Source organism: Pseudomonas sp. G34 (assembly GCF_031119625.1).
GTDB lineage: Bacteria > Pseudomonadota > Gammaproteobacteria > Pseudomonadales > Pseudomonadaceae > Aquipseudomonas.
Genome location: NZ_JAVHZV010000004.1, coordinates 56,385 through 106,895, shown reverse-complemented (window position 1 = coordinate 106,895; position 50,511 = coordinate 56,385). Strand labels below are relative to the sequence as shown.

Sequence of the window (50,511 nt, the reverse complement as noted above, 5' to 3'; positions counted from 1 at the left end):
CGCCCGTAAGGGGCGAAACCCATAGTCCAGGCGACGAACCAATGGCGAGCGCCAAGCCATCGGCAACTAACGCTTTATTGCCAGTCCGGCGTCAAGCCTATCCTCCCCGCGAAAATGCGAAGAATCTTTTTATCGCCGGCGTGCTACAAGCGTACGCCGCCATCCAGTTCGAGAATGCGCCCGGTGAAGTACTCGTTCTCCAGCAGAAAGGCGATGGCGTGGGCGATCTCCTCGGGTTTGCCGAGACGCTTGAGCGGAATCACCTCGGTCATGCGTTGTAGCGCCTCGGGCTTCATGCTGGCAACCATCTCGGTCTCGATGAAGCCCGGTGCCACCCCGGCCACACGGATGCCATAACGCGCCAGCTCGCGGGCCCAGACCACGGTATCGGCCGCCACCGCCGCCTTGGCGGCCGAGTAGTTGGCCTGGCCGATGTTGCCGGCCCGCGACACCGAGGAAATATTGATGATCGCCCCCTCGTTCTGCAGCTCGATCATCTTCGCCGCTACCTCGCGGGTGCACAGGAACACGCCGGTCAGGTTGACGTCGATCACCGACTGCCACTGCGCCAGGCTCATCTTGCTCATTTCGCCGTCCTTGACCTTGATGGTCAGGCCGTCGCGCAGGATGCCGGCATTGTTGACCAGCCCGTTGATCGAGCCGAAATCCTCGGCGATCTGCGCGATGGTCTGGGTGACCTGCTCCTCGCTGGCCACGTTGCACAGGTAGGTGCGCGCCTGCACGCCCAGCGCCCGGCAGGCCGCTGCGGTGTCATCGAGCTTTTCCTGATTCAGATCGACCAGCGCCAGGCGCACCCGGCGTTCGGCGAGGTACTCGGCCATGGCACGACCGAGCCCCTGGCCGCCGCCGGTGATGATGATGACTTTGTCTTGGAGTTGCATGCCACTTCCCTTGATTGAGAGTCGAACGGAATATGCCGACAGCTGCCGAGCCGTGATGCTCAAGCTCTTCTAAAGCGAGGTCGGTGCGGTTGCGTACAGGCAGCAGCATAGAGCGCGGTGAGGGCAGGGCACCAGCGCTGGATTGCGGATCGAGCGGGCGCTGCCGGCGGCTTTCCAATATCTTGTAACAGCCCTGCCACATAGCCATGGAGCCCCGTGGCGTCTCGCGTGGAACGCCTGCTGCCTGGCTGAAGTCCAAGCTTCAGCTTGAATTAAGCGCAACACCCCATATTTCTCTCCTACTGGAAGGTGTTCTTCCGTCAAGGAAACCGCGATGCGCATTTTCATGTTGTTGTTCCTGCTGTTCCCGATCCTCGAATTGGCGGTGCTGATCTCGGTGGGCAGCGCCATCGGTGTGCTGCCGACCATTGCCCTGGTGATCCTCTCCTCGATCTTCGGTGGCCTGATGCTGCGCATTGCCGGTATCACCACCGCCTGGCGTGCCCGCGAGCGCCTGGCGCGCGGCGAAATGCCGGATCAGGAAGTGCTGCAGGGGCTGATGATGGCGGTCGGCGGTGGCCTGCTGCTGCTGCCGGGTTTCATCAGCGACGCCATCGGTATTCTCTGCCTGCTGCCGTTTACCCGACGCTGGCTGGTCGAGCGCGTGCGCCAGCGCGCTGCCGAACAGGCCGCGCGGCAACGGGCCTTCGCCGATGACCTGGCCGCCCGCAATGGCCAGCCCGGGGCGCACAAGCCGAACGTGCTGGAAGGTGAGTACGAGCGCCGCGAGTGATGGCCTAGCCAGTCGCACACAGCCCCGGCCAGAGCCATCTGGCCGGGGCTGTGCATTTTCAGGCGGGTCGATTTGCTGAACCTGCATCGTAAAAAATTTACCGCCTCGCCCTTGAATTGTTGTTCATCGACCTTATGTAGCGGTCACCGCAAGGTTTTTCAGCGTCCAGGCGCTGAAACAAATTTCGGCGTTACGTGTATTGCGCAGCGCCATGATCCTGCCGGTGAGCGCACCGGTTTGATGTCAACAACTATTGGGAGAGATCGACAATGAAGCTTCGTCCTTTGCATGACCGCGTCGTGATCCGTCGCAGCGAAGAAGAAACCAAAACCGCTGGCGGTATCGTGCTGCCGGGCTCGGCTGCCGAGAAGCCGAATCAGGGCGAAATCGTTGCCGTGGGTACTGGCCGTGTTCTGGACAGCGGTGAAGTCCGCGCTCTGGCCGTCAAGGTCGGTGACAAGGTGGTATTCGGCCCTTACTCCGGCAGCAACACCGTCAAGGTCGACGGCGAAGACCTGCTGGTGATGAGCGAGAACGAAATCCTCGCCGTCGTCGAAGCCTGATCGCCCGCGAATTTCCGTTTAATCGTCAAGAATTGAGGATCAATTTCCATGGCTGCTAAAGAAGTTAAATTCGGCGACTCCGCCCGCAAGAAAATGCTCGCCGGTGTGAACGTCCTGGCTGACGCCGTTAAAGCTACCCTCGGCCCGAAAGGCCGTAACGTTGTGCTGGAGCGTAGCTTCGGTGCGCCGACCATCACCAAGGACGGCGTTTCCGTCGCCAAAGAAATCGAGCTGAAAGATCGCTTCGAAAACATGGGCGCTCAGCTGGTCAAGGACGTTGCGTCCAAGGCCAACGATGCTGCCGGTGACGGCACCACCACCGCTACCGTTCTGGCTCAGGCCATCGTCAACGAAGGCCTGAAAGCCGTCGCTGCCGGCATGAACCCGATGGATCTGAAGCGTGGTATCGACAAAGCCACCATCGCCATCGTCAAAGAGCTGAAGAACCTGTCCAAGCCTTGCGCTGACACCAAGGCAATCGCTCAGGTCGGTACCATTTCCGCCAACTCCGACAACTCCATCGGCGACATCATTGCCGAAGCCATGGAAAAAGTCGGTAAAGAAGGCGTGATCACCGTTGAAGAAGGCTCGGGCCTGGAAAACGAACTGTCCGTCGTTGAAGGCATGCAGTTCGACCGCGGCTACCTGTCGCCGTACTTCATCAACAAGCCGGACACCATGGTTGCCGAGCTCGACAACCCGCTGCTGCTGCTGGTCGACAAGAAGATCTCCAACATCCGCGAACTGCTGCCGGTGCTGGAAGCTGTCGCCAAAGCTGGCCGTCCGCTGCTGATCGTTGCCGAAGACGTCGAAGGCGAAGCGCTGGCTACCCTGGTCGTCAACAACATGCGCGGTATCGTCAAGGTCGCTGCCGTCAAGGCGCCGGGCTTCGGTGATCGCCGCAAGGCCATGCTGCAGGACATCGCCGTACTGACTGGCGGTACCGTGATCTCCGAAGAGATCGGCCTGAGCCTGGAAAGCACCACCATGGAGCACCTGGGTCAAGCCAAGCGTGTCGTCCTGAACAAGGAAAACACCACCGTCATCGACGGCGCTGGCCAGCAAGCCGACATCGAGTCGCGCGTTGCGCAGATCCGCAAGCAGGTCGAAGACACTTCGTCCGACTACGACAAAGAGAAGCTGCAAGAGCGTCTGGCCAAACTGGCTGGCGGTGTTGCCGTGATCAAGGTCGGTGCCGGTACCGAAGTCGAAATGAAAGAGAAGAAAGCCCGCGTTGAAGACGCCCTGCACGCTACCCGCGCAGCCGTCGAAGAAGGCGTGGTGCCTGGCGGCGGCGTTGCCCTGGTGCGCGCTCTGCAGTCGATCTCCGAGCTCAAGGGCGACAACGAAGACCAGAACGTCGGTATCGCGCTGCTGCGTCGCGCTGTCGAAGCGCCGCTGCGTCAGATCGTTGCCAACGCCGGCGACGAGCCGAGCGTAGTGGTCGACAAGGTCAAGCAAGGTTCGGGCAACTACGGCTACAACGCTGCAACTGGCGTCTACGGCGACATGATCGAGATGGGTATTCTCGATCCGGCCAAAGTCACCCGTTCGGCGCTGCAAGCTGCAGCCTCCATCGGTAGCCTGATGATCACCACCGAGGCGATGATCGCTGAAGTGCCTGATGAAAAAGGCGCACCGGCCATGCCGGACATGGGCGGCATGGGCGGCATGGGCGGCATGATGTAAGCCACCCGGCACCTGAGCTTTACCAGAACCCCGCGCCTTGGCGCGGGGTTTTTTATTGGCGCTGGATTATCCAGGACCCGAATGTTCGCCGCGGCTCTGGTTGGCGGGCTGCGGGCGGCCAGTGCCGGCAGCGCGACAGCTGGCGGTGCAAAGGGTTTTGACCGTTCGTCTTGTTGCAATCTGTTTCGAGTAATCGTGATCTAGTGTTAGCGAACGCGCTGGCAGCACTATCAAGAGGTTGCGATCATGAGCTTAGGTTTGGTCAGAGGTTTGTTTCTCGTTGCGGCGCTGAGCGTCTCGGCACTGGCGGCGGCCTCCTGGTACGAGCCGGGGCCCGGCGTCATCAGCAGCAACGGTCGCAGCTACTGCCTGAGCCCCGCGCTCAAACCACTGACGCCCGCCTCGGTGCAGGCCAACCAGAACCTGTTGCTGCTGGTCATGGGCCTGTCCCAGGGCATGCGCTGACTGGCTGACATGCTGCAGGAACAGTGAATTTCTACCCGTGCTGCGAACTCCGATACCCTGAGCGAACATTCGACGCAGGGGAGGCAGCAGATGTCCATTTACCGTGAGCGTGGCGAACGCCTTCGAGCCTTGCACCAGCAGGCCGAGTTGCTGGTGCTGCCCAACCCCTGGGACGCCGGGTCGGCGAAGATGCTCGCGGCGCTTGGGTTCCATGCCCTGGCCACCACCAGCGCCGGGTTGGCCTTTTCGCTCGGCCGCCGCGATGCCGAAGGCGCGGTGAGCCGCGACGAGGCGCTGGCCAATGCCCGGGCAATCGTCGAAGCGACGGCGCTGCCAGTGGTCGCCGACCTGGAAAATGGCTACGGCGATACCCCCGAGGATTGCGCGGCTACCGTGCGGCTGGCGGCGCAGATCGGCCTGGTCGGCGGCTCCATCGAAGATGCCACTGGCCGCGCGGACGAGCCCATTTACCCCTTCGACCTCGCGGTAGCGCGCATTGGCGCTGCGGTAGCGGCCGCCCGGGAACTGGACATTGCCTTCACCCTGACCGCGCGGGCGGAAAACTTCCTGCATGGCCGCCCCGACCTGGACGACACCATCCGCCGGCTGGTGGCCTATGCCGAAGCCGGCGCCGACGTGCTCTATGCGCCAGGGCTGACCACCCGCGAGCAGATCCAGGCGGTGGTCGAGGCCGTGGCGCCCAAGCCGGTCAACGTGCTGGTCGGCTCGCCGAGCCTGACCCTGTCGCTGGACGAGCTGGCGCAGCTTGGCGTCAAGCGCGTGAGCCTGGGCTCCAACCTGGCACGGGTTGCCTATGGCGCCTTCCTGCAGGCGGCCACCGGGCTGGCCGAGCGCGGCGACCTGAGCGGCGCCCGGCAGGCGCTGCCGTTCGATACCATCAACGACCTGTTCAAGGGCTAGCGTGCGGCAGTTCCTGATCGCGCTGTTGATCTTCGTGGTGGTCGGTGGCCCGCTGGCGCTGTATCGCCAGTGGATCGACGTGCCGCCGCGCTGGAACCCCTGGGCGTCGCTCGACCTGCGCGATACGCCCAGCTGGCTGACCGCCTACAAGCTGCGCCGTCTGCAGGGCGACCCTGAACTGTGCCGAACGGTGCTGGATACCTCGGCGCTGCGCTACGTTGCGCTGCCCGACAGCACGCCTGCCGCCGATTGCCCCTTGACCAACACGGTACGGGTGCAGGGCAGCGACGTGCGCCTGAGCAGCAGCTTCATCGCCACCTGCCCGGTGGCCGCGGCCTTCGCACTGTTCGAGCGCCATGGCCTGCAGCCGGCGGCCGAGCAGCGCTTCGGCCAGCGCGTGGTGCAGGTCGATCACGTCGGCAGTTTCGCCTGCCGGACCATCGCCGGCAGTCAGCGGCGCAGCCAGCATGCCTCGGCCAATGCCCTGGATATCGTCGGTTTTCGTCTGGCCGATGGCCGGCGCATCAGCGTGCTGCGGGACTGGCCGGGCGAGGATGACAAGTCGCTGTTTCTGCGCCAGGTGCAGGAGGCGGCCTGCTCCAGTTTCAATACCACCCTGGGGCCGGACTACAACGCGGCGCACCGCGATCACTTTCATCTGGATATGGGCGGCTTTCGCATGTGCCGCTGAACTCAGCCCTGCATGCGTTGCTGCAGGGTCAGGCGGCCCATCAACAGCTCCCAGGGGGCCAGCGACTCTTGCAGCAACGGGTTGCTCGCCGCGTTCTCGGCACTGCCGGTCGGCGCCAGCAGTTGTTGCTGCAGCACCAGCTCCTCGAGGGGCATGGCAGCATCGACGTCATTCAGCGCGCAGACGAACTGGCGCTGCATCATCACGTCTTCCAGGGTGCGCATGCCGTGCATGGGCGCTTCGTCTGCCGGCGTGGTCGGGGGCGGCGGCGCGGGTGGCGTCAGGGCGCTTTCCATGTCGCGCAATACGCTGCGCAGAATCTGGTCGTAAAGCGCCGCGCTGGCGCTCGATGGCGTGCCGGCTTTCTGGGCGGCGACCCGGGTGTCACCGGGAATATGGGAGATGACCTCGAACATCGGGCGGCTGGCTCTGGCAAACTATCGCTTCCCGGGGTATCGGCTGTTGCCGGCCCGAGTTGAGCCACCGGCCGATTAAAGTTTGCCGACCCAATCGATGGACGACCCGCAATGACTGAAATACAGCCCGACGTGCGCATTCGCATGGAGGCCCTGGCGCCGCACCTGCAAACCGCTGCCCAACAATGGGCGCAGCGCCTCGGTCTGCCCATGGACGGTGAGGCGGGCTATGCGCTGCAGCTGGGTGAGGCCGGTCTGCAACTGGTCGAACTGGGCCCCCAGGCACCAGGGCCGGTGCGCGTGGATTTCGTCGAGGGGGCGGTGGCCCATCGTCGCCAGTTCGGCGGCGGAGCGGGGCAGATGATCGCCAAGGCGGTGGGCATTGCCCAGGGCATTCGCCCGCAGGTGCTGGATGCCACCGCCGGCCTCGGTCGCGATGCCTTCGTGCTGGCCAGCCTGGGCTGCCACGTCGACCTGATCGAGCGTCAGCCACTGATCGGCGCGCTGCTCGAAGATGGCCTGCAGCGCGCGGCCAGCGACGCGGAAGTTGCGAGTATCGTTGCGCGCATGCGCCTGCTGCAGGGCAACGCCATCGAGCTGATGGGTGCCTGGCAGGACGAAGCGCCCCAGGTGATCTACCTCGACCCGATGTTTCCCCATCGCGACAAGAGCGCCCTGGTGAAGAAGGAGATGCGCCTGTTCCGGCCCTTCGTCGGCGATGACCTGGATGCACCGGCATTGCTCGCCGCTGCCCTCAAACTGGCCAGCCACCGCGTGGTGGTCAAGCGCCCGCGCAAGGCGCCGCTCATCGAGGGCGCCAAGCCGGGCTATGCGCTGGAGGGCAAGTCCAGCCGCTACGATATCTACCCGCTGAAGAAGCTCACGCCTTAGCGCCTGTTCGATCTTTCGGCTCGGCTCGGCTTTAGCGCTTTGCCTGCAAAGTGGCGGAAGCGGCCATTTGCAGCGGTGGGCTAAAGCCCACCCTACAGATCGTGCCAGCCTCGTAGGGTGGGCTTTAGCCCACCAATATGAACAGGTTTGAAATCGCAGCACGACCGTCCGCTCCTGCCTTGAAGCAGTCTCCTTAATATCGCCTAAAGATCGTGAACAGGTTCTTGAACGAACCGCTCTGCGGTCGCCATCCAACCTGAACGTTTTTAGCGGGCCTCACCTCAGATTTTGAACGGATGCACGAGACATCCACGCGAACCGAGGTAGCCCCATGAGCGAGACCATTACAGCCGGTGCCGAGCGCCGGACGATTTCCCTGTCGTTGAACGGCAGCCCCACACAAGTCGAGGTGTATCCGTGGATCACGGCCCTCGACCTGCTTCGTGAACAGCTCGACCTGGTCGGCACCAAGAAGGGTTGCGACCACGGCCAGTGCGGCGCCTGCACGGTGCTGGTGGACGGCCGGCGGGTCAACGCCTGCCTGACCCTGGCAGTGATGCTCGACGGCCGCGAGCTGACCACCATCGAAGGCCTGGCCAACGGTGATGAACTGCACCCCATGCAGCGCGCCTTCGTCAAACACGACGCCTTTCAGTGCGGCTATTGCACGCCCGGGCAGATCTGTTCGGCGGTCGGCCTGGCCAACGAAGGGCGGGTCGGCGACGCCGCCGATATCCGCGAGCGGATGAGCGGCAACCTGTGCCGTTGCGGCGCCTACAGCAACATCCTGGCGGCCATCGAAGACGCGTTGCCCGAGAGCGAACAGGCGGTGCGCCCATGACGCCTTTCGCCTACAGCAGGCCCGAGGCCATCGACGAAGCGGTGCGCCTGGCCGGGCCCGACAGCCTGTTCATCGCCGGCGGCACCAACCTGGTCGACCTGATGAAGGAAAACCTGGTGCGCCCCAAGCGCCTTATCGACATCAACGCGTTGCCGCTGCGCGACGTGACCGCCACCGCCGACGGCGGCCTGCGCATCGGCGCGCTGGTGGGCAACGCCGAGCTGGCCTGGCACCCGGAAATCGAGCGGCGTTATCCACTGCTGGCCCAGGCGCTGCTCTCCGGCGCCTCGCCCCAGGTGCGCAACATGGCCAGCGCCGGCGGCAACCTGCTGCAGCGCACCCGTTGCCCTTACTTCTACGACAGCCAGGTACCGTGCAACAAACGCGAACCTGGCAGCGGCTGCCCGGCCCGCGAAGGGCTGAACCGCAACCACGCGCTGTTCGGTGCCAGCGAGCACTGCGTGGCGGTGCACCCATCGGACTTCTGCGTGGCCCTGGCCGCCCTGGATGCCCAGGTGGTGATTATCGGCCCGCAGGGTGAGCGCCGTGTGCCGATGAGCGACTTCCATCGTTTGCCTGGCGATACCCCGCAGCGCGACACCGTGCTGGAGGCGGGCGAATTGATCCTCGCCATCGAGCTGCCAGCCGCAGACTTCGCCGGGCATCACGCCTACCTCAAGTTGCGTGATCGCGCTTCGTTCGCCTTCGCCCTGGTTTCGGTGGCGGCGGCACTCGAACTGGACGCGGGCGGGCAGATCCGCCAGGCGCGCATCGCCCTGGGTGGCGTCGCCCACAAGCCATGGCGCCGAGCGGACGTGGAGGCCAGCCTGGTTGGCCAGCCGGCCACCCCTGAGCACTTCGCGGCAGCCGCCGAGCTGTTGCTCAAGGATGCCCAGCCGCTGGCCCACAACGCCTTCAAGGTCGAGCTGGCGCGCCGCGCCGTGGTTCGTGCCCTGTCCACCGCCGCAGAAGGAGCCCGCCCATGAATGCGCGAACCCTCGGCCAACCCCTGGACCGCGTCGACGGCCCGCTGAAGGTCAGCGGCCAGGCGCGCTATGCCGCCGAGCACCCGGCCGATGGCCTGCTGCATGGCAGCGTGATCTGCAGCGTGATCCCCCGCGGCCGCATCACGGCCATCGACGCCTCGGCTGCCCTGGCATTGCCCGGTGTGAAACTGGTGCTCAGCCATCTCAATCGCCCGCCCATGGCGCAGGACGACGAGAGCTACGAGGATGACGATGCTGCCGATGGCTCACCGTTCCGCCCGCTGTTCAACGAGCGCATCCGCTACAGCGGCCAGCCAGTGGCCCTGGTGGTCGCCGACACCCTGGAGCTGGCGCGCCATGCCGGCTCGCTGGTGCGTATCGACTATCAGCAGCAGCCCCATGCCACCGATCTGCGCGAAGCCCTGAGCGAGGCGCATGCCGCGCCGGCCGAGCTGCCCACGCCCCGTGGCGATGCCGATGCGGTGATCGCCGGCGCACCACTGCGCCTGGAGCTGGAATACGAGCTGCCCTGCGAGTATCACCACCCCATGGAGCCCCATGCCTCGACGGTGATCTACCAGGCCGACGGCAGCCTGCTGGTGCACGACAAGACCCAGGGCCCGCAGAACAGCCAGCGTTACCTGGTCGACGTACTCAAGCTGGAACCGGGTCGCGTGCGCATCAAGTCATCCTTCGTGGGGGGCGCCTTCGGCTCCGGCCTGCGCCCGCAATACCAGCTGCCCCTGGCCGCCATGGCCGCGCTGAAACTGCAGCAGTCGGTGCGCGTGACCCTGACCCGCCAGCAGATGTTCACCTTCGGCTATCGGCCGCGGGCGGTGCAGCACCTGCAACTCGGCGCCGATGAAAACGGCAAGTTGCAGGGCCTGGTGCACGAGGTGATCGCCCAGACCTCGCGCTTCGAAGACTTCACCGAGCACGTCGCCGAGTGGTCGGGAATGCTCTACCACTGCGATCACGTGCGCCTGGCCTATCGGCTGGCGCCGCTGGACGTCTACACACCGCTGGACATGCGCGCGCCGGGCGCTGCTACCGGCGTTTACGCGTTGGAGTCGGCAATGGACGAACTGGCCTGGGCAGCAGGGGTAGACCCGGTGCAACTGCGCCTGACCAACTACGCCGAAGCCAACCAGAACGAAGGCAAACCCTATTCCAGCAAGGAGCTGCGCGCCTGCTACCAGCAGGGTGCCGATGCCTTCGGTTGGAGCAAGCGCAGCCCGCAGCCGCGCAGCATGCGCGAGGGCGACCAGCTGATCGGCTACGGCATGGCTACCGGCGTGTGGGAAGCCATGCAGATGCCGGCCAGCGCCCGTGCCAGCTTCACCGCCGATGGCCGTCTGATCGTCGCCAGCGCCACCTGTGACATCGGCCCGGGTACCGCCACGGTGATGACCCAGATCGCCGCCAACGTGCTGGGGCTGGAGCCGTCCCAGGTGGAGTTCCGCCTTGGCGATTCCAGCCTGCCCCAGGCGCCGCTGCAGGGTGGCTCGTTCACCGTATCGTCGGTGGGCAGTGCGGTGCGCGAGGCTTGCCTGGCCCTGGCCGACAAGCTCTGCGAGGCCGCGCGGCAATGGCCCGAGGCACCGTTCGACGATGGCGCCGCGCTGCGCTTCACGGCGGGCCGTGTGCAGCAGGGTGAGGATGCCAATCGCGCAGTCGAGCTGAAGGCGCTGCTGGCTCGCCACGGCAGCCTCGAGGTCGAGGTGCAGGCGCAGCCGGGCAAACAGCGCGAGCGCTACGCCAGCGCCAGCCACTCGGCGGTGTTCGTCGAGGTGCAGGTGGACGAAGCCCTGGGTACGGTAAGGGTCACCCGGGTGGTCAGTGCCATCGCTGCCGGCCGGGTGATCAACCCGAAAACCGCGCGCAGCCAGATTCTCGGCGGCGTGGTGTGGGGCATCGGCATGGCCTTGCACGAGGAGGCGATGATCGACCATGGCCTGGGCCGCTGCATGAACCACAACCTGGCCGACTACCACCTGCCGGTGCAGGCCGACATCGGCGATATCGAGGTGATCTTCGTCGAGGAGAACGACAGCATCATCAACCCGCTGGGCTCCAAGGGTGTCGGCGAGATCGGTATCGTCGGCGTCGCGGCGGCGGTCGCCAATGCGGTCTATCACGCTACCGGCAAGCGCATTCGCCAGTTGCCGATCACCCTCGACAAGCTGCTTTGAGCGATGGCGATGGCGGGGCCGCTGAGGCGGGCCCGTCATCGCACCGCTGGGGTTGATTGCGCACCACCAGCCAGATGCCCAATCCGGAAATGACCGTGCCCAGGCCCATCAGCCAGGACAGCGGTTCGCCGAACATCGCCCAGGCCCACAGCAGGGTCAGCGCCGGGCTCAAATACAGCACGCTGGCCACCCGGGTCGGCGTCGAGCGCTTCAGGCACAGCCAGTACAAGCCGTAGCCGCCGATGGTGGAGACGCTCGTCCACAGCACGCTCAGGGCGAAGCCGCCGGACGGCACCGGTTGCAGGCTGCCCTCCATCACGGCCAGTAGCGCGAACGGCACGCAGCAGATGCCGCACTGCAGCCACAGGTTGCCGAGCAGGTCGAGCGAGGCCGTGGCCCTGGTGCGTTTCTGCCACAGGGTGGCGACCGCCAGCGACAGCATGCCCAGCAGCGGCAAACCGTAGACCCACAGCGGCGCATCGCCCCAGGCCAGGGCGTCCGAAGTGGCCAGCAGCACGCCTGCCAGGCCGACCAGCAGGCCGAGCCAGGTACGCCATCCCAGGCGCTCCTGGAACAGCAGCACGGCGAGCAGGGCGACGCCGATGGGCAGCAGGTCGGCCAGCAAGGCGGCAAGCCCGGCGGGCACACCCAGGGCGATGCCCTGAACCACGCCGGCCAGGTAGCCGCCCATCGCCAGCAAGCCGATACCGGCGTGGCGCAGCAGGGTGGCCGGCGAGGCGTGACGCAGGCGCGGCAATGCCCAGGGCGCCAGCAGCAACACGAACAGCAGGCTGCGCCAGAACACCACCAGCATCGCTGGCGCGTGATCGATGGAGAAGCGCGCGCCGATAAAGCCCGAGCTCCAGACCACCACCAGGGCGGCTTCGAGAACCAGCAAGGGAATGGCGACGGGCCAGAGACGAGCAGCCTGCTGAACGGACATGGCAGATGACCGGATAAAGGGTGTAGGTGCAGGCTACGAAAGCGGGCTAATCTAATAAATCAAAATGTATTTAATCAGTCGTTCGGAATTATTGAACAATGAGCGCCGTACTCGATATCGAACTGCTCCGCACCTTTCACGCGGTGGCGCGCAGCGGGCGCTTCAAGGCCGCAGCCGAGCAACTGCACAAGAGCCCGGCGGCGATCAGCGTGCATATCCAGCGTCTGGAAGCAGTTGCCGGTGGCCGGCTGTTCGACCGTGACAACCAGTCGGTAAGCCTGACGGCCCTTGGCAAGCGGCTGCTGCGCTCGACCAGCGAACTGCTCAGCACCCACGACCGCGTGCTTGCCGAGCTGCACGGCCCGCGGCTGGCCGGGCGCATCCGCCTGGGGATACCCGACGAGTACGCCGCCCACGTGATCCGCGACATCCTGCCGATCTTCGCCGCGGCCTGGCCCAACGTGGTGCTGGAGGTGAAGACCGCCCCCAGCTACACGCTGCGCGAGCAGGTGCAGGCCGGCAAGCTGCATGGCGCGGTGCTCACCCTGCCGCTGCAGCAGCGCGAGCCCAGGGCCCAGGTGCTGGTTGCCACCACGCCGGTGTGGGTCGCGGCGGCGTCCCATCCGCAGCCTGCAAAGGGCATCATCCCGCTGGCCATCCACGCGGCCGACTGCCCATACCGCAGCCTGATGCTGGAGTCGCTGAAAACGGCGGGTTACAGCTGGCGGGTGGTGCTGGAAAGCCCGTCCAGCCAGGCCATCAGGGCCTGCGTCGAATCGGGGCTGGCGATCACCCTGATGGATCGCGCGAAGATCAGCAGTGCCATGCGCATCGTCGAGGCGCTACCCGAAGCCGCCGAGCATGAGGTGATGTTCCTGCGCTCGGCCCAGGCGCAGCATGACGAAGCCCTGGCGCTACTGGCCCAGGCCATTCATCAGCACTTCCGGCTGTGATCAGCGGTGCTTGGTGCTCGAGCGCAGCTTGTAGCGTTCGCCCGGGTGAAGCAGGCGCACATAGCTGATCAGGTGCTCGCCCGACCAGGTGCGGCGGATCATCGACAGGCAGGCGGCGCCCGCCGGTATATCCAGCCATTCGGCGGTACGGGGATCGGCGTGCACGGCCTCGACCACATGCTCCACGTCGCTGATCGGGCAGCTGGCGACCAGCACCTCGTTGGGCGTCTGTTTGGAGAAGTCGCTGCTCAGGTAATGGGGCACCCAGCGCGGGTTGACGAAGCGATCCTCGAGCTGGATCGGCACGCCATCCTCCAGGTGCACGAGGATGCTGTGGAACACCTCGGCGCCGATGCGCAGGCCCAGGCGCAGCGCCACCTCGTCATCGGCGGCCAGCGCTTCGCTGCGCAGGATGCGGTTGGAATAGGCATGACCTCGGGCACGCACCTCGGCGGCGATATTCATCACCTCGTGCAATGAGGACTCGGATTTGCGGTCGGTGACGAAGGTGCCGAGGCCGGCCTGGCGGATCAGGTAGCCCTGCTGCACCAGGTTGTTGATGGCCTTGTTGGCGGTCATGCGGCTGACCGAGAAATCCCGCGCCAGCTGCTCCTCGGGCGGGATCTGGTGATTGACCGGAAACGCGCCGCCCTGGATGCGCTCCAGCAGGAATGCCTCGATGGCTTTGTAGCGCGGGGTGGTGGTCACGAAAGCTCCTTGGCAAGGCCGGGTGCGCGGATGATAGCGGAGCTTGCGCCGCGCTCCCACTTGCCAGAGCGGCCGCGCGGACTCAGCAGCGCCAGCGAACGGTGCGCCAGGCAATGCTCAGCCTACCGAAGGCAGCATGCCGGCCGGCAGCAGCGGCGTCAGCACACGCTCGGCCAGCAGCTCGTCGGCGGCGGCGATGTCCGGGGCGAAGAAGCGATCCTCGACGTAGTACGGCACCTTGGCACGCAGCGTCTGACGGGCCTGTTCCAGCGCCGGGGTGCTCTTCAGCCCTTCGCGGAAGTCCAGGCCCTGGCAGGCGCCGAGCCATTCCACGGCCAGCACGCCACGGGTGTTGGCGGCCATGTCCCACAGGCGCTTGCCGGCGGCCGGAGCCATGGACACGTGGTCTTCCTGGTTGGCCGACGTCGGCAGGCTGTCGACGCTGTGCGGATGAGCCAGTGCCTTGTTCTCGCTGGCCAGTGCCGCAGCGGTGACCTGGGCGATCATGAAACCGGAGTTGACCCCGCCATTGGCCACCAGGAACGGCGGCAACTGCGACATGTGCTTGTCCATCATCAGCGAGATGCGCCGCTCGGACAGCGCGCCGATCTCGGCGATGGCCAGGGCGATATTGTCGGCGGCCATGGCCACCGGCTCGGCGTGGAAGTTGCCACCGGAAATCACCTCGCCTTCGGCGGCGAACACCAGCGGGTTGTCCGACACCGCGTTGGCTTCCACGCCGAGCACCTCGGCGGCCTGGCGCAACTGGGTCAGGCAGGCGCCCATGACCTGCGGCTGGCAGCGCAGCGAGTACGGGTCCTGCACCTTGTCGCAGGCGGCGTGGGAGCGGCCGATCTCGCTGCTGTCGCCGAGCAGGTGACGGAACGCCGCCGCCGCGTCGATCTGCCCGCGCTGGCCACGGGCGGCATGAATGCGCGCATCGAAGGGCGAGCGCGAACCCAGCAGTGCCTCGACACTGAGCGCGCCGCAGACGCTGGCCGCGGCGTACAGGTCTTCGGCCTCGAACAGCCCGCGCAGGGCGTAGGCGGTGGATACCTGGGTGCCGTTGAGCAGGGCCAGGCCCTCCTTGGCGGCCAGGGTCATCGGCTGCACGCCGGCGATGGCCAGCGCCTCGCTGGCCGGCAGCCACTCACCGCGATAACGCGCCTGGCTTTCACCGAGCAGCACCAGCGACATATGCGCCAGCGGCGCCAGGTCGCCGGAGGCACCGACCGAGCCTTTGAGTGGAATATGCGGATAGACCTCGGCATTGACCAGGGCGATCAGCGCCTCGATCACCTCGCGGCGGATGCCGGAGAAGCCACGCGCCAGGCTGTTGACCTTGAGCAGCATGATCAGCCGCACCATGGCGTCATCCAGCGGCTCGCCGATGCCGGCGGCATGGGACAGCACCAGCGAGCGCTGCAGCTTTTCCAGGTCGGCATTGGCGATGCGGGTCGAGGCCAGCAGGCCGAAACCGGTGTTGATGCCGTAGGCAGTGCGGCCCTCGGCAATGATGCCGTTGACGCAGGCAACACTGGCGTCGATGGCCGGATAAGCCGACGCTGCCAGGCTCACGCGCAGCGGTGCCTGGTAGGCGGCGCGCAGTTGGGCCAGGGTCAACTGGCCAGGTGTAACTTCGATAGCGGACATGATGGGGTAGCCTCGGGATTCGAACGGGGAAGCCACTCACGCAGCGCTTCCAGGTTGGTTTGATTGCGCAGCACCTCGTAGGTGGCGCGTACATCGAGATGCAGCGGGTGCTCTTCCTCGTAGAAGGCCACCCGCTCGCGCAGGAGCTGCCAGGCACGCCCGGTGCCCTGGCCAAAGGGGCGATCCTCGATAAAGTCGAAGGCCTGGCTGGCGAGCAGGTACTCGATGGCCAGCACATGCAAGGCATTATCCAGGGCCTTGTCCAGCTTCAGGGCCGCGCTTTCGCCCAGGCTGAGATGGTCTTCCTGCAGCCCGGAGGTGAGGAAGTTGTCGGTAACCGCCGGCAGGGCCAGGCGCTTGTTGTCCGCGACCAGTGACGCCGCGCTGTATTGGACGATCATCATCCCCGACTTCACACCGCTGCCGTGGGTCAGAAACGGCGGCAACTGGTTCGCCTGCGGGGTGACCAGGCGGAAGCTGCGCCGCTCGGAAATACTGCTCCACTCGCAGACGGCGATCGCCAGCAGGTCGCAGGCCATCGCCACCGATTCGCCATGGGGGTTGGCCTGGGAAATCACCCGATAGGCGCCGTTGTCCTTGACCACCAGCGGGTTGTCGGTGGCCGAATTGAGTTCGCCGACGATCTGTTTGGCAGCGTGCTGCAGCTGATCGCGGCAGGCACCCTGCACCTGGGGGATCGAACGCACGCTCAGGGCATCCTGCAGATGCTCGCCCTGGCAGCGTTCGATCACCCGGCTGCCCTGCAACAGCTGGCGCAGATTGCTCGCGCTTTGCTGCATGCCCAGGTGCGCTTTGCGCTGCATCGCCGCCACGCTGATGGCGTCCAGCTGCCCGCCGAGGGCCTCGAAACTCATGGCCGCGATGATATCGGCCCAGTCGGCCAGCGCCGTGGCGTCCGCCAGGGTCAGGCAGGCCAGCCCGGTCATTGCCGGCGTGCCGTTGACCAGGCACAAGCCATCCTTCGCGCCCAGTTCGACGCAGGCCATGCCCACGGCCTCAAGCGCTGCCTGAGCAGTAACCCGCTGGCCGCGAAACTCGACCTCACCGTGCCCCAACAAGGCCAGGCCGATATGCGCCATATGCGAGAGGTAGCCGACCGAACCCTGGGCCGGCACCACCGGCACGATATCGTGGTTGAGCAGGCTAACCAGCCCTTCCACCACCTGTGGGCTGATGCCCGAATAGCCATGGCTGTAATTGACCACCGCGCAGCAGATGATCGCCCGCACCTGCTCGGCACGCAGCGGCGCACCGATGCCGCAGGCATGGCTCATCAGGGTGTGGCGGGACAGTTTCTGCAGCTCGCTCGGCGCCAGCACCACATGGCACAGCGCGCCCAGGCCGGTATTGATGCCGTAATGCGCCTGGCTTGAACCGGTAATGGCGAGGATCGCCGCACGGGCCTCTTGGATACGCGCCCAGGCCTGCACCGACAACTGCAGCGGGCGGCGATCACGGGCCACCGCGACCACGTCCTGCCAGGCGATGGGGCCGTCACCAATCCGCACTACCTCGACCGCGTTACTCATGAGGCGCACCCGTCGGCTCGCTCTTGCTGAAGATAAATACCCGGGCCGCCGAGGCGACAATCAGAATGAATACGAACAGCACGGTAAAGCCACCCGCCGCCGCCAGGTACTTGATGCCATCGACGCCCTGGGCGCCGCCACCGAAGGCCACCATGATGTAGGCAATGGCGGCGATGGAAACGCCCCAGATGACCTTCTGCCGCTTCGGCGACTCTTCATCGGCACGGATGTCGTGGGTGCAGATCGAGGCGATGGTCGAGGTCATGGAATCCGCGGCGGTGGCGAAGGAAATGATCAGGGTAAGGATCGCCAGTGGCACCAGAATCACGGCCAGCGGCAGGTTCTGCAGGAAGCCCCAGAGCCCCGAGACCGCGCCGTTCTCGGTGACGATACGCACCAGGTCCAGGGTGCCGTCCATCTGCCATTTGATTGCCGAGCCACCCCAGATGGCGAACCAGACGATGCCGAATACCGACGGCAGCACCCAGTTGATGATCAAGAACTCGCGCAGGGTGCGCCCGTAGGAAATACGCGCCAGGAACAACCCCATCAGCGGCGCGTAGGCGATCCAGATCGACCAGTCGTACATCGTCCACCAGGTCACCAGGGCCTCGCCGCCGGACTCCTTGGTGTCGAACGACCAGAGGAAGAAGTTGTTCAGCCAGTAACCGAAGGCGGTGGTCGACAGGCTGAAGATGTAGCTGATCGGGCCGATGATCAGCAACACGATCACGAAGGCGTAGAAGATGTAGGCGTTGACCGAGGAAAGAAACTGAATGCCGCGTTTGAGCCCCGACAGGGCGGAGGCGATAAACACCACGGAGATGATCAGGGTCAGCACCAGCCAGGTCACCGGCGTCGAGCGGATGCCGTACTGCGCTTCGATGCCCGAGCCGATCAGCGCCAGCCCGGCGCCCAGCGAGGAAGCCAGGCCGAGGGCGATGGCCAGCACCGCCACCACGTTGATCAGCGACTTGACCCACGGCCGCTCGCCATGCCGGCCGATCACCGGCGCCAGGGCCGAGGCGATGGAGAACGCCTGTTGGCGGTTGTAGTGCATGTAACCGATCATCAGGCCCGCCACCGAATACATGGCGTAGGGGATAAAGCTCCAGTTGTGGAAGCTGCGCGCCAGGGCGAAGATCGCCGCCTCGGCACTGCCGGCGGCGAAGGATTGGTTGCCGATTTCGCCGTAGACATTGCCCAGGTAGATGATCGGCTCGTTCACCGAATAGGTGACCACGCCTGTGGCGATCCCGCCCGTCAGCGCCATGGCGAAGGTCGAGGCCATGGAAAACGCCGGCTTGGCATGCACCCCGCCGAGGCGAATATCACCGGCCTTGGAACAGAAGATGTAAGCGGTCACCGCCAGCGCCGAGAACGCCAGCAGCTGGTACAGCCAGGCGAAGTCGGACAGCGAGAAATAGAAGAGCTTCTTGGCCACGCTGACCAGTGCCGCGTTGTCGACCAAGCCGACGACTACGGCGAGCAGAATGATGCTGAAGGCGGGGATAAAGACTCCGGCATTCAGCCGCTTGCGGCTATTTGTAGGCATTGTCACCGGCCCTCTGCAAACTGCATTTCGTAGAAGCGCGGGGTCGCCGCGAACCCTGTTCGCCGCGCCGCCCCCGCTCTTTCAGCCGATGACTAACGACCACCCAGCATGGGCAGATCGAGGCCCTGCTCGCGGGCACAATCGGCGGCGATGGCATAACCGGCATCGGCGTGACGCATCACCCCGGTGCCTGGGTCGTTGTGCAGCACGCGGGCGATACGCGCAGCGGCTTCGTCGCTGCCATCGCAGACGATGACCATACCCGAATGCTGGGAGAAGCCCATGCCCACGCCGCCGCCGTGGTGCAGCGACACCCAGGTGGCGCCGCTGGCGGTGTTGAGCAGGGCATTGAGCAGCGGCCAGTCGGACACGGCGTCGGAGCCATCCTGCATCGCCTCGGTCTCGCGGTTGGGGCTGGCCACCGAGCCCGAGTCCAGGTGATCACGACCAATCACCACCGGCGCGCTCAGCTCACCCGAACGCACCATCTCGTTGAACGCCAGGCCGAGCTTGGCGCGTTGGCCCAGGCCGACCCAGCAGATACGCGCCGGCAGGCCCTGGAAGGCGATGCGCTCGCGGGCCATGTCCAGCCAGCGATGCAGATGGGCGTCGTCCGCAATCAGTTCCTTGACCTTGGCGTCGGTCTTGTAGATGTCCTCGGGGTCGCCGGACAACGCCACCCAGCGGAACGGGCCGATACCGCGGCAGAACAGCGGGCGGATATAGGCCGGCACGAATCCGGGGAAGTCGAAGGCGCTGTCCACGCCCTCCTGCAGGGCCATCTGGCGGATATTGTTGCCGTAGTCGAAGGTCGGCACGCCCATCCGCTGGAAGTCGAGCATGGCGCGCACGTGCACGGCCATGGATTGCTTGGCGGCCTTGACCACCGCGGCCTCCTCGGTTTTGCCGCGGGCCACGTACTCGTCCCAGGTCCAGCCAATCGGCAGGTAGCCGTTGAGCGGGTCGTGGGCGCTGGTCTGGTCGGTGACCATATCCGGGCGAACCCCACGCTTGACCAGTTCCGGCAGGATCTCGGCAGCGTTGCCCAGCAGGGCGACGGAGATGGCCTTGCCCTCTGTGGTGTACTTGGCGATGCGCGTTAGGGCGTCGTCCAGGTCAGTGGCCTGCTCGTCGACGTAACGGCTACGCAGGCGGAAATCGATACGGCTCTGCTGGCACTCGATATTCAGCGAGCAGGCGCCGGCCAGGGTGGCTGCCAATGGCTGCGCGCCACCCATGCCGCCCAGGCCTGCGGTGAGTACCCAGCGGCCCTTGAGGTTGCCGTCGTAATGCTGGCGACCGGCCTCGACGAAGGTTTCATAGGTGCCCTGGACGATGCCCTGGCTGCCGATATAGATCCAGCTGCCGGCAGTCATCTGGCCGTACATGGCCAGGCCCTTGCGATCCAGCTCGTTGAAGTGCTCCCAGGTGGCCCAGTGCGGCACCAGGTTGGAGTTGGCCAGCAGCACCCGCGGCGCGTCCTTGTGCGTCTCGAACACACCCACCGGCTTGCCGGACTGGATCAGCAGGGTCTGGTTGTCTTCCAGGCGGGTCAGCACTTCGACGATCGCATCAAAGCACGCCCAGTTGCGCGCGGCGCGACCGATGCCGCCGTACACCACCAGCTCCCTGGGGTTCTCGGCCACGTCCGGGTCGAGGTTGTTCATCAGCATGCGCAGCGGCGCTTCGGTCAGCCAGCTCTTGGCGGTCAGCGTGGTGCCGCGCGGGGCGCGGATTTCGGTGTCGCGGAACGTGGTCATGTCGCGGGCTCCTGTGGGAACGGGTCAGTGGTGGGCGGTCAGAGCCAGCCCAGAAATTTGGCGAGGTAGGCCAGTGGAATGGCCAGCAGCAGGCTGAGCAGGGTGCGCTGCAGCCAGATCAGCAGCAGGTGGCCCAGGCTCAGGGGAATCCGCGTGGCCAGCACGCAGGGAATCGAGGCGGAGAGAAACAGCACGCTGCTCACCGAGACGATGGCGGTGACGAACTTGACCAGCAGGTCGGCGTCCTTGAGCAGCATCGCCGGCAGGAACATCTCCGCCAGGCCGGCGGAGATGGCGCGGGCCACCTGCATGGGCTCTTCCAGGCCGAACAGCCAGGTCAGCGGGTAGAGCAGCATGCCGAGGGCGTCGAACAAGGGCGTGTATTTGGCGGCGAGCAAGCCGAGCAGGCCGACGGCGAGAATGCTCGGCAGGATGGCGGCGGTCATGCGCAGGCCATCGACGAAGGTTTCGCGCAGCGCAGCGCCCAGCGACGGCGCCACGCTGGCCTGCTGCATGCCGGCGCGCCAGGCGCTGCCCAGGCGGCTTTCACCGGGTTGCAGCGGCGCCTCGGGGGTGGACTCGGACGGCAGCCGCGACAGCGGATAGAGGCGCGCGCTGATCGCGGTGACGGCGAAGGTCACCGCCATGGCGCCCCAGAAGTACAGGTTCCACTGGCCCATCAGGCCCAGGGTCTTGGCGATGATCACCATGAACGGCGCCGACACGGTGGAGAAGCCGGTGGCGATGATCGCCGCCTCGCGCACGCTGTAATGGCCCTGCTGGTACATGCGGTCGGTGATCAGCAGGCCCACCGAATAACTGCCAACGAAGGACGCCACGGCGTCGATGGCCGACTTGCCCGGCGTGCGCCAGATCGGTCGCATCACCGGCTGCATCAGCACACCGATCAGCTCCAGCAGGCCGAAGCCGATCAGGAACACCAGGGCCAGCGAGCCCAGCGGCACGATCAGCGCCAGGCTGAGCACCAGTTTCTCGAACAGAAACGGCAGCATGTCCGGCCGGTACAGCGCCTCTGGGCCGAGCTGCAGCAGGTAGGCGGCGCCGATCAGCAGGCCGCACACCTTGAGCACGCTGAACACCGTATGGGTCAGGCTGCGCCGCCAGCTGCCATCCAGCCAGGGCGCCAGCGCGCCGTAGAGCATGAACAGCAGCGCCACGCCGATCACCAGTGGCCGTGCATGCAGTTGCAGGGCGCTGGCGGCATGGTCGAGGAGGATGGTCGAGCGCCCGGCGATCTCGAACGGCACGAAGAACAGCAGCAGGCCGATCAGGCTGTAGCCCAGCAGGCGCGCCAGGGCGCGCGGGCGCGACACGCCGGTACTCACCGGCAGCGGCTCAGACATGGCGCGGCTCCTGGCCGCGGTGGGCGGTGGTGAACATCGGGATTTCCTCGTAGTTGTTGTTGTGCGGGAAAGCGTCGGGCGTTCGGCTCAGAGGCTGAGCAGATGGATCAGCCGCGCCGCCACCTTGGCGGTACGGTTGTCGATGTCGTATTCGGGATTGAGCTCGGCCAGGTCGACCAGGCGCAGCTTGCCGCTGGCCTTGAGCCGTTCGAGCAGTGGCTCGAGCAGGTCCAGGCGCACGCCACGGGCGGCCGGGGCGCTGACGCCCGGCGCTTCGCAGGCCGGTAGCACGTCGATATCGAAGGTCAGGTAGAGCGCATCGCACTCGGCGGCGAAGGCGTCCAGCTCGGCGCCGATGGCATCGAGGGTCGACTCGCGAATCTCATGATCCTCGCGCACCAGCACGTTCAGCTCGGCGGCACGGGCGAACAGCGCGCGGGTGTTGCTGGCGCGGCTGACGCCGAGGCAGGCGTAGCGGAATGGCCAGCCACGGGCGGCGCACTGCGCGGCGATCTGCGCGAAGGGCGTGCCGGAGGAGTGCACATGGGCCGGGTCGCGCAGGTCGAAATGGGCGTCGAAGTTGACGATGCCGATTTTCGGGGCGGCCATCCGCGGCGTGGGGTTGCCGGACAGGTGCTCGGCCAGGCCCGACCAACTGCCGAAGGCCACCTCATGCCCCCCGCCGATCACCAGCGGCAGATGGCCGGCGTCCAGCAGCGCGCAGACGTTATGGCCGAGGCGCGCCTGGGCGGCTTCCAGATCGCCGTCCTCGCAGCTGACATCCCCCGCGTCATAGGCCGGCGCCTGACGGTGCCAGGCCAGGTTGGCCAGCGCCTTGCGCACGCTCTGCGGCGCAGCGGCGGCGCCGACACGACCATGATTGCGGCGCACACCTTCGTCGCAGGCGAAACCGAGCAGGGCCAGGCCGGGCGGGCTGTCGTCGGCCAGTGCCTGGATGCGCTGGTGCCAGCGTGCGCTGTCGGCTTCCGGGTCGTTACGGCCGCTCCAGGCGGCCATCGAGTGACGGTCAGCGAGCATAGGTCACGACTCCATTGAACACGCGCTGGCGCAGGCGCCCGGCCTGCACCGCGTAGGCCAGTTCGGCCGGATGCTGGATATCCCACAGGCACAGGTCGGCCGGGGCGCCGACGACGATGCGACCGAGCTCCGGCAAACCGAGGGCGCGGGCGCCATGGGCGGTCATGCCAGCCAGGGCTTCGCGCGGGGTGAGGCGAAACAGGGTGCAGGCCAGGTTGGCCATCAGCGTCGGCAGGCAGATTGGCGAGGTGCCGGGGTTGGCGTCGCTGGCCACGGCCATGGGCACGCCGTACTGGCGCAGCAGTTCGATGGGCGGCAACTGGGTTTCACGCAGCACGTGGAAGGCCCCGGGCAGCAGCACGGCAACGGTGCCGGCCTCGGCCATGGCTTGCACGCCGGCCTCATCCAGGTACTCGATATGGTCGGCGGACAGCGCGCCATAGCTTGCAGCCAGGGCACTGCCACCGAGGTTGGACAGTTGCTCGGCATGGGCCTTGATGGCCAGGCCGTGGGCCTGGGCCGCCTGGTAGATGCACTCGCATTGCGCGGGGGAAAAGCCGATGCCTTCGCAGAACACGTCCACCGCATCGGCCAGTCCTTCACGGGCCGCCGCCGGGATCATCGCGTCGCAGACCAGGCTCACGTAAGCGTCGGCGCGGCCGGCGTATTCCGGCGGCAGGGCATGGGCACCGAGCAGGGTGGTGAGCACCCGCACCGGGCGCAGCTCGCCGAGGCGACGGGCCACGCGCAGCATCTTCAGTTCGTCGGCAACGCTCAAGCCGTAGCCGGACTTGATCTCCAGCGTGGTCACGCCATCGGCCAGCAGCGCATCGAGGCGCGGCAGGCTGGCGGCGATCAGCTCGTCTTCGCTGGCCGCACGGGTGGCGCGCACGCTGCTGAGAATGCCGCCACCGGCGCGGGCGATCGCCTCGTAGCTCGCCCCTTCCAGGCGCATCTCGAACTCACCGGCGCGATCACCGGCGTAAACAAGGTGGGTGTGGCAGTCCACCAGCCCCGGGGTCATCACGCCGCCGTTGGCGGCTTCCTGGGCGCCGCCGGCCAGGCTCGGGTCGAAGCCGCTCTCCGGCCACAGGCCAGCCACGCGGCCCTGTTCGACCAGAACGGCCATTGCTTCGGGGAGCTGTTCGAGCCCGTCGAACAGCGTGACGTTGCGCCAGAGCCAGCGGGTGGTTTGAGAAGAAGCCATTGCAGATCGCCCTTTCTTGTAATGTATATACAATTAAGGGAAAGGCTCGAGATGGTCAAGTACCTGGCGATAAAATGGTCAGCGGGGCGGGGCTGTGGGTCTGTATATGTATATACATTTGAGGGTCGCAGCAGGGCCGGCAGCGGGCTGGCGGCTCAGCAACGATCCTTGGGATAGCGCTGGCTGACGGGGAAGGGCGGTAGCCAGGCTTCGCGCCGGCTGGTCCAGCACTCGTAGGTCGGCTGCAGCCGATCGGGGGCGTCGAGGGCGCCCAGGTGTACTTCGATTTCATCACCGCTGTGGGCGAACAGCGAGGAGCCGCAGCCTGGGCAGAAGTGGCGCCCGGCGTAACTGTGGGTTTCGCCGCTGACCGTTACGGCCTGTTGGGCAAAGATAGCGGCGGCGTAGAACAACGCGCCGTGATGCTTGCGGCAGTCGAGGCAATGGCAGATGCCGACCCGCTCAGGCTGGCCCACCGCCTCGATGCGTACCTGGCCGCACAGGCAGCCACCCGTGAATCGATCCATGCCACACCTCCGCGCCCTGCAGGGGCTTGGCAAAAACTCTAGCAGGGCGTAGCGGTTCAGGGGCGATAGGCGCGCAGGAACATCTCGACGGTGGCGCGGGCGTGCTGCTCCTGCTGCGCCTCGGTTTCCGCTGCGCCACAGCCGATCAGCAGGCGGAAGTTGGCGCCGCCCTTGAGCAGGGAAAAGAATTGATCGGCGGCGAGTTTTGGCGACTCGATGCGCAGCTGGCCACTCTGGTCCATCTTGCCCAGCAGGCACTCCATTTCGGCAAGCAGGCGCTGTGGCCCAGCCTCGTAGAAGATCTTCGCCAGCTGCGGATCCTGGGCGCCAAGGCTGGTCATCAGGCGGTGCAGCTCGACCGATTCGCTGCTGTTGAGCAGCTGGCTGAAGCCGCGGGCGATGTTCAGCAGCACGTTATGAGCGCTTGCCCCGGCGGGAAATTCGAAGAACAGCTCGGGCAGTTGTTCCTCGCACCTGGCCTTCACCGCGGCGCAGAACAGCGTCTCCTTGTCGGTGAAATGGCTGTACACCGTGAGCTTGGAAACCCCGGCGTGGGCGGCGATGGCGTCCATGCTGCTGCCGGCATAGCCGTGGCGAACAAACAGGCATTTGGCCGCTGCGAGGATGGCTTCGCGCTTGGCGAGATCTTTGGGGCGACCGGGGCCGCTGGGTTGCAATGAAGTGTCTGACATCAGGTGATTTTAATACTGGACTGGCGAGTACGCTATTTTTAATATACTCGGCAGTACAAATATTAAAAAGTTCCCGCTGAAAGGACGCTCATCATGTCTCGCCATGCTCTGTTTCGCCTTGCACCCCTGTGCCTGGCACTGTCCCTCGCTGCCTGCAGCGATGCGCAGGCGCCGCAGCCGGGAACCCGACCGGCCATGGTCGCCCAGCCGCAATTGGCGGCGGAGCAGGTGGACAGCTATCCCGGTGAGGTGAGGGCACGGCTGGAACCGGAACTGGCCTTCCGCATCGGCGGCAAGGTCACTCGGCGGCTGGTGGAAGTGGGCCAGCGGGTCGAGAAGGATGCGCCGCTGGCCGAGCTGGACCCGCAGGATGTGCGGCTGCAACTCGATGCCACCCGCGCCCAGCTGCAATCGGCTGAGTCCAACCTGCAACTGGCGCGCGCCGAGCGCGACCGTTATCGCACCCTGCAGCAGCGCGGGATGATCAGCAAATCCCTGGCCGACAACGCCGAAAACACCTTTCGCGCCGCCGAGGCGCGCCTGCGCCAGGTACGCGCCGAGCTCAGCGTTGCCGACAACCAGGCCGGCTACGCCGTGCTCAAGGCGCCGCAGAACGGGGTGATCGTGCAGCGCCGGGCCGAGGTCGGGCAGGTGGTGGCGGCCGGGCAGACGGTGTTCGTGCTGGCCGCCGATGGCGAGCGCGAGGTGCTGATCGACCTGCCCGAACAGGCGATCAGCAACCTCGCCATCGGCCAGGAAGTGGCCGTGGAGCTGTGGTCGCAGCCCGGCCAGCAGCTGGCCGGGCGTGTACGCGAATTGGCACCGGCGGCCGATTCACGTTCGCGTACCTACGCGGCGCGCGTCGCCTTGCAACGGTCGGACGCCCCGGTCGAGCTTGGGCAGAGCGCCCGGGTATTCATCGCCCGCAATGGCGACGTACCGCTGGCGGTGCCGCTGTCGGCGCTCAGCGCGGAACAGGGCCAGCCCTATGTCTGGGTGGTCGACCCGCAAACCTCCACGCTCAAGCGCACCGCCGTGCGGGTCGGTGCCTATGGCGAGAAGAGCGTGCCGGTGCTCGATGGCCTCAAGGCCAGCGACTGGGTGGTGGTGGCCGGCGTGCAGGTGCTGCTGGACGGGCAACAGGTGCGCCCGGTGGACCGGCAGAACCGCGCCGTCGACCTGGCTGCCAAGGAGTAAGCGCCGATGTCGTTCAACCTTTCCGCCTGGGCGCTGCAACAGCGCCAGATCGTGCTCTACCTGATGCTGCTGCTCGGCGTCGTCGGCGCGCTGTCCTACACCAAGCTGGGGCAGAGCGAGGACCCGCCGTTCACCTTCAAGGCCATGGTGGTGAAGACCAACTGGCCGGGCGCCACCGCCGAACAGGTGTCGCGCCAGGTCACCGAGCGCATCGAAAAGAAGCTGATGGAAACCGGCGAGTACGAACGCATCGTATCCTTCTCGCGGCCCGGCGAGTCCCAGGTCACCTTCATGGCCCGCGACTCGATGCACTCCAACGAGATTCCCGAACTCTGGTACCAGCTGCGCAAGAAGATCGGCGATATCCGCCATACCTTGCCCGCCGGTATCCAGGGGCCGTTCTTCAACGACGAGTTCGGCACCACCTTCGGCAATATCTACGCGCTGACCGGCAACGGTTTCGACTACGCGGTGCTCAAGGATTACGCCGACCGCGTGCAGCTGCAGCTGCAGCGCGTGAAGGATGTCGGCAAGGTCGAGCTGGTCGGCCTGCAGGACGAGAAGATCTGGATCGAGCTGTCGAACACCAAACTGGCCACCCTCGGCCTGCCGCTTGCCGCCGTACAGCAGGCCCTCGAGCAGCAGAACGCGATGCCCGTGGCCGGCTTCTTCGAGACCGGCAGCGACCGGGTGCAACTGCGCGTCAGCGGCAACTTCGAGACGGTCGAGCAGATCCGCGATTTCCCCATCCGTGTGGCCGAGCGTACCTTCCGCATCGGCGACGTCGCCGAGGTCAGCCGCGGCTTCAATGACCCACCGGCGCCGCGCATGCGCTTCATGGGCGAGGACGCCATCGGCCTGGCGGTTTCCATGAAGCCCGGCGGCGACATCCTGGTGCTCGGCAAGGCGCTGGAAAGCGAGTTCACCCGCCTGCAGAACAACCTGCCGGCAGGTATGCAGCTGCGCAAGGTCTCGGACCAGCCGGCAGCGGTAAAGACCGGCGTCGGCGAGTTCGTCAAGGTGCTTACCGAGGCGTTGATCATCGTCCTGCTGGTCAGCTTCTTCTCCCTCGGGTTGCGCACCGGGCTGGTGGTGGCGCTGTCGATTCCCCTGGTGCTGGCGATGACCTTCGCCGCCATGTACTACCTGAACATCGGCCTGCACAAGATTTCCCTCGGTGCCCTGGTGCTGGCCCTGGGCCTGCTGGTGGACGACGCGATCATTGCCGTGGAGATCATGGCGATCAAGATGGAGCAGGGCTACGACCGCCTCAAGGCGGCGAGCTTCGCCTGGACCAGCACGGCGTTCCCGATGCTCACCGGCACGCTGATCACCGCGGCGGGCTTTCTGCCGATCGCCACGGCGCAGTCGGGCACCGGCGAATACACCCGCTCGATCTTCCAGGTGGTGACCATCGCGCTGCTGATGTCCTGGGTGGCGGCGGTGATGTTCGTGCCGTATCTGGGCGCGCGTTTGTTACCGGATCTGGCCAAGCGCGCAGCCCTCAGGCACGGCAGCACGGGCGGGCATGACCCTTATTCGACGCCCTTCTATGCACGTGTCCGTCGTCTGGTGGACTGGTGCGTGCGCTGGCGCAAGACGGTCATCGTGCTGACCCTGGCGCTGTTCGTCGGCTCGATCTTGCTGTTCCGTTTCGTGCCGCAGCAGTTTTTCCCGGCCTCCGGGCGTCTGGAGCTGATGGTCGATTTCAAGCTGGCCGAAGGCGCCTCGCTGATCGCCACCGAGGCCGAGGTACGCCGCCTGGAGCAGCGCCTGGCCGGTCATCCGGGGGTGGACAACTACGTGGCCTATGTCGGCACCGGTTCGCCGCGCTTCTACCTGCCGCTGGATCAGCAACTGCCGGCCACCAGCTTCGCGCAGATCGTGGTGCTGGCTACATCCATCGAGGAACGCGAAGCCGTGCGCGCCTGGCTGATCGATGTGCTGCACGACGAATTCCCGAGCCTGCGCACACGTATCTCGCGCCTGGAAAATGGCCCGCCGGTGGGTTACCCGGTGCAGTTCCGGGTCTCCGGCGAGCATATCGACGAGGTGCGCGCCCTGGCCCGCCAGGTCGCCGACAAGGTGCGCGACAACCCCCATGTGGTCAATGTGCACCTGGACTGGCAGGAACCGAGCAAGGTGGTGTACCTGAACATCGACCAGGAGCGAGCCCGCGCCCTCGGCGTGAGCACCGCCGAGGTGGCCAACTTCCTGCGCAGCTCGCTCAATGGTTCGTCGGTCAGCGATTACCGCGAGGACAACGAGCTGATCGAAATCCTCCTGCGCGGCACCCCGGCGGAGCGCCAGGCGCTGCAACAGCTGCCGAGCCTGGCGGTGCCCACCGACAGTGGCAAGAGCGTGGCGCTGGCGCAGATCGCCACCCTCGAGTACGGCTTCGAGGAAGGGGTGATCTGGCACCGCAACCGCCTGCCGACGGTCACCGTGCGCGCCGATATCTACGGGCCTCAGCAGCCGGCCACGCTGACCAGTCAGATCCTGCCGACCCTGGCCGATATCCGCGCCAGCCTGCCGGATGGCTACCTGCTGGAAGTGGGCGGCTCGGTGGAGGATTCCTCCAAGGGCCAGACCTCGGTCGCCGCCGGCGTGCCGTTGTTCGTGGTGGTGGTGCTGACCCTGCTGATGCTGCAGCTCAAGAGCTTCTCGCGGATGATCATGGTGTTTCTCACCGCGCCGCTGGGGCTGATCGGCGTGACCCTGTTCCTGTTGCTGTTCGGCCAGCCGTTCGGTTTCGTGGCGATGCTCGGCACCATCGCGCTGTCGGGGATGATCATGCGCAACTCGGTGATTCTGGTCGATCAGATCGAACAGGACCGCGAGGCCGGGCTGGACAGCTGGAACGCCATCGTCGAAGCCACCGTGCGGCGCTTCCGGCCGATCGTGCTGACCGCGCTGGCCGCCGTGCTGGCGATGATCCCGCTGTCGCGCAGCGTGTTCTTCGGGCCGATGGCGGTGGCGATCATGGGCGGGCTGGTGGTGGCCACCGCGCTGACCCTGCTGTTCCTGCCGGCGCTGTATGCGGCGTGGTTCCGGGTCAAGCCGAGCGACAGGACGCAGGCTGCGGGTGACAGTTAAAGGCCTGATTGGCCTTTGAGAACTCGCGTTGCTTGGGCGCGTTGGTAAAAGGCAAAAGCAGCCGTTCGCCGCTCCCACAGATAATCACCAGTGCATAACTTCGTAGGGTGGATGACGCTCTTTTCATCCACCGTTGCGATCACGGGGTGGTGGACGGGTCGGGCCGCGTAGGTGAAGCGTCAGCTACGCGCCCCGGTCCACCCTACGAACGACCGCTCCCGCCCCTTTTCAGCCATTACAGTCGTAGGCTGGACGACGCTTTATCCGTCCCGCAACGCAGAAAAAAGGGGCTGGTGCATACGCGCCAGCCCCTTTTCTTGCAGCTCGCCGCTTACAGCGCGCCGAACACTTTCTTCGCCAGGCTGGTGGCCGCCGCCGCCGGGTTTTCGCGGATGCTGGCTTCCTGCTTGGCGATCATCTCGAACAGGCCGTCGAGGGCCTGCTCGGTCACGTAGCTTTCGATATTGGCGCTCTTGGCGTCGAGCACGCCGAAAGTCGCTGCCTGGCCGGCGAAGCTGTTGTACTGCTTGGCCAGGCCGACCTGGTCGGTGGCCTGCTTGACGATGGGCAGGAACTTGGCGCGGATCTGCTCGCGGCTGCTCTTGTTCAGGTACTGGGTGGCCGAGTCCTGGGGGCCTGCGAGGATGCTCTTGGCGTCCTGCACGCTCATCTTCTTCACCGCATCGACCAGCAGCGCCTGGGCCTGGGGCACGGCGGCTTCGGCGGCCTTGTTCATGCTGGTTTCCAGCTGCTCGACCTGGGCGCCCATGCCCATCATCTTCATGGTCTTGGCGGCCTTGCCGAGTTTGCCGGGCAGCTCGATGCGCACGTCGGGGTTGTTGCTGAAGCCGCCGGGCTTGCCGAGCTGCTGCACGGCCACCTTGGCGCCCTGGGTGAGGGCATCCTTGAGGCCGCCGCTGGCGTCCTGCTGGCTGAGGTCGGCAAGCGACAGGGCGAACACGTTGGCCGACAGCAACAGGCCGGCGACGAGAGCGGGGATGCGGAGCATGGCGGTAACCTTCGAGCGGTGGAGATAGGCAGCGAGCTTAGCAGGCTGGGGCGGGGCGCGGCGAAGGTTGCGGGGAGGGAGAGGGCGGCACGCCCGTTGCGGGCGTGCCGATTCGGCGTTACTGGACTTCCAGGGCGGTCAGGCTTTCCAGGGTCAGGGCGCCGACGGCCAGGCCGTTGGCGGTCTGGAATTCGGTCAGCGCATCGAGGGTGCGCTTGCCGAGCTTGCCGTCGACGCGGCCTGGGTTGAAGCCACGCTTGACCAGGCTCTGCTGCAGGCGGGTAACCAGGTCGTCATTGATGTCCGGGTCGCAAATGGTCTGCCGCGAGACGATGCGCGCGGTGCCTTCGAAGCGGGTGACCTGCAGCTGGCGCTTCTCTTCCGGCAGGATGATCTGGTTGGCTTCCACCGGGCGTACCACTTCGGTGGAGGCGACCTTGGTGTATTCCGGATCCAGGGTGACTTCAACGGCCTGGGCCGGCTTGTCGACGATCCAGCGGGTCACGCTCTTGTACTGCGCGGGGTCGGTTTCCACCCGCACGGTTTCCGGCGAAACCAGCTTCTTGACCTTGACCACTTCCTGCTTGGCCGGCACCTGGCGGGCGCAGAAGGACATCGCACCGGTGCCAGTCGAATAGCGGGTGCCGGCGGCGCGGCACTGGTCGAGCACGGTCTTGGCTTCTTCGAGGGTCACGGTTTCCTTGACGTCCTGGTAGACGGCCGGCACCACGATGTAGCGCTTCACTTCCGGGCGGATCTTGACCTGCTCGGAGACCACCCGGTAGGTCGGCGGCTCGATGCGGTAGGTCTTGGTGCCCTCACGGGTGACCACCTGCTTGAAGCCCTTCTCGAGCTCGGCGGGGGTCACGGTGATCTTGTTGACCGAGTCCTTGACCACTACTTCCTGGGTGCTCTGCACCGGGCGCGGGCGCACCTGGGCATGCACCCAGCACTGGCCAGGCTGGATTTCGTATTCCTGGGGCTCGCGGGCTACCGGCGCGGCGGCGGGTGCCTCGCTCGGCGTGGCGGCGGCAACCGGCTGCGGCGCGGGTTGCGCGCTGGCGGGTGCGGCGACGGTCTGTTCTGCGACTGCAGCCGGTTGCGCCGGCTTTTCTTCTTTAGAGGTCGATACGGACGGTTGCATGGCGCAACCGGAAACTACGATCGCCAGTGATCCTAAAATGGTGTGATAACGCACGAAAATCCCTGCCCTAAGTGGCCCCAACGACGCATCTTAGGGGCTGTGGCGGCAAACCTCAATAACGCCCGGCGCACTCGGCGCCCCGATGAGATGGCCGGTGGCTCACAGCCCGTCGATCAGCTCCTCGCTGCGATCCATGGTCACCTGGCGGATCGACAGGCGAATCTCCGCCGGCAGCACGCGCTTGGCGGCGCCTTCGGCCAGCTCGGCGAAGGCCGGCGGGTGGCTGAGCTTGCCGGCTTCGTCCTGGCGCAGCACGCCCTGGTCGAGCAGCGTCTGGATGAAATGGCGGAACAGGCTCTTGTCGAAGAACTCCGGCGCGTTGAGCCCATGGAGGATCGACAGACGCTGGGCCATCACCGTGCACAGCTCCTCCAGCTCCTCGGCGCTGATGGTGTTCTGCCCGGCGTTGAGCAGCAGCGCGCTGGCCATGTAGAAGCGCTGCAGGGTCTGGGCGATGGCGCGCGACAGCAGGGTCAGCAGCACGAAGTTGCGCGAGCTCGGCGCCGGGCGCACGTACAGGTCGTTCTCCTGCTTGAGCAGGCCCTGCTCGACGAAGGCGGCGAGCCACTGGTCGACCACCTCGTCGAGTTCGTCATCGGCCCAGCGGATGTACAACTCGGACTGCAGGTACGGGTACAGGGCGTGGACGAAGCGCAGGATCTGCTCGCGGCTCATCCGCCCGCTGCTCTGGAAGAAGCTGGCGATCAGGCCGGGCAGGGCGAAGATGTGCAGCACGTTGTTGCGGTAGTAGGTCATCAGCACCGCGTTCTGCTCGTCCAGATAAAGGATGCGACCCAGGGCATCCTTCTGTTCGCAGAGCAGCTCCATGCCGCGCACGTGCTCGATCAGCGCCAGGCCGTCGCCTTCCGGTACCGTGGTGTGCGGCGAGTAGGGCACGCGGCGCAGCAGGCTCTGGTACAGGTCGAGAATGCGCACCAGGCCGCGCTCGTCCAGCGCCAGCTTGCTGGTCGACAGCAGCGCCAGGGCCACCAGGTTCACCGGGTTGATCGCCGCCGCTTCGTTGAGGCGTTGAACCACCCGTTCTCCCAGGCGATTGGTGGTTTCGTTGAGCCAGGCCGGGCGATAGTCGGGGCCGAGGCTCTGCTCACGCCAGTCCGGCTGCTGGGCATCGAGAAAGGCGTCGAGCTTGATCGGCTCGCCGAAGTTGACCCACACGTGACCGAAGCGCTGCTTGAGCGCGCCGATGACCTTGAAGATATCGAAGATCGATTCCTTCTTCTTGCTCGCCCCGCGCAGCTCGCCCAGGTAGGTGCGGCCTTCCAGTACGCGCTCGTAGCCGATGTACACCGGCACGAACACCACCGGCAGGCGATGGCTCTGCAGGTAGCTGCGCAGGGTGATGGCGAGCATGCCGGTCTTCGGCCGCAGCATGCGCCCGGTGCGCGAGCGGCCACCCTCGACGAAGTATTCGACCGGGTAGCCCTTGCTGATCAGGGTGTGCAGGTATTCGTTGAACACCGCGGTGTACAGCGGGTTGCCCTTGAAGGTGCGGCGCATGAAGAAGGCGCCACCGCGGCGCAGCAGGCCGCCTATGATCGGCATGTTGAGGTTGATGCCGGCGGCGATGTGCGGCGGCGTCAGGCCGTTGCGAAACAGCAGGTAGGAGAGCAGCAGGTAGTCGATGTGGCTGCGGTGGCAGGGCACGTAGATCACTTCGTGGCCCTGGGCTATGTCCTGCACGCCTTCGATGTGGTTGACCTTGATGCCGTCGTAGATCTTGTTCCAGAACCACGACAGGATCAGCTCGAGAAAGCGGATCGCCGTGTAGGTGTAGTCCGAGGCGATCTCGTTGCCATAGCGCAGGGCCAGGGCTTCGGCCTTGTCATGGGAGATCTTCTCGCGCTCGGCTTCATCGGCGATTGCCTGGCGCACTTGCGGGCCGTGTATCAGGCCCTTGACCAGGTTGCGGCGGTGCGACACGTCCGGGCCGATGACCGCGGCCTTCTGGTTGCGAAAGTGCACCCGCAGGATGCGATGCACCATGCGCAGGGTGCGCTCTTGACCCTTGTTCTGCTCGATCAGCTCGCGCAGCTGGATCGGCGTGGAGAACTGCACGCGGGTGGTGCGGCCCAGGATCAGGATGCTCACCAGCCGGCGCAGGCGGCCGGTCACCGCCCAGCTGTCGGCGAACAACAGCTTCCAGGGGCTGGTTTCGCGGTTGGGGGACTGCCCCCAGAACACGCTGACCGGAATGATCTGCGCCTGCTCGGCGGCCTCTTCGCTCAGGGCGGCGACCATGCGCTGCAGGGTTGGCGAAATACCGCGCTTGTCCTGGCGGCCGAGCCAGTCGGGCTCCGGCGTCAGGTAGAAGAACGCCGCCGGTTCGACCAGCTCGCCGACTGCCATGGGCAACACCGGGCGCGGCAGGTTGGCCTTGCTGCATTCGTGATCGAGCACCGCCAGGTCACTCACCGACGGCTGCTGCAGCACGTAGAACACCGGCTTGCTGCGGTCGAGCTTGAGGGTGAAGGCCGACTGATTGATGGTTTCCGAGCGCACCCACAGGTACAGCAGGCGGCGCAGGGTACCGAAGGCGAGGCGGCGAAGCGGGGAGCGGGTCATACGAAATCTGGCTGCGGCGACGAGCCGGAGCTCGGGGCCGCTAGTGTGCCGGATCGCCGCCCTGTCGGCAAAATCTTGTAAAAGTTGCCGTTTCGTTGCGAAAAGCCTGGTTGCAGGCGATCACTCGTTGGCGTGTTCGTCCTTTACCGCATTGATGAACGCCTGCATGGCCGATGACTGAATGCGGTGGCGGCGGGTAATCAGGCCGTAGGGCGGCAAGCGTGGCTCGAAGACGATCGGCAGGACCTTGAGCAGGTGCTTGCCGGGGTAGTCGTTGATCACCGACACCGGGGTGACGCCGATCATGTCGGTCTGCTGCAACAGCGACAGCAGAGTCATGATCGAGGTGGTCTCGACGATGCTGCTGGGAATGTCGACCCGCGCGTTGTGGAATGCCTGGTTGATGATCGTACGCATCGGGCTGGGATGCTGCTGCAGCACCCAGGTCATATCCTGCAGCTCGTGCCAGCTCAGCTTGCTGGCCCCGGCCATGGGATGCTGGGCGCCGGCCACCACGCACAGGGTTTCCTCGCCCAGGCTGTCGAACAGCAGGTCATCGGTACGCGCGCCGTCGGGAATCCGTCCCAGCACCACATCCAGCTGGTCCTGTTGCAGGGCCTGTACCAGCACGTCGCTGGTATCGACCTGGATGCTCATGGACAGCCGCGGGTGGCTCTTCTTCAGCGTGGCGATAGTGCGCGTCAGCAGGCCCGAGGCCAGGGCCGGAATGGCGCCGATGGTGACCCGCCCGAGGTTGCCCGATTCCAGCGCGGCGAACTCCTCGCGCATGCCCGACAGCTCGGCAAAGATCATCTTGGCGTAGTAGATCGCCGTTTCGCCGAAGGCCGTAGCGCGCATGCCGCGCGGCAGGCGTTCGAACAGCTCGACACCGAGCAGGCTTTCCGCCTCATGGAGCATCTTGGTGGCCGCCGGTTGGGTCATGCCGATCTCCTCGGCGGCGCGGCGCAGCGAGCCGAACTCCTGCAGGGCCAGCATCAGGCGTAGCTGGCGCAAGCGCAGGCGGCTGTGGATGATGCTGGCGTCAGGAATGCGGGACATGGCGCGGCTCGTGGCGGGGGCGTCGGCCAAGGGTGACAAGAAATCGCGGCGCTCGCCAGTCATCAGCGAGCGCCCCGTAGCCGTGGCCAGGAACAGCCCGGCCTGCTGACGATTACGAGACACGACGCGCGTGCCCCTGGCGGGTGCCGAGCAGCGCCTTGAGGACGCGGGCCAGCAATGGCCAGAACAGCATCAGCAGCGCGGCGGTAGTCAGGCTGCCGACCAGCGGGTTGGACCAGAAGATCGACAGCTGGCCATCGGAGAACAGCATCGACTGGCGGAACGCGTCTTCGGCCTTGTCGCCCAGCACTGCCGCGAGAATCAGCGGGGCGATGGGGTAGCCGAGCTTCTTGAACAGGTAGCCCAGGGCACCAAAGACCAGCATCAGGCCGACGTCGAACATCGAGTTGTGCACCGAGTAGGCGCCGATCGAACAGACCATGATGATGATCGGCGCGATGATCGAGAACGGAATGCGCAGGATCGAGGCGAACAGCGGCACGGTGGCCAGCACCACGATCAGGCTCACCACGTTGCCCAGGTACATGCTGGCGATCAGGCCCCAGACGAAGTCGTGCTGCTCGACGAACAGCGTCGGGCCGGGATGCAGGCCCCAGATCATCAGGCCGCCGAGCATCACTGCGGCGGTCGCCGAGCCGGGAATACCCAGGGTCAGCATCGGCAGCAGGGCGCTGGTGCCGGCGCTGTGGTCGGCAGTTTCCGGAGCGATCACGCCTTCCACTTCGCCCTTGCCGAAGTTGTCGCGGTTCTTCGAGAAGCGCCGCGCCAGGCTGTAGCTCATGAACGAGGCGGCGGTCGGCCCTCCCGGGGTGACGCCCATCCAGCAGCCGACCAGGGCGCTGCGCAGCCAGGTCAGCCAGTAGCGTGGCAGCTTGGCCCAAGTGCGCAGGATGGTCATCGGCGTGATGCGCGCGCGCTCGCCGCGAAACACCAGACCTTCCTCGACCGTGCAGAGAATCTCGCCAATCCCGAACAGACCGATCACCGCCACTTCGAAGCTCAGGCCCGAGAGCAGCCAAGGCTGGTCATAGGTCAGGCGCAGCTCGCCGGAAACGGTATCCATGCCGACGGCGGCCATGGCGAAACCGATCATCATTGCCACCACGGTCTTCAGTGGCGGGTTCTTGCTCATGCCGATGAAGGTGCAGAACGCCAACAGGTAGACGGCGAAGAACTCGGGCGAGCTGAACGCCATGGCGAACTCGGCAATGCGCGTGGACAGGAAGGTCAGCAGCAGCACGCCGACCAGCGCACCGAGCAACGCCGAGGTGAAGGCCGCAGTCAATGCTTCGCCGGCCTGGCCGTTGCGCGCCATGGGGTAGCCATCGAAGGTGGTCGCCACCGATGAGGGTTCACCGGGAATATTGAACAGGATCGAGGTGATCGAGCCGCCGAACAGCGCGCCCCAGTACATGCACGAGAGCAGGATGATCGCCGACACCGGCTCCATGGTGAACGTCAGTGGCAGCAGCAAGGCTACGCCATTGGGTGCGCCGAGGCCGGGCAGCACGCCGACGAGGATGCCGAGCAGCACGCCGATGACCATCAGGCCGATGTGATGCGGGGTCAGGATCAGGGCCATGCCCTGCATCAGGGAGTCGATTTCGCTCATCGCAGCGCTCCTCCGGCGACGGCCGCCAGGTCACCCAGCACACCGCTGTCGAGCGGCACCTTGAACCACAGGGCGAAGATCAGGTAGCTGGCCAGCGCAGCGCCGCAGGAAATCGCCGCCACGATGGGAATGCCGTACGGCGTGCTGCGCTGGCGGTCACGCCACATGAACCAGGCGATGAACACTGCCGAGGCCAGGTAGATACCGGTGAACGGCATGGCGGTGACGTACAGGACGATCGGTACGAACACCGCCAGCACCTGGCGGAACGCCTTGCGACCGACGAAGGTGGCATTCAGCGCCGGATTGCGCAGCAGCGCCAGAATCAGGTTGCCGACGCTGGCGGCGCTGAGCAGCAGGCCGATGTAGAAGGGAAAGTAACCGGCCTCGGGGCCGACATCGCCCCAGCCCATGCCGATCTCGACGGCGCCGACCATGACGACGGCGCCCAGTGCGGCGGTGAACAGTGCCAGGCCGATTTCCACCCAGCGGGTGGCGACCAGCGGCGTATCCGTGGTGTTGGACATGAGGATTTCCTCGCGGTGAACAGTACAACCCGGCGTCCAAGCGCCGGTCGGGAAGGGCGCGCGGTTTAGTCGCGCAGCCAGCCGGCTTCCTTGAACACCGGGATAACGCGCTCGCGATCCTTCTCGATGTAGCTCACCAGCTCGTCGCCGGAGAGGAAGGTCGGTGCCAGGGCCGAGCGTTCCACGTAGGTCTTGAATTCCGGTGTTTGGCTGACCTTGCGCAGCAGCTCGACGTAGAAGGCGCGCTGCTCGTCGGTGACGCCGCCGGGCAGGAACACGGTGCGCGGGAAACGGTACTGGTCGATGCCCAGGCCCTGCTCCTTGCAGGTCGGCACGTCGGCCCAGGACTGGGTCTCGGTCACCTTCTGGGTGTAGCCCATGCGCTCCTGGCTGAACACGCACAGTGGTACCACCTGGCCACCGCGCCATTGGCTGACGCTCTCGGCCGGGTTGTTGAAGTTGGCGGCGATGTGTTTGCCGGCCAGCTGCGTGGACGCCTCGCTGCCGCTTTTGAAGGGGATGTAGGTGAGCTTGGTGCCGGCCTGCTGGCCGAGCAGCAGCGATAGGGTCTGGTCGACGTCCTTGGACTGGCTGCCGCCAATGCGCATCTTGGCAGCATTCTTGGCCAGGGCGGTCTTGAACGAGGCAGCGTCCTTCCAGGGCGCGCCCTGATAGGTCCAGAGTATGAAGTCATCTTCGGCCACCGCAGCGACCGGGGTGAGATCGGTCCATTGATAGCCCAGCTTGGCCACTAGCGGCAGCAGGTAGACGTTGTTGGTGCCGATCACCAGTTTGTTGGCGTCGCCCTCGGCCAATTTCATTTCCAGGAAAGCTTCGGCGCCATTGCCACCGCCCTTGTTGAACACCACGGTGTTGACGTCGAGCAGCTTGTGCTGAGTGATTGCCGACTGGATCACCCGGCCGAGCTGATCGGTACCACCACCGGGGCCGCCGGCCACGACGATCTCCACGTTCTTTTCGGGTTTCCAGTCCGCCACGGCGGGCAGTGGCGCGGTGCAGAACAGGGCGGCAAGCAGGGCGGGAACATGACGCGTACGGGGGCTGTACATGGGGCTACCTCATTGTTGTCGTTCTTGTGGGTTGCCCGGAGTGTGCGAAGGGTGTCGATAAGCGTCTACTCAAAAGAACTGATACTCCGATAGCTTCAGGTTATCTCTGCACAGCTCGTGTAGCGATAACTCCAGGCTATGTCCGTATGAGAAGCTTTGATTAGACGGTTATCGTTGGCCGGGCCGATAGTTCATTCGGCCCGGCTGACCGCCAGTCGCCCGCTACTACAAAAACAACAACACAGAGGTACTCCCATGGCTCAGGCTCAACCTGTCGCCCTGCCGGCGCACACCCCCTCGGCCAGTGTTCTGGTCAGCAAACCTTCCCGGGTGCGCTGGCGCATCTTCACCATCATCTTCGCCCTCACCGTGATCAATCTGATCGACCGGGTTTCCCTGTCCATCGCCATGCCGGTGATCGCCGGCGAATTCAGCCTCAGCCCGAGCATGCAGGGGCTGATCCTCAGCAGCTTCTTTTGGGCCTATGCGCTGTTGCAGATTCCCGGCGGCTGGCTGATCGACCGCTATGGCCCGCGCCGGGTGATTGGCTGGTCGACCGGCCTGTGGGGCGCCTTCCAGACCCTCGCCGCGTTCGCCACCGGCGGCCTGTCGCTGATGTTCGCCCGCGTGGCGCTGGGCGCTGCCGAAGCGCCGCTGTTCCCGGCCGGCGGCAAGCTCAATTCGTTGTGGCTGGGCAGCGGTGAACGCAGCCGCGGCGCGGTGCTGATGGACTGCGGTGGGCCGCTGGGCGTGGCCCTGGGCGGGCTGATCATCGCCTACCTGATCGCCGTACTGGGCTCCTGGCGCACCGCCTTCTTCATCGCCGGTATCGCCACGCTCGCCATGGCCTGGCTGGCCTGGCACTACTTGCGCGATAACCCCGCCGAGCACCCTGATGTCAACGACGCCGAGCTCGCCGTGATCAACGAAGGTCGGGTGGTGAGCATGGCCGAAGCGGCCAAGCAGACCGTGCGCGGCCTGGGCATCGCCCGTCGCTCGCTAACCGGCATCCTGCTCGGCCGCGCCAGCTGGGCCATGGTGTTCTTCGGTCTGCTGACCTGGGGGCCAAGCTATCTGGCCCAGGCCCGTGGCTTCGACATCAAGGGCATCGGCGCCGCCACCTTCGTGATCTTCCTGTGCGGTGCTGCGGGTTCGCTGACCGGCGGCTTTCTCTGTGATCGGCTGATCGCCAAGGGCGTACGCCGAGGCCTGGCAGCCAAGAGCCTGCTGGCCTTCTCTGGCCTGGTCGCGCTGGGCGCCTTTTTGCTGCTGCCGAGCCTGACCGATCCGTACCTGGCCGTCGGCCTGCTGTCACTGACCGCGTTCTTCCTGATGTGGGGCAGCCTGTACTGGAGTTTCCCGGCGCTGTTGGCCTCACCGGCACGGGTCGGCCTGATCGGCGGCGTGATGAACATGGCCGGCAGCCTCGGCGGTATCGCCGTGCCGATCCTGGTGGGGCTGCTGTTGCAACATGCCGGTGGTTACGCCGCGGTGCTGGGTTTCTTTGCGCTGTGCTCGGGGCTGTTCATCGTCGGCACCCTGCTGATCTCCCTGGACAAAACCGAGGTGGCCCATGGCTGATCTCTACGACGGGCCGATCATCGACGCCCATCATCATTTCTGGGACCCGCAGCGTAACCATCATCCCTGGTTGTCGGGAGCGGAGAACATTCCCTTTCGCTATGGCGACTACAGCGCCATCAAACGGCCCTATTACCCGGACGACTACATGGCCGATGCCGGCGAGCACCAGGTGGTGGCCACCGTGTATGTGGAAACCGAGTGGGACCCGCGTGACCCGATTGGCGAAACGGCTTTCATCCACGACGTCGCCCTGCGCTATGGCGCGCCCAATGCGGTGGTTGCCCAGGCCTGGCTGGATGCGCCGGATGCCGCTCAGGTGCTCGCCGCCCAGGCGAAGTTTCAGCGCGTGCGCAGCGTGCGCCACAAGCCCGGCGGGCCTGCTTCGCCGGATCAGGTCGGCCGCTCGCGCACCTTGATGAGCGATGAAGGCTGGCGTCGTGGCTACACCGAGCTGGCGCGCCACGGCCTGCACTTCGACCTGCAGACGCCCTGGTGGAACCTGCCCGAAGCCATCGAGCTGGCCCACGATTTCCCCGGCACCCAGCTGATTCTCAACCACGCTGGGCTGCCGTCGGATCGCAGCGAGCAGGGCCTGGCCGGCTGGCATGCCGCCATGGCGCAATTGGCCAGCTGCGCAAACGTGGCGGTGAAGGTGTCCGGCATCGGCTTGCCGGGCCGGCGCTGGTGCGTTGAAGACAACGCCTGGATCGTGCGCGAAACCATCGCCATGTTCGACGCCGAGCGGGTGATGTTCGCCAGCAACTTTCCGGTCGACAGCCTGTGCGGCTCGTTCGACGACATCTATGGCGGCTTCAAGCGCATCGTCGCCGACCTGCCACGCCAGCAGCAGCAACAGCTTTTTCACGACAATGCGCGGCGCCTGTACCGCACCGTGCCGGACGTCATTCGCATTCCGGACGCATCTTCCGACCTGAGGACAACCGCATGAGCAACTCGACCCTTCCCCGCCTGGCCATGGTGCTGGGCGACCCCGCCGGCATCGGCCCCGAGCTGATCGCCCGCCTGCTCGCCGAGCCCGAGGTGCGCCGCAAGGCCCAGGTACTGCTGATCGCCGACGAGGCTGAAGTACGCCGCGGCATGGACATCGCTGGCCAGTCGTTCCCGTACCGGCTCATCGAGTCGACCGATAACCTGAGTTTCGTCGACGACACGCCGCTGCTACTGCCGTTTCGCGGCCGTGCCCAGGGCGCCTTCCCGCGCAGCGAAGCCAGCGTGATCGGCGGCCAGTACAGCCTCGACACTCTCGAACAGGCGCTGCGCCTGACCGCTGACGGAAAAACCGACGCCATCCTGTTCGGCCCGCTGAACAAGACCTCGCTGCACATGGCCGGCATGGGCCACAGCGACGAGCTGCACTGGTTCGCCGAATACCTCGGCTTCGACGGCCCGTTCTGCGAATTCAACGTGCTCGACAACCTGTGGACCTCGCGGGTGACCTCCCACGTGGCCCTGGCCGAGGTGCCCGGCTTGCTCAGCCAGCAGCGGGTGGTGCAGGCGATCGAGCTGATCGACACCGCGCTCAAACGCAACGGTCTGGAAAAGCCGCGCATCGGCGTCTGCGGCCTCAACCCGCACAACGGCGACAACGGCAGCTTCGGCCGCGAGGAGCTGGACATCATCGGCCCGGCGGTGGAGCAGGCTCGCGCGCAGGGTATCGAGGCCATCGGCCCGTACCCGGGCGACACCATCTTTCTCAAGGTGCAGGGCGACAGCCAGGCCTTCGATGCGGTGGTGACCATGTACCACGACCAGGGCCAGATCGCGATCAAGCTGATGGGCTTCTCCCGTGGCGTGACGGTGCAGGGCGGCCTGCCCATCCCGATCACCACGCCGGCGCATGGTACGGCGTTCGATATCGCCGGGCAGGGCAAGGCCAATGTCGGCGCGACCCGTCAGGCCTTCGAGATCGCCTGTCGGATGGGCAGCCGACAACGGGGCTGATCCCGCGCTTTTCCAAGAACAACAATAACAAGGAGCCAGCCATGACTATCGATCACAACCGCCGGCAGCCATGGCTGCCCGGCTTCGGGGGAGGTGTGTGCTCATGCGCCTGCTAACCCTGCTGTTATCCCGCCTGTTCGAGGGCATCGTGGTGTTCTGCATGTTCACCATGGTGACCCTGATTTTCGTCAATGTGGTGCTGCGTTACGGCTTCAACTCCGGCATCGCCCTGTCGGATGAAGGTGCACGCTACCTGTTCGTGTGGCTGACCTTCATCGGTGCGGTGATCGCCCTGCGCGACAACACTCACCTGGGCATCGACCTGTTCTTCCGTCGCCTGCCGGTCTTTGCCCAGCGCTGCTGTGCAGTGCTCGCCGAGCTGCTGATGCTGTTCTGTTGTGGGCTGTTCCTGGTCGGCAGCGTCAAGCAGACGCTGATCAACATGGACAACCTTTCGCCGGTGGCCGGCCTGCCGCTGGGCTGGATGTACGCCGCGGGTGTGGTGTGCAGTCTGGCCATGGGCGCGATCATCCTCAGCCGCCTGTTCCAACTCCTGTTCCGCCATGCCGACCCGCTGCGCAGCGTAGCGGGCGAGGGTGACGGCGCGGTGATTTCCGAGGGCTCGAAATGACCATTCTGGTTTTTCTCGGCTCCCTGCTGGGCGCCATGGCCATGCGTATTCCGGTGGCCTTCGCGCTGATGCTGGCCGGCGTCGCGCTGATGATTCAGCTCGACACCTTCGATGCGCAGATCCTCGCGCAGAACCTGATCAGCGGCGCCGACAGCTTCCCACTGCTGGCAATTCCCTTCTTCATGCTGGCCGGCGAGTTGATGAACGCCGGTGGTCTGTCGCGACGCATCGTCGCGCTGCCCATGGCCCTGGTCGGCCACATGCGCGGCGGCCTGGGTTTCGTGGCGATCATCGCGGCTATCGTCATGGCGTCGCTGTCCGGCTCGGCCGTGGCCGATACCGCTGCGGTGGCGGCGATGCTGATGCCGATGATGCGCAAGGCGGGCTACGACCCCAACCGCTCGGCCGGGCTGATCGCCGCGGGGGGCATCATCGCGCCGATCATCCCGCCATCGATCCCGCTGGTAGTGTTCGGCGTCGCCGGTGGCGTGTCGATCACCAAGCTGTTCATGGCCGGCATCGTGCCGGGGCTGATGATGGGCCTGGCGCTGTGGGGCACCTGGTGGTGGCTGGCGCGGCGCAGCGACCTGCCGGTAGGCAAGAAGGCCTCGCGCGCCGAAGTGCTTCGGGCACTACGTGACGGCATCTGGGCGTTGATGCTGCCGGTGCTGATTATCGGGGGGTTGAAGCTGGGCATCTTCACGCCCACCGAGGCCGCCGCCGTGGCTGCGGTCTACGCGCTGTTCGTGTCGCTGTTCGTCTACCGCGAGTTGAAGTTGCGCGAGTTGTATCAGGTGTTTCTCGATGCCGGTCGCACCACGGCGGTGGTGATGTTCCTGGTCGCGGCGGCGCTGGTGTCGTCCTGGCTGATGACCATCGCCGAGCTGCCGATGCTGGTCAGCGACCTGCTCGAGCCCCTTATCGACCGGCCGCAACTGCTGCTGGTAGTGATCATGGCGATCGTGCTGGTGGTCGGTACCACCATGGACCTGATGCCCATCGTGCTGATCCTCACGCCGGTGTTCATGCCGGTGATCAAGCTCGCCGGTATCGACCCGGTGTACTTCGGCATCCTGTTCATCCTCAACACTTCCATCGGCCTGATCACCCCGCCCGTGGGCAACGTGCTCAGCGTGATGAGCGGCGTCGGCAAGGTACCACTCGATGGCGTGATGCGTGGGGTGCTTCCGTTCCTGTTCGCGCACCTGACTGTGCTGGCGCTGCTGATCATCTTCCCCCAACTGGTGATGACGCCCATGCGCTGGTTCCTGCCTTGAATGTTCCTGTTCACTCACAGCAAGGAAGTAACGATGAAAAACAACAACAAAGGACTTCGTACCCTGGGCTGCCTGTTGCTGCTGGGCTGCTCCGTTCTGCAGGCCCAGGCGGCCACCACGCTGCGTTTCGGTTTCGCCGGTTCGGACAGCGACACCCAGAGCCTGGCCGCCAAGGAGTTCTCCCAGCGGGTCAAGGATGGCAGCAACGGTGAGCTGGTGGTACGCGCCTACGGCAACAGCATGCTGGGCAACGACCAGGCGATGATCGCCGGTGTGCGTGGCGGCACCATCGACCTGGAAATGTCCGGTACGCCCAATTTCAGTGGCCTGACCCCACGCATGTCGGTACTCGACCTGCCGTTCGTGTTCGCCGACAGCGCCCATGCCTATCGGGTGCTCGATGGCCAGATCGGCCAGCAGTTGCTCGACGGCCTAGCCGAGCACAACCTCAAGGGCCTGGCTTATTGGGAAGTGGGCTTTCGCGACATCACCAACTCGCGCAAGCCGGTGCGCGTGCCCGAGGATGTCAAGGGCCTGAAGATCCGCACTTCCAGCAACCCGGCGCAGATCGAGGCCTTCCGCCTGCTCGGCGCCAACCCGCAGCCGCTGCCGCTGGCCGAGCTGTACAACGCCCTGGAAATGAAGGCCGTCGATGCCCAGGAGCACCCGCTTAGCATCACCTGGTCGTCGGGCTTCTACGAGGTGCAGAAGTACCTGTCGCAGACCCACCACGCCTACACCGCGCTGGTGCTGGTGATGAACAAACAGAAATTCGACGCCCTGCCGGCCGAGCAGCAGACGGTGCTGGTGGACGCGGCCCGCGCCGCCGGCCAGGCGCAGCGCCGGATGAATGCCGAGAACGACAGCAAGTACCTGGCCGAACTGGCCGAGAAGGGCATGCAGATCGAGCCCAAGGTCGACCGCGAAGCCTTCCGCCAGGCGGTTTCCCAGCCGGTGCGCGACACCTTCATCAAACAGCACGGCAGCCAGCTGCTGGACGCCATCGACGCCTTGCGCTGAACCCATCAACCCGGCGGCGCCCGGTGCGCCGCTTCGAGGAATCGAGATCATGAGTCAGGAAATTCTGCTGCTGGTGCAGAAATGCGCCCACACCTTCAGCTTCTACGACGTCGAGAGCGGTGACGCGATCAAGCATATCCGCCTGCCGGACTTCCCTCACGAGTTCGTGGTGGATTCGCAGAACCGCTTCGCCTACGTCGGCCACTACGGCATCGAAACCTCCAGCCACGAAGGCGAGGGCGGCTGCTCGGTGTTCGTCATCGATCTGCAAAAGGCCGAGCACGTGCGCACCCTGAGCATCTGGCCGTTCCGTCGCCCCCATGGCCTGGCGATGGACGAGCAGGATCGTCTCTACGTGCTCAGCGAAGGCAACTCGACCCTGCTGATCTTCGACCAGCCGCACCTCAAGGACACCCCGGATCGCGCCATTCCCTCCGGCGGCTACAAGAGCCACCTGGTGGCGCTGACCCGCAGTGGCGAAACCGCCTTCGCCCTCAACCTGTTGAGCAACACCATCACCCGTTTGAAACCGCAGGATCCGACCATCGCGCCAGTTCCGCTGCAGCCGGGCAGCATGCCCGAGGGTAACTGTTACAGCGCCGACGAGCGCACCTTGTACGTCGCTACCCGTGGCGACAACGGCATCGTCGCCGTGGATGTCGAAACGCTGCAAGTGACCCGCCGCGGCCGTACCGGCGCCGACCCGACACGCATCTACCGCGACCGGCAGGATCGCCTGTACGTGACCAACTACGCCGAGCACTCGATTTCCGTGTTCAACGCCGAGCTGGAGGAAATCCACCGCATCGAGCTGGACACCCACGCCATCGCCATGAGCCTGCACCCGACCCGCGACCTGGCCTTCGTCACGCTCAAGGATCAACGCGTCGGCATGCTCGACCTCAACACCTACAGCTTCCTTCGCTACTTCCACACCCTGCTCGAGCCGGATGTATCCCAGGTCATCGTGCGCTGAAATCCCGTCCTTTCGGAGAACAACAAGATGAACAAGGCATTCACTCGCACCCTGGCCGCCCTCGGTTTGGCCCTGCTGCTGCCGGGCCTCGCCGCCCACGCCGAGGAGCGCAGCTTCAAACTCAGCGCCGGCGACCCCGTTGATGCGCCTGGCCCACAGGGTGCCAAGCTGTTTGCCGAGCACCTGAAGGCATCGAGCGGCGGCACCCTCAACGTCAAGGTGTTCCCCTCGGCGATGATCGGCAACGACGTGCAGATGCTCGGCGCCCTGCCGGCCGGCACGGTCGAGTTCGCCCTGGTCGGCGCGCCGACACTGGTCGGTTTGGTCAAGGAGTTTGGCGTGCTCGACCTGCCGTATCAGTTCAATTCGCCGGCCGAAGTGGACGCGATGCTCGATGGCCCCATGGGCCAGCAACTGCTGGCCAAGCTGGAAGAGAAGGGCCTGGTCGGTCTGGGCTTCTGGGAAATCGGCTTTCGCAACCTGACCAACAGCAAGCGCCCCATCGAGAAATGGGAAGATCTCAAGGGCCTGAAGATCCGCACCGTGCAGAGCCCGATCTTCCGTACCTTTTTCGAGCACCTGGGCGCCAACGCTCAGCCGATGCCGATCAACGAGGTATTCGGTGCCCTGGAAATGCACGCCATCGATGGCCAGGAAAACCCCATCTCGCTGATCGCCACCCAGCGTTTCAACGAGGTGCAGAAGTACCTGACCCTGAGCGAGCACATTTACACCGCCTACGTGCTGCTGATGAGCAAGAAGACCTGGGACTCGCTCGACGATGCCCAGCGTGCTCAGGTACGCCAGGCCGCCGAGCAGGCGCGAGGCGAACAGCGTGCCATCGCCCGCAAGGCCAACCAGGACAAGCTGGCCGAACTCAAGGACGCCGGCATGCAAGTCAATGCCCTGAGCGACGAACAGCGCCAGCGCTTCGTCGAGCAAGCCAAGGTGGTCACCGAGCAGGTGAGTGGCAGTATCGATGCCGATTTCGTCAGCGCCTGGCAGGCTGAACTGCAGCGTTTGCGCGGCGCCAACTGAGATGCCCGAGTGCCTGCACCAGCGCCTCGGCCTGCCCTACGCGGCCAGCGGGCAGCGGCTGATTGATGCCCATCATCACCTGTGGAACCTCGACAGCCACCGCTACCCCTGGTTGCAGAACGAGGTCGACCCGGGCTTCTTTCTCGGCGACTACGCGCCGCTGCGGCGCAACTACCTGCCCGAGGATTACCTGGCCGACAGCGCCGCCCAGCGGGTGCTGGCCACGGTGCACTGCGAGGCCGAGCACGAGCGCGCCGATCAGGTGGCGGAAACCCGCTGGATACACGAGCAACATGCGCGCTATGGCTTTCCCAATGCGGTGGTCGCGCATGTCTGGTTTCACCGCCCGGAATGCGAGGAGGTGCTCGGCCGGCATCTGGAGTTTCCCCTGCTGCGCGGCATTCGCAGCAAGCCGTTGACGGCCTCGTGCCCCGAGCTGGCCGCCAGCGTGCGCGGCCAGAGCGGCAGCATGCAGGACGAGGCCTGGCTGCGCGGCTTCGCGTTGCTGGCCAGGCACGGGTTGTCCTGGGATTTGCGCGTGCCGTACTGGCACCTGCAGGAAGCCGCCGAGGTGGCGGCGGCCTTTCCCGAGGTGCCCATCGTGCTCAATCACATGGGCTTCCCCTGGGATCGCAGCCCGGCTGGCCTCGAAGGCTGGCGCGCCGGCATGGCCGCGCTGGCGGCGCAGCCGAATGTCAGCGTGAAGGTCTCCGAACTGGGCCTGCGGGACGTCCCCTGGACGCTGGAAGGCAACCGCGGGGTGATCGAAGAAACCCTGTCGCTGTTCGGCATCGAGCGTTGCCTGTTCGCCAGCAATTACCCGGTGGCGGGCTTGCGTATCGGTTATGGCGAGCTGGTCACCGCGTTCAATAGCGTGCTGGCGAGCTATGACGACGCGCAGCGCGACGCGTTCTTCTGGCGTAACGCAAAGAATTTCTATCGGCTCGAGCTGGGGGATTAGCCCTGAATCAAGGGCGACTGTGCGACCGCGCATCCTCTGAGTTTTCTCACTCCTCCCGTCAGGCTATCGGCCTGATGAAGGAGGCGTTTGCCTGGCATTCAACGACCCCATTCGGGAATCCATTGCCCTTAGAGGGTGATAACGCACCGACATGCTTTCTCGCTCAAGGCATTTCCTGTGGTTATCACTGAATGCGCATAAGTGATTATTCGTCGCCAAATGTGATGGTTAGAGTCGGCGGCAACAGGCAGCGCTGGCTGTCTCGATAAACCTATAAAAAGCCCGCCTTGACTCTTCGCAAGGCGATCACCGGCAAAGAAGGAGCAAGCATGACAACCCGACTATCGTGTGTGGCCCTGGCTTGCGCCAGCCCGCGAGGCCATCTGCAGCTCCTGCCCTTTTCGATCCACCACCTCACTCGTCCCTCAACCACTCCAGCCGCGTCGCTCAACGTGGCGTGCGTCTGATCGTGTCTACTCCAAGGAGCTCAACATGAAAATAAAATCCATCCGCACCCGCGTCTTCGAATGGAAAGGCAAGGTCGTGCCGCCGCAGGCGCACTTCTGCACCAATGCCAGCGACATCCTCTTCGAGCGCGGCGATGCCATGGGCTCGTTCCGTTTCCACGGCTGGCTGGTGGTGGAGGTGGAGACCGACAGCGGCATCGTCGGGATCGGCAACTGCGCCCTGGCGCCGCGTGTGGCCAAGGAGATCATCGACACCTACCTGGCGCCCATCGCCATCGGCGAGGATCCGTTCGACAACGAATACATCTGGCAGAAGATGTACCGCCAGAGTCATGCCTGGGGCCGCAAGGGCATCGGCATGGCGGCGATTTCGGCGATCGACATCGCCATCTGGGACATCATGGGCAAGGCGGTCAACAAGCCGGTGTTCAAGCTGCTCGGTGGGCGCACCAAGGAAAAGATCTGGACCTACGCCTCCAAGCTCTATGCCAACGACAACCTCGACCTGTTCCTCGAAGAGGCCCAGGGCTACCTGAACCAGGGTTTCAACGCCCTGAAGATGCGCTTCGGCTACGGGCCGAAGGACGGCCCGGCGGGCATGCGCCGCAACATCGAGCAGGTGCGTGCGCTGCGTGATCTGGCCGGCCCGGACGTGGACATCATGCTCGAGTGCTACATGGGCTGGACCCTGGAGTACGCCCGCCGCATGCTGCCCAAGCTCGCCGAATTCGAACCGCGCTGGCTGGAGGAACCGGTGATCGCCGACGACCTGGAAGGCTATATCGAGCTGAAGAAGATGGGCATCATGCCGATCTCCGGCGGCGAGCACGAATTCACCTCCTACGGCTTCAAGGAGATGCTTGAGCGCCGCGCCGTGGACGTGATCCAGTACGACACCAACCGCGTGGGCGGCATCACCGCGGCGCGCAAGATCAACGCCATGGCCGAAGCCTGGTCGGTGCCGGTGATCCCCCATGCCGGGCAGATGCACAACTACCACCTGACCATGTCGACCACCGCTTCGCCAATGGCCGAGTTCTTCCCGGTGTTCGACGTCGAGGTCGGCAACGAACTGTTCTACTACGTGTTCAAAGGTGAGCCGGCACCGGTCAATGGCTACATCCAACTGGACGACCACAAGCCCGGCCTGGGCCTGGAAATCTCCGAGGAGTACCTGAGCGAGTTCAATATCATCGAGTAAGCCACGACTGCGTTCGCTGCATCTTCGAGCCCCGGTCATCCGGGGCTTTTCGTTAGCGACGGCGCAGCAGGCTCACCAGTCCCACCAGCAACAGAATCTTCCACCGCTACAGTGCCCACCCCATACAGGCCGGTGGTGCTCAGGAGTGGCTGCTCGACGCGCAGATAGCTCGGCTGCTTGAGCAGCAGGTTCAGCGCCGCATCGAGTTGGGCGGTGTGGATCTTGCGCAGTTCCGGTGCCGGGTCGGCGAAGCGGCCTTCTTCGTAGCTGCCCGGGGGGCAGCATCGGTAGCAGTGTGCTACAGACGATCTTTGCAGGCTAAGCTGACTGGAGAGCGAGAGGTATTACGCAGAGTCGCCCGGATCCTGTGCGGTATTACCTTCCCAGGCTGTCGATACTCAGATAGAGCGATAGCCAAGGGTGTTCGGTTTGAGTGGCCTTGGTTTTTTCGATGAGTGAATGGATAAGCCTGACGGGCATGGTTTCAGAGGCCAATTCTTCGAAAGCGATGTTTTTCCATGTGCCCGAACCATCTCCGCCAACCATGAACGCCAGTAAGGGTTTGCCCTGGCTATTCAAGTTCTGATACTCGGGTAGAGTTGGCAGCTTCACCGGATCATTGCGCACTGCCGCGGCTGCAATAGCCTCGAGCTGTGTGGCTGTGGGCCATTTTCTCCACGCCTTTTCTCCCTCGCTCATGGTGCCCTCCAGCTTTG

At 65.4% G+C, this 50,511-nt stretch carries 44 protein-coding genes (1 of these 44 cut by a window edge); 23 read left to right on the top strand and 21 right to left on the bottom strand.

Annotated elements, in window-relative coordinates:
- Positions 1-143: 143 nt before the first annotated feature.
- The gene (locus QYS36_RS03020; RefSeq protein ID WP_308838095.1) at positions 144-902 is read right to left on the bottom strand and encodes an SDR family oxidoreductase; all 759 of its coding nucleotides are present in this window, start codon (positions 900-902) and stop codon (positions 144-146) included.
- 334 nt (positions 903-1,236) lie between these two features.
- On the opposite strand from QYS36_RS03020, the gene QYS36_RS03015 reads away from it, so the two are divergent.
- The 6 genes from QYS36_RS03015 to QYS36_RS02990 all read left to right on the top strand — a co-directional run bounded on the left by QYS36_RS03015 (position 1,237) and on the right by QYS36_RS02990 (position 6,024).
- Positions 1,237-1,695 carry an FxsA family protein gene (locus QYS36_RS03015; RefSeq protein WP_308838094.1) on the top strand — a complete coding sequence of 153 codons (459 nt, stop codon included), beginning with the start codon at positions 1,237-1,239 and terminating at the stop codon, positions 1,693-1,695.
- Positions 1,696-1,964: 269 nt separating this feature from the next.
- Positions 1,965-2,258 carry a co-chaperone GroES gene (locus tag QYS36_RS03010; protein WP_042554944.1) on the top strand — a complete coding sequence of 98 codons (294 nt, stop codon included), beginning with the start codon at positions 1,965-1,967 and terminating at the stop codon, positions 2,256-2,258.
- Between the two features lie 48 nt (positions 2,259-2,306).
- A complete protein-coding gene (gene groL, locus QYS36_RS03005) occupies positions 2,307-3,947 on the top strand; it encodes a chaperonin GroEL (protein ID WP_308838093.1) in 1,641 nt (546 codons plus the stop codon).
- Between the two features lie 246 nt (positions 3,948-4,193).
- A complete protein-coding gene (locus QYS36_RS03000; protein ID WP_308838092.1) occupies positions 4,194-4,412 on the top strand; it encodes a hypothetical protein in 219 nt (72 codons plus the stop codon).
- Between the two features lie 90 nt (positions 4,413-4,502).
- The gene (locus QYS36_RS02995; RefSeq protein ID WP_308838091.1) at positions 4,503-5,333 is read left to right on the top strand and encodes an isocitrate lyase/phosphoenolpyruvate mutase family protein; all 831 of its coding nucleotides are present in this window, start codon (positions 4,503-4,505) and stop codon (positions 5,331-5,333) included.
- A gap of 1 nt (position 5,334) precedes the next feature.
- Positions 5,335-6,024, top strand: a complete 690-nt coding sequence (locus QYS36_RS02990) for an extensin family protein (RefSeq protein WP_308838090.1) — start codon at positions 5,335-5,337, stop codon at positions 6,022-6,024.
- A gap of 2 nt (positions 6,025-6,026) precedes the next feature.
- Here the strand turns inward: QYS36_RS02990 and QYS36_RS02985 are convergent, their stop codons facing one another.
- Positions 6,027-6,440 carry a hypothetical protein gene (locus QYS36_RS02985; protein WP_308838089.1) on the bottom strand — a complete coding sequence of 138 codons (414 nt, stop codon included), beginning with the start codon at positions 6,438-6,440 and terminating at the stop codon, positions 6,027-6,029.
- A 144-nt stretch (positions 6,441-6,584) separates the two neighbouring features.
- On the opposite strand from QYS36_RS02985, the gene QYS36_RS02980 reads away from it, so the two are divergent.
- From QYS36_RS02980 to QYS36_RS02965, 4 genes are all read left to right on the top strand, one after another.
- Positions 6,585-7,331, top strand: a complete 747-nt coding sequence (locus tag QYS36_RS02980; RefSeq protein WP_374990410.1) for a class I SAM-dependent methyltransferase — start codon at positions 6,585-6,587, stop codon at positions 7,329-7,331.
- A gap of 331 nt (positions 7,332-7,662) precedes the next feature.
- The gene (locus tag QYS36_RS02975; RefSeq protein WP_308838087.1) at positions 7,663-8,172 is read left to right on the top strand and encodes a 2Fe-2S iron-sulfur cluster-binding protein; all 510 of its coding nucleotides are present in this window, start codon (positions 7,663-7,665) and stop codon (positions 8,170-8,172) included.
- Entirely contained in the window at positions 8,169-9,158 is a 990-nt protein-coding gene (locus QYS36_RS02970) for a xanthine dehydrogenase family protein subunit M (RefSeq protein ID WP_308838086.1), read from the top strand. Before QYS36_RS02975 ends, QYS36_RS02970 begins: the two co-directional genes overlap by 4 nt.
- Positions 9,155-11,350, top strand: a complete 2,196-nt coding sequence (locus QYS36_RS02965; RefSeq protein ID WP_308838085.1) for a xanthine dehydrogenase family protein molybdopterin-binding subunit — start codon at positions 9,155-9,157, stop codon at positions 11,348-11,350. Before QYS36_RS02970 ends, QYS36_RS02965 begins: the two co-directional genes overlap by 4 nt.
- On the opposite strand, the gene QYS36_RS02960 is transcribed toward QYS36_RS02965, so the two are convergent.
- A complete protein-coding gene (locus QYS36_RS02960; protein WP_308838084.1) occupies positions 11,328-12,293 on the bottom strand; it encodes a DMT family transporter in 966 nt (321 codons plus the stop codon). The genes QYS36_RS02965 and QYS36_RS02960 overlap by 23 nt on opposite strands.
- Positions 12,294-12,391: 98 nt before the next feature.
- On the opposite strand from QYS36_RS02960, the gene QYS36_RS02955 reads away from it, so the two are divergent.
- On the top strand, positions 12,392-13,246 hold the full coding sequence (locus QYS36_RS02955) for a LysR family transcriptional regulator (protein WP_308838083.1): 855 nt from the start codon (positions 12,392-12,394) through the stop codon (positions 13,244-13,246).
- On the opposite strand, the gene hutC is transcribed toward QYS36_RS02955, so the two are convergent.
- The 10 genes from hutC to QYS36_RS02905 form a co-directional block, all read right to left on the bottom strand.
- Positions 13,247-13,954 carry a histidine utilization repressor gene (hutC, locus tag QYS36_RS02950; RefSeq protein WP_308838082.1) on the bottom strand — a complete coding sequence of 236 codons (708 nt, stop codon included), beginning with the start codon at positions 13,952-13,954 and terminating at the stop codon, positions 13,247-13,249.
- Between the two features lie 117 nt (positions 13,955-14,071).
- Positions 14,072-15,607 (bottom strand): histidine ammonia-lyase, encoded by a 1,536-nt coding sequence (gene hutH / locus QYS36_RS02945; RefSeq protein ID WP_308838081.1) that lies wholly within the window; start codon positions 15,605-15,607, stop codon positions 14,072-14,074.
- Complete coding sequence (gene hutH, locus QYS36_RS02940; protein WP_308838080.1) at positions 15,574-17,157, bottom strand: histidine ammonia-lyase; 1,584 nt, start codon at positions 17,155-17,157, stop codon at positions 15,574-15,576. Before hutH (QYS36_RS02940) ends, hutH (QYS36_RS02945) begins: the two co-directional genes overlap by 34 nt.
- Entirely contained in the window at positions 17,150-18,712 is a 1,563-nt protein-coding gene (locus QYS36_RS02935) for a BCCT family transporter (RefSeq protein WP_308838079.1), read from the bottom strand. The genes hutH (QYS36_RS02940) and QYS36_RS02935 overlap by 8 nt, the downstream gene beginning before the upstream one ends.
- Before the next feature lie 92 nt (positions 18,713-18,804).
- The gene (gene hutU, locus QYS36_RS02930; protein ID WP_308838078.1) at positions 18,805-20,472 is read right to left on the bottom strand and encodes a urocanate hydratase; all 1,668 of its coding nucleotides are present in this window, start codon (positions 20,470-20,472) and stop codon (positions 18,805-18,807) included.
- Positions 20,473-20,510: 38 nt separating this feature from the next.
- Positions 20,511-21,836, bottom strand: coding sequence for a YjiH family protein (locus QYS36_RS02925; RefSeq protein ID WP_308838077.1), 1,326 nt, complete (start codon positions 21,834-21,836; stop codon positions 20,511-20,513).
- Positions 21,837-21,923: 87 nt separating this feature from the next.
- Positions 21,924-22,874, bottom strand: a complete 951-nt coding sequence (hutG, locus tag QYS36_RS02920; protein ID WP_308838076.1) for a formimidoylglutamase — start codon at positions 22,872-22,874, stop codon at positions 21,924-21,926.
- The gene (hutI, locus tag QYS36_RS02915; RefSeq protein WP_308838075.1) at positions 22,864-24,081 is read right to left on the bottom strand and encodes an imidazolonepropionase; all 1,218 of its coding nucleotides are present in this window, start codon (positions 24,079-24,081) and stop codon (positions 22,864-22,866) included. The genes hutG and hutI overlap by 11 nt, the downstream gene beginning before the upstream one ends.
- A 155-nt stretch (positions 24,082-24,236) precedes the next feature.
- A complete protein-coding gene (locus QYS36_RS02910; protein ID WP_308838074.1) occupies positions 24,237-24,608 on the bottom strand; it encodes a GFA family protein in 372 nt (123 codons plus the stop codon).
- A 56-nt stretch (positions 24,609-24,664) separates the two neighbouring features.
- Entirely contained in the window at positions 24,665-25,300 is a 636-nt protein-coding gene (locus tag QYS36_RS02905; RefSeq protein ID WP_308838073.1) for a TetR/AcrR family transcriptional regulator, read from the bottom strand.
- Positions 25,301-25,393: 93 nt separating this feature from the next.
- Between QYS36_RS02905 and QYS36_RS02900 the strand changes: the two genes are divergently transcribed.
- Entirely contained in the window at positions 25,394-26,497 is a 1,104-nt protein-coding gene (locus tag QYS36_RS02900) for an efflux RND transporter periplasmic adaptor subunit (RefSeq protein ID WP_308838072.1), read from the top strand.
- Positions 26,498-26,503: 6 nt separating this feature from the next.
- Positions 26,504-29,593, top strand: a complete 3,090-nt coding sequence (locus QYS36_RS02895; RefSeq protein ID WP_308838071.1) for an efflux RND transporter permease subunit — start codon at positions 26,504-26,506, stop codon at positions 29,591-29,593.
- A gap of 331 nt (positions 29,594-29,924) precedes the next feature.
- Here the strand turns inward: QYS36_RS02895 and QYS36_RS02890 are convergent, their stop codons facing one another.
- From QYS36_RS02890 to QYS36_RS02860, 7 genes are all read right to left on the bottom strand, one after another.
- On the bottom strand, positions 29,925-30,602 hold the full coding sequence (locus tag QYS36_RS02890) for a DUF4197 domain-containing protein (protein ID WP_308838070.1): 678 nt from the start codon (positions 30,600-30,602) through the stop codon (positions 29,925-29,927).
- Between the two features lie 118 nt (positions 30,603-30,720).
- Positions 30,721-31,746, bottom strand: a complete 1,026-nt coding sequence (locus tag QYS36_RS02885; protein ID WP_308838069.1) for a peptidoglycan-binding domain-containing protein — start codon at positions 31,744-31,746, stop codon at positions 30,721-30,723.
- 159 nt (positions 31,747-31,905) lie between these two features.
- Positions 31,906-34,389: a glycerol-3-phosphate 1-O-acyltransferase PlsB gene (plsB, locus tag QYS36_RS02880; RefSeq protein ID WP_308838068.1), complete on the bottom strand. Its 2,484-nt coding sequence runs from the start codon at positions 34,387-34,389 to the stop codon at positions 31,906-31,908.
- A gap of 120 nt (positions 34,390-34,509) precedes the next feature.
- Positions 34,510-35,448 carry a LysR family transcriptional regulator gene (locus tag QYS36_RS02875; RefSeq protein ID WP_308838096.1) on the bottom strand — a complete coding sequence of 313 codons (939 nt, stop codon included), beginning with the start codon at positions 35,446-35,448 and terminating at the stop codon, positions 34,510-34,512.
- A 112-nt stretch (positions 35,449-35,560) separates the two neighbouring features.
- Positions 35,561-37,081, bottom strand: a complete 1,521-nt coding sequence (locus QYS36_RS02870; RefSeq protein ID WP_308838067.1) for a tripartite tricarboxylate transporter permease — start codon at positions 37,079-37,081, stop codon at positions 35,561-35,563.
- Positions 37,078-37,608 (bottom strand): tripartite tricarboxylate transporter TctB family protein, encoded by a 531-nt coding sequence (locus tag QYS36_RS02865; RefSeq protein WP_308838066.1) that lies wholly within the window; start codon positions 37,606-37,608, stop codon positions 37,078-37,080. Before QYS36_RS02865 ends, QYS36_RS02870 begins: the two co-directional genes overlap by 4 nt.
- A 65-nt stretch (positions 37,609-37,673) precedes the next feature.
- Positions 37,674-38,678 carry a tripartite tricarboxylate transporter substrate binding protein gene (locus QYS36_RS02860; protein WP_308838065.1) on the bottom strand — a complete coding sequence of 335 codons (1,005 nt, stop codon included), beginning with the start codon at positions 38,676-38,678 and terminating at the stop codon, positions 37,674-37,676.
- Positions 38,679-38,933: 255 nt separating this feature from the next.
- Between QYS36_RS02860 and QYS36_RS02855 the strand changes: the two genes are divergently transcribed.
- The 10 genes from QYS36_RS02855 (at position 38,934) to QYS36_RS02810 (ending at position 49,795) form a co-directional block, all read left to right on the top strand.
- Positions 38,934-40,259 (top strand): MFS transporter, encoded by a 1,326-nt coding sequence (locus QYS36_RS02855; RefSeq protein WP_308838064.1) that lies wholly within the window; start codon positions 38,934-38,936, stop codon positions 40,257-40,259.
- A complete protein-coding gene (locus tag QYS36_RS02850) occupies positions 40,252-41,211 on the top strand; it encodes an amidohydrolase (RefSeq protein ID WP_308838063.1) in 960 nt (319 codons plus the stop codon). Before QYS36_RS02855 ends, QYS36_RS02850 begins: the two co-directional genes overlap by 8 nt.
- Entirely contained in the window at positions 41,208-42,224 is a 1,017-nt protein-coding gene (locus QYS36_RS02845; protein WP_308838062.1) for a 4-hydroxythreonine-4-phosphate dehydrogenase PdxA, read from the top strand. The genes QYS36_RS02850 and QYS36_RS02845 overlap by 4 nt, the downstream gene beginning before the upstream one ends.
- Positions 42,225-42,327: 103 nt before the next feature.
- Positions 42,328-42,855, top strand: coding sequence for a TRAP transporter small permease (locus QYS36_RS02840; RefSeq protein ID WP_308838061.1), 528 nt, complete (start codon positions 42,328-42,330; stop codon positions 42,853-42,855).
- Positions 42,852-44,132, top strand: coding sequence for a TRAP transporter large permease subunit (locus QYS36_RS02835; RefSeq protein WP_308838060.1), 1,281 nt, complete (start codon positions 42,852-42,854; stop codon positions 44,130-44,132). The genes QYS36_RS02840 and QYS36_RS02835 overlap by 4 nt, the downstream gene beginning before the upstream one ends.
- Before the next feature lie 33 nt (positions 44,133-44,165).
- Positions 44,166-45,152 (top strand): TRAP transporter substrate-binding protein, encoded by a 987-nt coding sequence (locus tag QYS36_RS02830; protein ID WP_308838059.1) that lies wholly within the window; start codon positions 44,166-44,168, stop codon positions 45,150-45,152.
- Positions 45,153-45,201: 49 nt separating this feature from the next.
- Entirely contained in the window at positions 45,202-46,128 is a 927-nt protein-coding gene (locus tag QYS36_RS02825; RefSeq protein WP_308838058.1) for a YncE family protein, read from the top strand.
- 27 nt (positions 46,129-46,155) lie between these two features.
- Positions 46,156-47,166 carry a TRAP transporter substrate-binding protein gene (locus QYS36_RS02820; RefSeq protein ID WP_308838057.1) on the top strand — a complete coding sequence of 337 codons (1,011 nt, stop codon included), beginning with the start codon at positions 46,156-46,158 and terminating at the stop codon, positions 47,164-47,166.
- A gap of 1 nt (position 47,167) precedes the next feature.
- The gene (locus tag QYS36_RS02815) at positions 47,168-48,127 is read left to right on the top strand and encodes an amidohydrolase family protein (protein ID WP_308838056.1); all 960 of its coding nucleotides are present in this window, start codon (positions 47,168-47,170) and stop codon (positions 48,125-48,127) included.
- Between the two features lie 492 nt (positions 48,128-48,619).
- Positions 48,620-49,795 carry an L-rhamnonate dehydratase gene (locus QYS36_RS02810; RefSeq protein ID WP_308838055.1) on the top strand — a complete coding sequence of 392 codons (1,176 nt, stop codon included), beginning with the start codon at positions 48,620-48,622 and terminating at the stop codon, positions 49,793-49,795.
- A gap of 375 nt (positions 49,796-50,170) precedes the next feature.
- On the opposite strand, the gene QYS36_RS02805 is transcribed toward QYS36_RS02810, so the two are convergent.
- Positions 50,171-50,511, bottom strand: the 3' portion of a protein-coding gene (locus QYS36_RS02805) for a hypothetical protein (RefSeq protein ID WP_308838054.1). It continues 613 nt past the right edge of the window; the window shows 341 of its 954 coding nt (coding positions 614-954); the start codon falls outside the window, past its right edge — the gene reads right to left on this strand; it ends in the stop codon at positions 50,171-50,173.

Coding starts and splice junctions, on each gene's coding strand:
- QYS36_RS03020 (WP_308838095.1), bottom strand. CDS start 902: ATGCAACTCCAAGACAAAGTCATCATCATCACCGGCGGCGGCCAGGGG.
- QYS36_RS03015 (WP_308838094.1), top strand. CDS start 1,237: ATGCGCATTTTCATGTTGTTGTTCCTGCTGTTCCCGATCCTCGAATTG.
- QYS36_RS03010 (WP_042554944.1), top strand. CDS start 1,965: ATGAAGCTTCGTCCTTTGCATGACCGCGTCGTGATCCGTCGCAGCGAA.
- groL (WP_308838093.1), top strand. CDS start 2,307: ATGGCTGCTAAAGAAGTTAAATTCGGCGACTCCGCCCGCAAGAAAATG.
- QYS36_RS03000 (WP_308838092.1), top strand. CDS start 4,194: ATGAGCTTAGGTTTGGTCAGAGGTTTGTTTCTCGTTGCGGCGCTGAGC.
- QYS36_RS02995 (WP_308838091.1), top strand. CDS start 4,503: ATGTCCATTTACCGTGAGCGTGGCGAACGCCTTCGAGCCTTGCACCAG.
- QYS36_RS02985 (WP_308838089.1), bottom strand. CDS start 6,440: ATGTTCGAGGTCATCTCCCATATTCCCGGTGACACCCGGGTCGCCGCC.
- QYS36_RS02980 (WP_374990410.1), top strand. CDS start 6,585: ATGGAGGCCCTGGCGCCGCACCTGCAAACCGCTGCCCAACAATGGGCG.
- QYS36_RS02975 (WP_308838087.1), top strand. CDS start 7,663: ATGAGCGAGACCATTACAGCCGGTGCCGAGCGCCGGACGATTTCCCTG.
- QYS36_RS02970 (WP_308838086.1), top strand. CDS start 8,169: ATGACGCCTTTCGCCTACAGCAGGCCCGAGGCCATCGACGAAGCGGTG.
- QYS36_RS02965 (WP_308838085.1), top strand. CDS start 9,155: ATGAATGCGCGAACCCTCGGCCAACCCCTGGACCGCGTCGACGGCCCG.
- QYS36_RS02960 (WP_308838084.1), bottom strand. CDS start 12,293: ATGTCCGTTCAGCAGGCTGCTCGTCTCTGGCCCGTCGCCATTCCCTTG.
- QYS36_RS02955 (WP_308838083.1), top strand. CDS start 12,392: ATGAGCGCCGTACTCGATATCGAACTGCTCCGCACCTTTCACGCGGTG.
- hutH (WP_308838081.1), bottom strand. CDS start 15,607: ATGTCCGCTATCGAAGTTACACCTGGCCAGTTGACCCTGGCCCAACTG.
- hutH (WP_308838080.1), bottom strand. CDS start 17,157: ATGAGTAACGCGGTCGAGGTAGTGCGGATTGGTGACGGCCCCATCGCC.
- QYS36_RS02935 (WP_308838079.1), bottom strand. CDS start 18,712: ATGCCTACAAATAGCCGCAAGCGGCTGAATGCCGGAGTCTTTATCCCC.
- hutU (WP_308838078.1), bottom strand. CDS start 20,472: ATGACCACGTTCCGCGACACCGAAATCCGCGCCCCGCGCGGCACCACG.
- QYS36_RS02925 (WP_308838077.1), bottom strand. CDS start 21,836: ATGTCTGAGCCGCTGCCGGTGAGTACCGGCGTGTCGCGCCCGCGCGCC.
- hutG (WP_308838076.1), bottom strand. CDS start 22,874: ATGCTCGCTGACCGTCACTCGATGGCCGCCTGGAGCGGCCGTAACGAC.
- hutI (WP_308838075.1), bottom strand. CDS start 24,081: ATGGCTTCTTCTCAAACCACCCGCTGGCTCTGGCGCAACGTCACGCTG.
- QYS36_RS02910 (WP_308838074.1), bottom strand. CDS start 24,608: ATGGATCGATTCACGGGTGGCTGCCTGTGCGGCCAGGTACGCATCGAG.
- QYS36_RS02905 (WP_308838073.1), bottom strand. CDS start 25,300: ATGTCAGACACTTCATTGCAACCCAGCGGCCCCGGTCGCCCCAAAGAT.
- QYS36_RS02900 (WP_308838072.1), top strand. CDS start 25,394: ATGTCTCGCCATGCTCTGTTTCGCCTTGCACCCCTGTGCCTGGCACTG.
- QYS36_RS02895 (WP_308838071.1), top strand. CDS start 26,504: ATGTCGTTCAACCTTTCCGCCTGGGCGCTGCAACAGCGCCAGATCGTG.
- QYS36_RS02890 (WP_308838070.1), bottom strand. CDS start 30,602: ATGCTCCGCATCCCCGCTCTCGTCGCCGGCCTGTTGCTGTCGGCCAAC.
- QYS36_RS02885 (WP_308838069.1), bottom strand. CDS start 31,746: ATGCAACCGTCCGTATCGACCTCTAAAGAAGAAAAGCCGGCGCAACCG.
- plsB (WP_308838068.1), bottom strand. CDS start 34,389: ATGACCCGCTCCCCGCTTCGCCGCCTCGCCTTCGGTACCCTGCGCCGC.
- QYS36_RS02875 (WP_308838096.1), bottom strand. CDS start 35,448: ATGTCCCGCATTCCTGACGCCAGCATCATCCACAGCCGCCTGCGCTTG.
- QYS36_RS02870 (WP_308838067.1), bottom strand. CDS start 37,081: ATGAGCGAAATCGACTCCCTGATGCAGGGCATGGCCCTGATCCTGACC.
- QYS36_RS02865 (WP_308838066.1), bottom strand. CDS start 37,608: ATGTCCAACACCACGGATACGCCGCTGGTCGCCACCCGCTGGGTGGAA.
- QYS36_RS02860 (WP_308838065.1), bottom strand. CDS start 38,678: ATGTACAGCCCCCGTACGCGTCATGTTCCCGCCCTGCTTGCCGCCCTG.
- QYS36_RS02855 (WP_308838064.1), top strand. CDS start 38,934: ATGGCTCAGGCTCAACCTGTCGCCCTGCCGGCGCACACCCCCTCGGCC.
- QYS36_RS02850 (WP_308838063.1), top strand. CDS start 40,252: ATGGCTGATCTCTACGACGGGCCGATCATCGACGCCCATCATCATTTC.
- QYS36_RS02845 (WP_308838062.1), top strand. CDS start 41,208: ATGAGCAACTCGACCCTTCCCCGCCTGGCCATGGTGCTGGGCGACCCC.
- QYS36_RS02840 (WP_308838061.1), top strand. CDS start 42,328: ATGCGCCTGCTAACCCTGCTGTTATCCCGCCTGTTCGAGGGCATCGTG.
- QYS36_RS02835 (WP_308838060.1), top strand. CDS start 42,852: ATGACCATTCTGGTTTTTCTCGGCTCCCTGCTGGGCGCCATGGCCATG.
- QYS36_RS02830 (WP_308838059.1), top strand. CDS start 44,166: ATGAAAAACAACAACAAAGGACTTCGTACCCTGGGCTGCCTGTTGCTG.
- QYS36_RS02825 (WP_308838058.1), top strand. CDS start 45,202: ATGAGTCAGGAAATTCTGCTGCTGGTGCAGAAATGCGCCCACACCTTC.
- QYS36_RS02820 (WP_308838057.1), top strand. CDS start 46,156: ATGAACAAGGCATTCACTCGCACCCTGGCCGCCCTCGGTTTGGCCCTG.
- QYS36_RS02815 (WP_308838056.1), top strand. CDS start 47,168: ATGCCCGAGTGCCTGCACCAGCGCCTCGGCCTGCCCTACGCGGCCAGC.
- QYS36_RS02810 (WP_308838055.1), top strand. CDS start 48,620: ATGAAAATAAAATCCATCCGCACCCGCGTCTTCGAATGGAAAGGCAAG.